The organism is Nonomuraea sp. NPDC003201, from assembly GCF_053590415.1.
Window position 1 is genome coordinate 1 of the sequence record NZ_JBSFTC010000021.1, and the last position, 54765, is coordinate 54765.

At 70.7% G+C, this 54765-nt stretch carries 56 protein-coding genes (1 of these 56 only partly in view); 36 read left to right on the forward strand and 20 right to left on the reverse strand.

Features of this window, described 5'->3' with window-relative positions; all coding sequences use genetic code 11:
- A partial coding sequence (locus ACWDX9_RS11335) for an alpha/beta hydrolase (protein ID WP_449951878.1) occupies positions 1-1586 on the reverse strand: 1586 nt, incomplete at its 3' end.
- A gap of 135 nt (positions 1587-1721) precedes the next feature.
- Here ACWDX9_RS11335 and ACWDX9_RS11340 point away from each other — a divergent pair.
- Positions 1722-2888 carry a pyridoxal phosphate-dependent aminotransferase gene (locus tag ACWDX9_RS11340; RefSeq protein WP_449951881.1) on the forward strand — a complete coding sequence of 389 codons (1167 nt, stop codon included), beginning with the start codon at positions 1722-1724 and terminating at the stop codon, positions 2886-2888.
- Positions 2889-2894: 6 nt separating this feature from the next.
- On the opposite strand, the gene ACWDX9_RS11345 is transcribed toward ACWDX9_RS11340, so the two are convergent.
- On the reverse strand, positions 2895-3443 hold the full coding sequence (locus ACWDX9_RS11345) for a TetR/AcrR family transcriptional regulator (protein WP_355195186.1): 549 nt from the start codon (positions 3441-3443) through the stop codon (positions 2895-2897).
- 90 nt (positions 3444-3533) lie between these two features.
- Here ACWDX9_RS11345 and ACWDX9_RS11350 point away from each other — a divergent pair, with 90 nt between their 5' ends.
- From ACWDX9_RS11350 to ACWDX9_RS11360, 3 genes are all read left to right on the forward strand, one after another.
- The gene (locus ACWDX9_RS11350; protein ID WP_449951884.1) at positions 3534-4550 is read left to right on the forward strand and encodes an aldo/keto reductase; all 1017 of its coding nucleotides are present in this window, start codon (positions 3534-3536) and stop codon (positions 4548-4550) included.
- Between the two features lie 92 nt (positions 4551-4642).
- A complete protein-coding gene (locus ACWDX9_RS11355; RefSeq protein WP_449951887.1) occupies positions 4643-4846 on the forward strand; it encodes a CopG family transcriptional regulator in 204 nt (67 codons plus the stop codon).
- Positions 4843-5223: a type II toxin-antitoxin system death-on-curing family toxin gene (locus ACWDX9_RS11360; RefSeq protein ID WP_449951889.1), complete on the forward strand. Its 381-nt coding sequence runs from the start codon at positions 4843-4845 to the stop codon at positions 5221-5223. Before ACWDX9_RS11355 ends, ACWDX9_RS11360 begins: the two co-directional genes overlap by 4 nt.
- 18 nt (positions 5224-5241) lie before the next feature.
- Here the strand turns inward: ACWDX9_RS11360 and ACWDX9_RS11365 are convergent, their stop codons facing one another.
- The 3 genes from ACWDX9_RS11365 to ACWDX9_RS11375 form a co-directional block, all read right to left on the reverse strand.
- The gene (locus ACWDX9_RS11365; protein WP_449951892.1) at positions 5242-6339 is read right to left on the reverse strand and encodes an FUSC family protein; all 1098 of its coding nucleotides are present in this window, start codon (positions 6337-6339) and stop codon (positions 5242-5244) included.
- Between the two features lie 51 nt (positions 6340-6390).
- Positions 6391-7506: an FUSC family protein gene (locus ACWDX9_RS11370; RefSeq protein ID WP_449951895.1), complete on the reverse strand. Its 1116-nt coding sequence runs from the start codon at positions 7504-7506 to the stop codon at positions 6391-6393.
- Between the two features lie 104 nt (positions 7507-7610).
- Entirely contained in the window at positions 7611-8279 is a 669-nt protein-coding gene (locus ACWDX9_RS11375; RefSeq protein ID WP_449951898.1) for an alpha/beta fold hydrolase, read from the reverse strand.
- Between the two features lie 169 nt (positions 8280-8448).
- Between ACWDX9_RS11375 and bar the strand changes: the two genes are divergently transcribed.
- Positions 8449-9540 (forward strand): barbiturase, encoded by a 1092-nt coding sequence (gene bar, locus ACWDX9_RS11380; protein ID WP_449951901.1) that lies wholly within the window; start codon positions 8449-8451, stop codon positions 9538-9540.
- A 71-nt stretch (positions 9541-9611) separates the two neighbouring features.
- Here bar and ACWDX9_RS11385 read toward each other — a convergent pair whose 3' ends face one another.
- Complete coding sequence (locus ACWDX9_RS11385; protein WP_449951904.1) at positions 9612-9998, reverse strand: hypothetical protein; 387 nt, start codon at positions 9996-9998, stop codon at positions 9612-9614.
- Between the two features lie 134 nt (positions 9999-10132).
- Between ACWDX9_RS11385 and ACWDX9_RS11390 the strand changes: the two genes are divergently transcribed.
- The 8 genes from ACWDX9_RS11390 to ACWDX9_RS11425 all read left to right on the forward strand — a co-directional run bounded on the left by ACWDX9_RS11390 (position 10133) and on the right by ACWDX9_RS11425 (position 15887).
- Complete coding sequence (locus ACWDX9_RS11390; RefSeq protein ID WP_449951907.1) at positions 10133-10471, forward strand: PadR family transcriptional regulator; 339 nt, start codon at positions 10133-10135, stop codon at positions 10469-10471.
- A 76-nt stretch (positions 10472-10547) separates the two neighbouring features.
- Positions 10548-11078, forward strand: a complete 531-nt coding sequence (locus tag ACWDX9_RS11395; RefSeq protein WP_449951911.1) for an SseB family protein — start codon at positions 10548-10550, stop codon at positions 11076-11078.
- Between the two features lie 237 nt (positions 11079-11315).
- Entirely contained in the window at positions 11316-11918 is a 603-nt protein-coding gene (locus tag ACWDX9_RS11400) for a prepilin peptidase (protein WP_449951914.1), read from the forward strand.
- 43 nt (positions 11919-11961) lie between these two features.
- Positions 11962-13143: a chorismate synthase gene (gene aroC / locus ACWDX9_RS11405; RefSeq protein WP_350722492.1), complete on the forward strand. Its 1182-nt coding sequence runs from the start codon at positions 11962-11964 to the stop codon at positions 13141-13143.
- A complete protein-coding gene (locus ACWDX9_RS11410; protein ID WP_350722490.1) occupies positions 13140-13640 on the forward strand; it encodes a shikimate kinase in 501 nt (166 codons plus the stop codon). Before aroC ends, ACWDX9_RS11410 begins: the two co-directional genes overlap by 4 nt.
- On the forward strand, positions 13637-14707 hold the full coding sequence (gene aroB / locus ACWDX9_RS11415) for a 3-dehydroquinate synthase (RefSeq protein ID WP_449951916.1): 1071 nt from the start codon (positions 13637-13639) through the stop codon (positions 14705-14707). Before ACWDX9_RS11410 ends, aroB begins: the two co-directional genes overlap by 4 nt.
- Positions 14704-15138 (forward strand): type II 3-dehydroquinate dehydratase, encoded by a 435-nt coding sequence (gene aroQ, locus ACWDX9_RS11420; RefSeq protein ID WP_350722486.1) that lies wholly within the window; start codon positions 14704-14706, stop codon positions 15136-15138. Before aroB ends, aroQ begins: the two co-directional genes overlap by 4 nt.
- Positions 15135-15887 (forward strand): SGNH/GDSL hydrolase family protein, encoded by a 753-nt coding sequence (locus tag ACWDX9_RS11425; RefSeq protein WP_449951921.1) that lies wholly within the window; start codon positions 15135-15137, stop codon positions 15885-15887. Before aroQ ends, ACWDX9_RS11425 begins: the two co-directional genes overlap by 4 nt.
- Positions 15888-16156: 269 nt before the next feature.
- Here the strand turns inward: ACWDX9_RS11425 and ACWDX9_RS11430 are convergent, their stop codons facing one another.
- On the reverse strand, positions 16157-18157 hold the full coding sequence (locus tag ACWDX9_RS11430) for an ATP-dependent DNA helicase (protein ID WP_363965617.1): 2001 nt from the start codon (positions 18155-18157) through the stop codon (positions 16157-16159).
- A gap of 230 nt (positions 18158-18387) precedes the next feature.
- On the opposite strand from ACWDX9_RS11430, the gene ACWDX9_RS11435 reads away from it, so the two are divergent.
- Both ACWDX9_RS11435 and ACWDX9_RS11440 read left to right on the forward strand, forming a co-directional pair.
- On the forward strand, positions 18388-19686 hold the full coding sequence (locus ACWDX9_RS11435) for a hypothetical protein (RefSeq protein ID WP_449951925.1): 1299 nt from the start codon (positions 18388-18390) through the stop codon (positions 19684-19686).
- A gap of 34 nt (positions 19687-19720) precedes the next feature.
- Positions 19721-21295, forward strand: a complete 1575-nt coding sequence (locus ACWDX9_RS11440) for a Na+/H+ antiporter (RefSeq protein ID WP_449951928.1) — start codon at positions 19721-19723, stop codon at positions 21293-21295.
- Positions 21296-21314: 19 nt separating this feature from the next.
- Here the strand turns inward: ACWDX9_RS11440 and ACWDX9_RS11445 are convergent, their stop codons facing one another.
- Positions 21315-21572, reverse strand: a complete 258-nt coding sequence (locus ACWDX9_RS11445) for a UBP-type zinc finger domain-containing protein (protein ID WP_449951931.1) — start codon at positions 21570-21572, stop codon at positions 21315-21317.
- 125 nt (positions 21573-21697) lie between these two features.
- On the opposite strand from ACWDX9_RS11445, the gene ACWDX9_RS11450 reads away from it, so the two are divergent.
- From ACWDX9_RS11450 to ACWDX9_RS11475, 6 genes are all read left to right on the forward strand, one after another.
- On the forward strand, positions 21698-22459 hold the full coding sequence (locus tag ACWDX9_RS11450) for an ABC transporter ATP-binding protein (protein WP_355194710.1): 762 nt from the start codon (positions 21698-21700) through the stop codon (positions 22457-22459).
- Positions 22447-23211 carry an ABC transporter ATP-binding protein gene (locus ACWDX9_RS11455; RefSeq protein WP_449951934.1) on the forward strand — a complete coding sequence of 255 codons (765 nt, stop codon included), beginning with the start codon at positions 22447-22449 and terminating at the stop codon, positions 23209-23211. The genes ACWDX9_RS11450 and ACWDX9_RS11455 overlap by 13 nt, the downstream gene beginning before the upstream one ends.
- Entirely contained in the window at positions 23208-25028 is a 1821-nt protein-coding gene (locus ACWDX9_RS11460; protein WP_449951937.1) for an AMP-dependent synthetase/ligase, read from the forward strand. Before ACWDX9_RS11455 ends, ACWDX9_RS11460 begins: the two co-directional genes overlap by 4 nt.
- On the forward strand, positions 25025-25912 hold the full coding sequence (locus ACWDX9_RS11465) for a branched-chain amino acid ABC transporter permease (protein WP_350722469.1): 888 nt from the start codon (positions 25025-25027) through the stop codon (positions 25910-25912). Before ACWDX9_RS11460 ends, ACWDX9_RS11465 begins: the two co-directional genes overlap by 4 nt.
- Before the next feature lie 62 nt (positions 25913-25974).
- Entirely contained in the window at positions 25975-27075 is a 1101-nt protein-coding gene (locus ACWDX9_RS11470) for a branched-chain amino acid ABC transporter permease (RefSeq protein ID WP_449951940.1), read from the forward strand.
- A 13-nt stretch (positions 27076-27088) separates the two neighbouring features.
- Positions 27089-28378: an ABC transporter substrate-binding protein gene (locus ACWDX9_RS11475; protein WP_449951943.1), complete on the forward strand. Its 1290-nt coding sequence runs from the start codon at positions 27089-27091 to the stop codon at positions 28376-28378.
- 60 nt (positions 28379-28438) lie between these two features.
- On the opposite strand, the gene ACWDX9_RS11480 is transcribed toward ACWDX9_RS11475, so the two are convergent.
- The 4 genes from ACWDX9_RS11480 to ACWDX9_RS11495 all read right to left on the reverse strand — a co-directional run bounded on the left by ACWDX9_RS11480 (position 28439) and on the right by ACWDX9_RS11495 (position 31931).
- A complete protein-coding gene (locus ACWDX9_RS11480; RefSeq protein ID WP_449951946.1) occupies positions 28439-28843 on the reverse strand; it encodes a hypothetical protein in 405 nt (134 codons plus the stop codon).
- Positions 28844-29083: 240 nt separating this feature from the next.
- A complete protein-coding gene (bla, locus tag ACWDX9_RS11485) occupies positions 29084-30001 on the reverse strand; it encodes a class A beta-lactamase (protein WP_449951949.1) in 918 nt (305 codons plus the stop codon).
- A 96-nt stretch (positions 30002-30097) separates the two neighbouring features.
- A complete protein-coding gene (locus tag ACWDX9_RS11490) occupies positions 30098-31273 on the reverse strand; it encodes an MFS transporter (RefSeq protein ID WP_449951952.1) in 1176 nt (391 codons plus the stop codon).
- A gap of 70 nt (positions 31274-31343) precedes the next feature.
- Positions 31344-31931 (reverse strand): winged helix-turn-helix domain-containing protein, encoded by a 588-nt coding sequence (locus tag ACWDX9_RS11495; protein WP_350722457.1) that lies wholly within the window; start codon positions 31929-31931, stop codon positions 31344-31346.
- 72 nt (positions 31932-32003) lie between these two features.
- Between ACWDX9_RS11495 and ACWDX9_RS11500 the strand changes: the two genes are divergently transcribed.
- The 4 genes from ACWDX9_RS11500 to ACWDX9_RS11515 all read left to right on the forward strand — a co-directional run bounded on the left by ACWDX9_RS11500 (position 32004) and on the right by ACWDX9_RS11515 (position 34027).
- Positions 32004-32393: a hypothetical protein gene (locus ACWDX9_RS11500; protein WP_350722455.1), complete on the forward strand. Its 390-nt coding sequence runs from the start codon at positions 32004-32006 to the stop codon at positions 32391-32393.
- A 46-nt stretch (positions 32394-32439) separates the two neighbouring features.
- Positions 32440-32766: a YidH family protein gene (locus ACWDX9_RS11505; protein WP_185077672.1), complete on the forward strand. Its 327-nt coding sequence runs from the start codon at positions 32440-32442 to the stop codon at positions 32764-32766.
- Positions 32767-32783: 17 nt separating this feature from the next.
- Positions 32784-33119: a DUF202 domain-containing protein gene (locus ACWDX9_RS11510; protein WP_364239353.1), complete on the forward strand. Its 336-nt coding sequence runs from the start codon at positions 32784-32786 to the stop codon at positions 33117-33119.
- A 587-nt stretch (positions 33120-33706) separates the two neighbouring features.
- Positions 33707-34027, forward strand: coding sequence for a hypothetical protein (locus ACWDX9_RS11515; protein ID WP_449951955.1), 321 nt, complete (start codon positions 33707-33709; stop codon positions 34025-34027).
- Positions 34028-34031: 4 nt separating this feature from the next.
- Here ACWDX9_RS11515 and ACWDX9_RS11520 read toward each other — a convergent pair whose 3' ends face one another.
- Together ACWDX9_RS11520 and ACWDX9_RS11525 are read right to left on the reverse strand one after the other, a co-directional pair.
- A complete protein-coding gene (locus ACWDX9_RS11520; protein WP_449951958.1) occupies positions 34032-35864 on the reverse strand; it encodes an ABC transporter ATP-binding protein in 1833 nt (610 codons plus the stop codon).
- Positions 35861-37645 (reverse strand): ABC transporter ATP-binding protein, encoded by a 1785-nt coding sequence (locus ACWDX9_RS11525; RefSeq protein WP_449951961.1) that lies wholly within the window; start codon positions 37643-37645, stop codon positions 35861-35863. Before ACWDX9_RS11525 ends, ACWDX9_RS11520 begins: the two co-directional genes overlap by 4 nt.
- Positions 37646-37823: 178 nt before the next feature.
- On the opposite strand from ACWDX9_RS11525, the gene ACWDX9_RS11530 reads away from it, so the two are divergent.
- Entirely contained in the window at positions 37824-38297 is a 474-nt protein-coding gene (locus ACWDX9_RS11530) for a nucleoside deaminase (RefSeq protein ID WP_449951963.1), read from the forward strand.
- 52 nt (positions 38298-38349) lie between these two features.
- Positions 38350-39687 (forward strand): sensor histidine kinase, encoded by a 1338-nt coding sequence (locus ACWDX9_RS11535; protein ID WP_449951966.1) that lies wholly within the window; start codon positions 38350-38352, stop codon positions 39685-39687.
- On the opposite strand, the gene ACWDX9_RS11540 is transcribed toward ACWDX9_RS11535, so the two are convergent.
- Positions 39684-40796, reverse strand: a complete 1113-nt coding sequence (locus tag ACWDX9_RS11540; protein WP_449951969.1) for a ferritin-like domain-containing protein — start codon at positions 40794-40796, stop codon at positions 39684-39686. The genes ACWDX9_RS11535 and ACWDX9_RS11540 overlap by 4 nt on opposite strands.
- Before the next feature lie 89 nt (positions 40797-40885).
- Between ACWDX9_RS11540 and ACWDX9_RS11545 the strand changes: the two genes are divergently transcribed.
- Positions 40886-41533 carry a TetR/AcrR family transcriptional regulator gene (locus tag ACWDX9_RS11545; protein WP_350722440.1) on the forward strand — a complete coding sequence of 216 codons (648 nt, stop codon included), beginning with the start codon at positions 40886-40888 and terminating at the stop codon, positions 41531-41533.
- Between the two features lie 27 nt (positions 41534-41560).
- Here the strand turns inward: ACWDX9_RS11545 and ACWDX9_RS11550 are convergent, their stop codons facing one another.
- Positions 41561-42010, reverse strand: a complete 450-nt coding sequence (locus ACWDX9_RS11550; protein ID WP_364239343.1) for an aggregation-promoting factor C-terminal-like domain-containing protein — start codon at positions 42008-42010, stop codon at positions 41561-41563.
- 417 nt (positions 42011-42427) lie between these two features.
- A complete protein-coding gene (locus ACWDX9_RS11555) occupies positions 42428-42943 on the reverse strand; it encodes a GNAT family N-acetyltransferase (RefSeq protein WP_449951974.1) in 516 nt (171 codons plus the stop codon).
- Positions 42944-43156: 213 nt separating this feature from the next.
- On the opposite strand from ACWDX9_RS11555, the gene ACWDX9_RS11560 reads away from it, so the two are divergent.
- The 3 genes from ACWDX9_RS11560 to ACWDX9_RS11570 all read left to right on the forward strand — a co-directional run bounded on the left by ACWDX9_RS11560 (position 43157) and on the right by ACWDX9_RS11570 (position 45675).
- Positions 43157-43642 carry a glutathione peroxidase gene (locus ACWDX9_RS11560; RefSeq protein WP_350722434.1) on the forward strand — a complete coding sequence of 162 codons (486 nt, stop codon included), beginning with the start codon at positions 43157-43159 and terminating at the stop codon, positions 43640-43642.
- Positions 43643-43690: 48 nt separating this feature from the next.
- The gene (locus ACWDX9_RS11565; protein WP_449951977.1) at positions 43691-44473 is read left to right on the forward strand and encodes an SDR family oxidoreductase; all 783 of its coding nucleotides are present in this window, start codon (positions 43691-43693) and stop codon (positions 44471-44473) included.
- A gap of 68 nt (positions 44474-44541) precedes the next feature.
- Positions 44542-45675, forward strand: a complete 1134-nt coding sequence (locus ACWDX9_RS11570) for a hypothetical protein (RefSeq protein WP_449951980.1) — start codon at positions 44542-44544, stop codon at positions 45673-45675.
- On the opposite strand, the gene ACWDX9_RS11575 is transcribed toward ACWDX9_RS11570, so the two are convergent.
- A complete protein-coding gene (locus ACWDX9_RS11575; protein WP_449951983.1) occupies positions 45672-46730 on the reverse strand; it encodes a LacI family DNA-binding transcriptional regulator in 1059 nt (352 codons plus the stop codon). The genes ACWDX9_RS11570 and ACWDX9_RS11575 overlap by 4 nt on opposite strands.
- 178 nt (positions 46731-46908) lie before the next feature.
- Between ACWDX9_RS11575 and ACWDX9_RS11580 the strand changes: the two genes are divergently transcribed.
- On the forward strand, positions 46909-48123 hold the full coding sequence (locus ACWDX9_RS11580; RefSeq protein ID WP_449951985.1) for an ABC transporter ATP-binding protein: 1215 nt from the start codon (positions 46909-46911) through the stop codon (positions 48121-48123).
- Positions 48124-48234: 111 nt separating this feature from the next.
- Here ACWDX9_RS11580 and ACWDX9_RS11585 read toward each other — a convergent pair whose 3' ends face one another.
- A complete protein-coding gene (locus tag ACWDX9_RS11585; RefSeq protein WP_449951988.1) occupies positions 48235-48984 on the reverse strand; it encodes an SDR family NAD(P)-dependent oxidoreductase in 750 nt (249 codons plus the stop codon).
- Between the two features lie 25 nt (positions 48985-49009).
- On the opposite strand from ACWDX9_RS11585, the gene ACWDX9_RS11590 reads away from it, so the two are divergent.
- Complete coding sequence (locus ACWDX9_RS11590) at positions 49010-50164, forward strand: PQQ-dependent sugar dehydrogenase (RefSeq protein WP_449951991.1); 1155 nt, start codon at positions 49010-49012, stop codon at positions 50162-50164.
- On the opposite strand, the gene ACWDX9_RS11595 is transcribed toward ACWDX9_RS11590, so the two are convergent.
- Positions 50124-50459, reverse strand: a complete 336-nt coding sequence (locus tag ACWDX9_RS11595) for a carboxymuconolactone decarboxylase family protein (RefSeq protein ID WP_449891434.1) — start codon at positions 50457-50459, stop codon at positions 50124-50126. The two genes, ACWDX9_RS11590 and ACWDX9_RS11595, sit on opposite strands and share 41 nt — an antisense overlap.
- Positions 50460-50757: 298 nt before the next feature.
- Between ACWDX9_RS11595 and ACWDX9_RS11600 the strand changes: the two genes are divergently transcribed.
- The 3 genes from ACWDX9_RS11600 to glnII form a co-directional block, all read left to right on the forward strand.
- Positions 50758-51420 carry a hypothetical protein gene (locus ACWDX9_RS11600; RefSeq protein WP_364239328.1) on the forward strand — a complete coding sequence of 221 codons (663 nt, stop codon included), beginning with the start codon at positions 50758-50760 and terminating at the stop codon, positions 51418-51420.
- Positions 51421-51430: 10 nt separating this feature from the next.
- Positions 51431-54397, forward strand: a complete 2967-nt coding sequence (locus ACWDX9_RS11605; protein WP_449951995.1) for an AAA family ATPase — start codon at positions 51431-51433, stop codon at positions 54395-54397.
- 174 nt (positions 54398-54571) lie between these two features.
- Positions 54572-54765: the start of a glutamine synthetase gene (gene glnII / locus ACWDX9_RS11610; RefSeq protein WP_449951998.1), read on the forward strand. Its footprint extends 826 nt past the window's final position; only the first 194 of its 1020 coding nucleotides appear in the window; its start codon is at positions 54572-54574; the stop codon falls past the right edge of the window.

Below are 54765 nucleotides of genomic sequence, written 5' to 3' on the forward strand. Positions count from 1 at the left end.
AGCGCGGCGGCGGTCAGCGCGGCCGAGGCCGCGGCGATCCAGGTGTAGAGGACGGCCGTGCCGGGCACGCCGACGGCGAGCGCGGTCTCGTTCCGGGTGACCAGGGCGTACACCGATTGCCCGACCAGCCCGGCGAAGGCCACGCCGGCCAGCCCGCCGAACGCCGCCAGCGCCCGGCCCCTCAGCGCGCCCGCGACCAGCTGGATCAGACAGACGAGGGCGAACAGCGCGAAGGGCGCGGCCAGCCAGGGCGACTTCGAGATCTGGTACGGGGCGGCGGTCACGTGCAGGTCGCCCGGCTGCCCGGCGGCGTCGTCGACGCACGGCGAGGCCGTGCCGCCGGCCGGTGCGTCGAGGAACTCCACGATCTTGCGGCGGGCGCAGGGGCTGGTCAGGAAGACGGCGTGGGAGGCGCGGGGGAACTCCTCGAAGCGGGCACCGGGGAGGGCCTCGGCCGCGGGCCTGGTGGTCCTGGTGGGGGTGGTGGGGTCGTACTGGCCGCCCACCACGTACACGGGGGCCTTGGTGGTGGCGTTGACGGGCTTGGACTTGGGGAGCTGCCACGCATCACACACCGCCTTGTCCCCATTTACGGTGAAAAGTCGGGATTTGGTGGTGTATGTGTTGAACGGGACCTCGTCCTGGCACTGCACCGCGTGATACAGCCCGAACTCGTGCGACACCAGCCCCTCGCCCACCGCGTCGGCCAGCGCCCGCAGCAGCTCGTCATGGCCCTTCGCGAGCGCGCCGACCATGGCGGGCGCGACCGCCGCGAAGTCCGCCTCGTGCAGCGCCTCCGCCATGATCGTGGCCACGTCGTCACCGCTGATCCGCGCCTCGAACGCCTTGCCGAGCAGCGGGTCGGTCGTCGTCACCTGCGCGGGCGTGGCGTTCAGCCGGGCCGTCATGGCCTCGAACGCGTCCTTCATGTTCAGCCGCGCCGCCGTGTCGGCCAGGTTGCGGTCGGCGTCGTCGTACCAGTTGACGCTCTCCGGCAGGTACGAGTCCAGCACCACCGACCGCACGCCCTTGGGGTCCACGGCGGCCACGTCCATCATGACCCTGGTGGAGTAGCTGACGCCGAACAGGTTCCAGGAGTCGTACCCGAGCTTCTCCCGTAACGCGACCACGTCGGCCGCGATCTCCTTCGTGTTGTAGCCGCGCAGGTCGACGCCCTGCTCCTGGAGCCTCTTGCGGCAGCGGACGGCCGCCGCGCCGACGTCGGCGGGGGGCCGCCTGAGCTGCCCGAGCAGCGCCTCGGCCGTCTCGGGGCACCCCAGGACCGGCTCGGAGTACTTGCTGCCGCGCTGCTCGATCGTCACCACGTCGCGATCGGGGAACATCTGGCTCAGGAACCCCGTCAGCTGCATGGACGCCGACCCCGGTCCCCCGCTCATGTACACCACGGGGTCCGGCTTGCGGTCCTTGGCGGTGGAGGCGTGGACCGCGTACCCCACCTTGATCTTCCGCTCCGGCGCGTCCCTGCGCTCGGGGACCTCGAGAAAACCGCACGTCGTACGGGGTGGCATGGCGACCGGGCAGGCGCTCGGGCCGGCGTCCGACGGGGTCATGACGGGGGGCGTCATCAAAGCGAGGGCTAGCACGACCCGAATGATCACGGGACGAGACTACCGACAAGGCGCGGCGAACCGCCCATGCCCTTCGCGACATCAGGGGGCGGAATGACGGGCGGCTTTCCCGCCGGGCATAGCCTAAGTGCCGTGACCGAACCACTTGTTGCCAGGATGCGCGCCTTCGGCACGACGATTTTCGCGGAGATGAGCGCGCTCGCCGCCGAGACCGGATCCATCAACCTCGGCCAGGGCTTCCCCGACACCGACGGGCCCGCGGCCATGCTCGACCGCGCGGTCCAGGCGATCACCTCGGGCGCCAACCAGTACCCGCCGGGTCCTGGGGTCCTGGAGCTGCGCCGGGCGATCTCGGAACACCGCTCCGCCCACTACGACCTCTCCTACGATCCGGCGGGCGAGATCCTGGTCACGGTGGGGGCCACCGAGGCCGTCGCGTCGGCGGTGCTCGCGCTCTGCGAGCCGGGGGACGAGGTGATCGCCTTCGAGCCGTACTACGACTCGTACGCGGCCTCGATCGCGCTCGCCCAGGCCCGCCTGGTCGCCGTCACGATGCGCCCGGTGGACGGGCGCTTCACGTTCGACCCCGACGAGCTGCGCGCCGCCGTCACCCCGCGCACCCGCGTCATCCTCGTCAACTCGCCGCACAACCCCACCGGCACCGTCTTCACCCGCGCCGAGCTCGAGGTCATCGCCGAGCTCTGCCAGGAGCGCGGGCTGATCGCGGTGACCGACGAGGTGTACGAGCACCTGACGTTCGACGGGGTCGAGCACATCCCGCTGGCCACGCTGCCCGGCATGCGCGAGCGCACGGTGATGATCTCGTCCGCGGGCAAGACGTTCTCGGTCACCGGCTGGAAGACCGGCTGGATCTGCGCCCCTCCCGCCCTGGTCACGGCGGTGCAGACGGTCAAGCAGTTCCTCACGTTCACGTCGAGCGCGCCGTGGCAGATGGCGGTGGCGTACGGGCTGCGGCACGAGCTCGAGTGGGTGTCCGCGCTGCGCGCCGGTCTCCAGGACAAGCGCGACCGCCTCATGGAGGGCCTCGCGGCCGCCGGCTTCTCCGTCCTGCGGCCCTCCGGCACGTACTTCGTCCAGACCGACATCCGCCCCCTGGGCTTCACCGACGGCCTCGAACTCACCCGCCGCCTCCCGGACCTGGCCGGCGTGGTGGCCATCCCGACCCAGGTCTTCTACGACCACGCCGATCGGGGGCGGCACTTCGTCCGGTTCGCGTTCTGCAAGAAGGACGAGGTCATCGACGAGGCCGTGACCCGCCTCAAACGCCTCTCCATCTAACGGGAGTCATCGGGTCGGTGGCGAGGGGCGGAGGCCGTCGAAGACGATGGCGAGGGTCCTCGTCCGCAGGCCCTCGTCCCACCCGTTGTGCTGCGCGGCCAGACACGTGGCGCTCAACAACGCCAGCAACTCCGCCATCCCCACATCCCCCCGCACCGCCCCGGCGCCCTGCGCCCGCACCAGCAGCGTCTCGATGGCCCCCCGGATGTCCGGCATCCCGGCCTTGGCGTCGATCCCCGCCGCCGCCAGGGCGTCCACGAGCACCTTCTTGACGGTCGAATCCTCCACGATCATCGTGAAGTACTCGAAGAACGCCTCCCCGGCGTCCGGGGCCGTGGCCAGCTCGTCGGCCAGCGCGGCCAGCCGCGCCATCCGGTCGACGACGATCGCCTGGTAGAGGTCCTCCTTGGTGGGGAACTGGCGGTAGATCGTCCCCACCCCCACCCCGGCCAGCGAGGCGATCTCGCGCATCGACGCGGACAGCCCGTCCCTGGCCAGCACCACTTCGGCGGCCTCCAGCACCCGGGCGCGATTGCGTCGCGCGTCCGCACGCATCACAGAGAGCCCCTCCCTCGTTGACAACCGGAACCGTTGTTCCGTATGGTCAACATCCGGAACAACCATTCCGATTCTAGGGGGATTCCCTTGGACTACCTGAATCTCGGCCGTTCCGGCCTGCGCGTCTCCAGGGCCTGCCTGGGCACCATGAACTTCGGCACCGAGTACGGCCTGGCCGCCAGCGACGAGACCGAGGCGGGCCGGATCATCGACGCGTTCCTCGACGCGGGCGGCAACTTCATCGACACCGCCGACCTGTACCACCGAGGCGAGACCGAGGAGATCGTCGGCCGCGCGCTGAAGGGCAGGCGCGAGTGGGTCGTGCTGGCCACCAAGGGCGCCATGCCGGTGGGTACGGAGGGGCGCGGCCTGTCGCGGCGCCACCTCACCAGAGCCCTCGACGCCAGCCTGCGCCGGCTCGGCACCGACTATGTGGACCTCTACCAGTGCCACCAGTGGGACCCGGCGACGCCGATCGAGGAGACGATGGCCACGCTGGACGGGTTCGTCAGGGCGGGCAAGGTCCGCTACCTCGGCTGCTCCAACTTCACCGCGACCCAGCTCGTCGAGTCGCAGTGGGCCGCCGCCCGCGTGGGTGGCACGCCGTTCGTGAGCCTGCAGCCGCAGTACTCGCTCATCCAGCGGGTGATCGAGGCGGAGATCCTGCCGGCGTGCGAGCGGCACGGGATCGGCGCCGTCGTGTACGGGACGCTCGGCGGCGGCGTGCTGACCGGCCGCTACCGGCACGGCGAGGCCCCCGACCCCGACAGCCGCATGGGCAGGCTGCTCGGCCACTCCCTCCCCGGCGCGAACCGTTGGGCCCGCTCGCTGCTCAACGACCGCAATCTGGACATCGCCGACGAACTCGTCAAGGTCGCGGCCGAACTCGGCGCCGCACCGGCGGCGGTGGCCCTGGCCTGGGTGGCGCGGCGGCCCGGGGTGACCTCGGTGCTGATCGGCCCGCGATCGGTGGAGCAGCTGCGGGAGAACCTGGCGGCGTTCGACCTCGACCTCCCGGAGGAGGCGGCGGCCCGGCTGGACGAGATCTCCCACCACGACCTCGGCCCCATGGACGGCTCGTTCTTCCACCTCGTCCCCCGCTGAGCCTCCCGCGTTCAAGTCAAACGGAGAGTAGCGAATGGTAAACTGACTGTCGTGGTATCGCTGTGATACCGCCCTCGACCTACGATGAGGGCATGGCTATGACCCTTCGCCTGACCGACGAGCAGACCGAGGCCCTCCGCGAGCGCGCCGAGTTCGAGGGGCGCAGCATGCAGCAGGTGGCTCTGCGCGCGATCGACTATTACCTCGAGCACGTCTCCGACGACGAGCTCACCGACGCGCTCGCGGAGAAGGGCGCCCGGCGCTTCGCCGATCTGTTGCGGAGGCTGGGGGAGTGACCCGTTACGTCACCCTCGAGCAGGGGCTGCGCATTGCCCGCGCTGCCGTGGGCGGCGCCATCCAGGTGCGTGACCTCGGGCTTCTGGAGGCGGCGCTGCTCCGGCCGGCGACTTCCCTGTTCGGCCAGGACGCCTATCCCGATCCGTTCGTGAAAGCCGCGGCCCTGCTCCATTCGATCGTCACCAACCGCCCTCTCGTGGATGGCAGCAAACGAGCGGGTTGGCTGACGATGTATGTCTTTCTCGCGAAGAACGGGATCGAGCTCGATCCGGCCGACGACGATGCCTATGACTTCGTCGTCGCCGTCGCGGCCGGCAAGCTCACCGAGGTCGATGAGATCGCCGACGTCCTGCGCACGTTCACGACCCGGCCCTGACCGACGGCCCGCCCCGGGTCAGCGGCGGCTGGTCTCGTCGTGGGGCTCGTCCAACGGGGTGAGCGTGTCCGTGGCCGCCTCGTGCTCCATCCCGGTCGCCTGCAGCAGGTCCACGACCACCGAACGCAGCTGCGCGATGATCACGTGCGCCGAGAAGCCGAGCCCGTCGGGCCGTTCCCGGGCCGCCACCGCCAGCAGCGCCTGGCGCGCCAGCGTCGGCTCCCGGCCGGCCCCGAGCTCCAGTTGCAGCAGCAGCGCCGCCTCCGAGACCTCGCGCAGGGCCTCGGCCAGGGAGGTGGGCGGCGGGCTGGCCTCCCCGAGCGAGGCGAGGGTGCGCCTGCTCAGCACCCGGGCGTTCCGCAGCGCCAGATCCACCGGCACGGCGGCCGTCTCGTAGCGCGCCAGCCTGGCCTTCCGGTGCCAGTGCAGCGGCGAGAGCATCGTGATCTCCTTGGCGGTCTCCAGCGCGTGCTCGAACTCCGCCACCGCCTCCTGCGTGTTCCGCGCCTCCTCCAGCGCCTCCGCCGCCAGCTCCACGTCCCGCTTCTCGATCGCCTCCGCCGCTCGTTCCAGCACCGTGGACAGCGCGTCGAGCACCCCGGACAGGTGCTTGGCCGCGATCGTGAACGGGCTGGCGGGCAGCAGCGCGACCGCCATGACCCCGACGATGCCCCCGGTGAGCGCGTCGGCCATCCGGTCCAGCCCGCCGGCCCCGTCGCCGGGCACCAGGGTGGCCACCAGCACGGCCGACGACCCGGCCTGCGCGACGAACAGCGCCCCGCTGTTCAGCAGCACCGCGACGGCCATCGCCAGCGCCACCACGAGCGCGATCTGCCAGGCGCCCGAGCCGATCCAGGACACCAGCAGGTCGCCGACGCCCACCCCGAGGCTGACGCCGATCACCAGCTCGGCCACCCTGCGCAGCCGCTGCCCCAGCCCGACGCCCACGCAGATCAGCACCGAGATCGGCGCGAAGAACGGGCGGGGGTGGCCGAGCAGCTCCATGGCGATGATCCAGGCCAGTGCGGCGCCCACCGCGCACTGCGCGATGGAGGGGGCCATGAGGCCGAACGTGCCCAGTCGTTCCTTCACATGATCGCTGAGCCTGGTTCGCACCCCTCTACCTTAAGGCGGATCTATATGACATTGAGGTCACGTTTGCCCCAGCTACGTCCTTTTCGTCGGGCGTTGTGGGGATTTTTCGGAGCTTGGGGGATCGCTCTCCGCGCCGGGGTCGGGCGAGTCGGTTGATGGCTCGTCGGGGTGGACGTCCAGCGGCGGCAGGGTCGCGACCGCCTCGTCCCGATCGATGCCGGTCGCCTGGAGGAGGTCCACGATGATGGACCTGAGCTGGGCGGTCATCACGTCCGCCGAGAAGCCCCACCGCTCCGCGCCCTGCCGCGAGGCCACCGACAGGATCGCCCGGCGCGCCCTTTCCGGCGAGCGACCGGCGGCGAGGTCGTCCCGCAGCATGAGTGTCGCGTCGGCCAGGTCGCGCAGCTCGTCCGGCAGCCGGGGCGGGAGGGCGCCGGGGCCGTCGAGTGCCACGATGGCCCGCCTGGCCAGCACCCTGGCGTTTCTGAGCGCGTGATCGAGTGGCACGGCCGCTTGCTCGTACCCGTCCAGGAAGGGGCGGCGGTGGCGGTGGAGCGGCGAGATGGTGGCGATCTCCTTGCTCGTCTCCAGCGCCTGCCTGAACTCCTCCACGTTCTTGTGGCTGCCGCGCGCCTCCTCCAGCGCGTCGGCGGCCACGCGCGCGTCGCGGTTCTCGATGGCCTCGGCGATCTGCCGCAACGCGTCGGCCAGCGCGCCGAACGTCCCCTTCGCGTGCCTCCTCGCCAGCGCCGCCGGGCTGGTGGGCAGCAGGGCGACGGCCGCGAGCCCCATGAGCCCGCCGACCAGGGCGTCGACCATCCTGTCGAACCCGCCGCTGCCGCTCGGCGGCAGGAGCGTGGCGACGAGCACGGCCGAGGAGCCCGCCTGGAGGACGATCAGCGAACCGCTGTCGAGCAGCACCGCCACGGCCATGGCCAGCGCCACCACCAGCGCGATCTGCCAGGCGCCCAAACCGATCCGCGACACCAGCAGGTCGCCGACGCCGACGCCGAGGGTGACCCCGACGACCAGCTCAACCACCCGCCGCAGCCGCTGGCCCAGCGCCACGCCGATGCAGACCACGACGGCGATGGGCGCGAAGAACGGGCGGCTGTGGCCCAGCAGATTCTTGGCCACGAGCCAGGCGATCGCGGCTCCGATCGCGCACTGGCCGATCGTGGGGGCCATCAGCCTCAGTCTGCCCAGACGCTGATGTACGTGCATGTCAACCACGCCCCTACCCTGCCGTGCATACGTGACACCGGGGTTACGGCGTGATGAGCTGCGGCCCGTCAGCCGTCCAGAAAGGTGTCCACCGCCTGCAGGAACCGGCTGCGGGCCGTGGTGTGGATCAGGTGCCCGACGTCGATCGTGACCAGCCGCGCCCCCGGGATCCGCGCCGCCACCTCCCCGGCGCCGACGGGGCTCCGCTCCCCGCCGCTCAACACCAGCGTCGGCGCCGTGATCGTGCCGAGCCCCTCCAGCCAGGCGGGATCGGGGCCGGTCAGCTGCCGTTCCGTGTCGTGCATCATGCGCCAGTCGAACCCGGTCGAATCGTCCTCGACGATCGGCGGACGGTTCTTGAAGGGGAGCGGCGGCGGCGCGTCCTCGAGCACGAGCCGCTCGACCCGGTCCGGGTGGTTCATGGCCGCGTGGTACACCACCACGCCTCCGAGCGAGTGCCCGACCAGCGTGGCGCGCCCGATGCCCAGGTGGTCGAGCAGCGCGACGACGTCCTCGGCCATCTCCGGCACCTCGTACGGGCCCTGGTAGTCGCTGACCCCGTGCCCGCGCAGGTCGGGGGCGATGACGTGGTAGCGCGCCGCGAAGTGCTGGGTGATGCCGTTCCAGTCGTTGTGGTTGGCGGTCCGGCCGTGGATGAGCAGGAGCGGGGGAGCGGTGGGGTCGCCTTCCTCCCGGTACACGAGCTTGATCCCGTTGACGTGTGCTTCGCGAATCACACCGGCGACCATACCGCCCGGCGTCCGGCGTGCCCCCCGGCCTGTGGCGCTGAGCGCACCTTGACATCGTCGGCGGGCTTCATGGGCAGACATTGACCATGAACCCCGCTGACCGGCTCGGATAGCGTCGCGAGGGCGGGGAGGACCGGTAACGGAGAAGGGGCGTCATATGCCGGACCCGATTGAAGTACGCAAGGTGCCGATCGAGAGCGTCACCGACGCCTCCGGTCTCGCCCGGCTCATCGCCGACGGGGTGATCGAGGCGCGCCGGGTGCTCGCCGTCGTCGGCAAGACCGAGGGCAACGGCGGCGTGAACGACTACACGCGCATCCTGGCCGACCGGGCCTTCCGCGAGGTGCTGGCGGAGCACGGGCATCCGGCGCCGGAGAGCGTGCCGCTGGTGTGGTCGGGCGGCACGGACGGCGTGCTCAGCCCGCACGCCACCATCTTCGCCACCACGGCCGACGCGCCCCCGTCCGACGAGCCGCGGCTGTCGGTGGGCGTGGCGATGAGCGAGGTGATCCTGCCCGAGGACATCGGCAGGCCCGCCATGGTGGAGAAGGTCGCGGCGGGCGTACGCGAGGCCATGAAGATCGCCGGCATCGACGACCCGCGCGACGTCCACTACGTACAGACCAAGACGCCGCTGCTCACCCTGGCCACCATCACCGACGCCAAGAGCCGCGGCCAGGACACCGCCATCGAGGAGACCGGCCCCTCCATGGACCTGTCCAACTCGACCACCGCCCTCGGCATCGCCGTCGCCCTCGGCGAGATCGACATGCCGAGCGCCGACCAGATCCACAAGGACCTGTCGCTGTACTCGTCCGTGGCCTCGTGCTCGTCCGGGGTGGAGCTGGACCGGGCGCAGATCGTGCTGGTGGGGAACGTACGCGGGATCGGCGGCCGATACCGCGTCGGCCACAGCGTCATGAAGGACGCCCTGGACGCCGACGGCATCTGGGAGGCCATCAGGGACTCGGGGCTGTCGCTGCCGGAGCGCCCGCACCCGTCGGACCTCGGGGGGCGGCTGGTGAACGTGTTCATGAAGTGCGAGGCCGACCCGTCGGGCCGGGTTCGCGGACGGCGCAACATCATGCTGGACGATTCGGACGTGCACTGGCACCGGCAGATCAAGGCGACGGTGGGCGGGGTGGCGGCCTCGGTCACGGGCGACCCGGCGGTGTTCGTCTCGGTGGCGGCCGTGCACCAGGGTCCCTCGGGCGGCGGCCCGGTGGCGGCCATCGCCGACCTGGGATAGACGCCCAGGGGCCTGGGGGTCGGGGCAGGGCCGGGGGGACCCGGGCTCAGGGCAGGGGCGGGAGCTCGCGCTCAGGGCCAGGGGAGGGCGGTGAGCGCGAGCCATTCCTCGGTCCACCGGGCCACCGGTCCACCTTGGCCTCGTACACGTGCCTGGGTCGCGAGCGCGCTCCGCCTCGAGTGTTCACTTCCGGTGGCCAGCCGGGTGGTGGCCTCGCCCAATGTCACGGTGGGAAGGGACGCGGGCTGCTGCGGAAATGACTCGACGAGCTTGGTGCGCGCCGCCGACATGCCGCCCTCGGGGCGGAAGAACGGGATTATGACAGGTATTGCCGCGATCCCGGCAGTGATCGCCACCCAGAGCGCCGGCCCCCTCAGGTTGCTCGCCACGATGAGCAGTGCGATCAGGACGGCGCCGGCCCCGATAATCCATTGCAAGCGGCTCAATAATCGGATCACCGCTTTGCGTGTGGCGCCTGTTCTGCATGTGACGCCAGTCTGCCGTGTGGCGGTACGCCAAGGGGGCGGTACGCCAAGGGGGCGGTACGGCCGAAACCGCGTTCACCGGCCGGGTACGAGGTATGGAGGGAAGCATGCGGATGACCATGCCGACCCAGGCGGTCCTCCGAGCTCTTCTTCGCGGCCCCGGGACCGAGTGCTCCGGGCTTGAGGTTTGCGCGCTGACGGAGCTGCCGAGCGGGACGGTCTACCCGATCCTGGCCAGACTGGAGCACATCGGCTGGGTGGAGAGCCGGTGGGAGGAACCGGAGACGCACGTCGCGGAGGGCCGTCCGCGCCGCCGCTACTACCGGATCACCCCGGACGGCGCGGAACAGGCGCGTGACGCCGTCGCGCGGGCGTACCGGGCGCGCAGGCAGCAGGTGCCCGGCTGGCTGAACCGCCCGGGCCCGGCCGAAGGCGACGGGTCGTGAACGCCTCGTTCGACCTCCCGCTACGCTCCGGGGCAGGCTGCGGGGGCAGGGGCGGGCGCGGGTAGTCTCGGGGGCTGTGCCGAGCATCCCGCGACCTCTCGATCCCGACGACGACGGCGGCGCCGCGCCCGCCGTGGCCGCCGCCCTGGCCTCCTATCAGGCGGGCACCGCCGACGCCGCCGACGTGCTGAACGCCCTCAGCGGGGCCAGGCTGCTGGTGCCCGTCGTGGCGCTGCTGACCGAGAGCGAGGTCGGCGCGCACGGGCTGCGGCAGGAGAAGGAGAGCGAGATGGCGCTGCCCAAGCTCGTCGGGGCGGACGGCAGGGAGGCGGTGCTCGCGTTCACCGGCAGCCAGGCGCTGGCCCGATGGCGGCCCGACGCCCGGCCGATCCAGGCCACGGCGTTGCAGGTGTGCCGGGCTGCGGTGCAGGAGAAGGCGGCGGCGGTCGTGGTGGACGTGGCGGGGCCGGTGCAGTTCGTGATCGAGGGGGCGGTGCTGGAGGCGCTGGCGGCCGTCGAGTCGGGGACGGTCGATCGGCTCGACGGTGTGGCCGTCGCCAAGGTGGAGCCCGTCCGGCGCCGCCGGTGGTTCTCCAGAAAGGGCTGATGACGTACGCCCCGCGGGGCCGACCGCCGATCGGCGGAGCCGTGCCGGGCGTGGGGTCAGTCCGGCCGAGGCGGGCCGATGGCGTCTGCCGTGCCGGGCACGGGTCGTCCGCCCGCTGAGGGCCGATGGCCGGGCGCGTGTCGTCCGCCTGCGGAGGGTTGATGGGCATGCGGCAAAGCCGTAGCAGGTGGATGGATACGGCCCCGCGTGGGCGGGGCGGCGCATTAAGGTCGGCTCGTGGTCGCACTCATGGCGCTCGCCGGGCTGATCTGCGGACGCCACATCCGCGGGCTGGCCGACTCCTACGACGAGGGCCCGGTCCACTACGACCTGGGCGCGGTGATCCAGCGACCCGGCCCGGGCGTCGAGCTGGTGACCGCCGCCGTGGCCGCGCTGGTCGCCTGGCGGTTCGGGCTGCCGTACGTGCCTTTCGCCCTCATCGGCACCGCGCTGGCGGTCGTCGACTGGCGTACCAGCCTGCTGCCCGACGCGATCACGCTCCCGGCGTACCCGATCATGGCCCTGGCCCTGGCGCCGACGGGAGAGCTGCCCAGGGCGCTGGCCGGCGGGGTGGCGCTGACGGCCCTGTACGGGCTGCTCTGGTTCATCAGGCCGGAGGCGATGGGGCTGGGGGACGTCAAGCTGGCCGGGCTCATCGGGATGGCCGCCGCGGCGCTGAGCTGGCAGGCGTGGATCGTCGCGGCCTTCGGCGGCCAGCTGCTCGGCGCCCTCTACGGCCTGGCGCTCCTGCTGTCCAGGCGCGGGACGAGGCACACCCAGTTCCCGTTCGGGCCGTTCATGCTGCTGGGCGCGTTCACGACACTCTGTCTCGGCTGGTGAACGCGGGACATCTCACTAGGCAGCACATGGAAGACTTGTACGCATGTTGCGCTGGTTGACCGCCGGAGAGTCCCACGGCCCCGAACTCGTCGCCATCCTCGAAGGCCTGCCGGCCGGGGTGGAGGTGACCACGGCCGCCATCGACGAGGCCCTGCGCCGCCGCAGGCTCGGTTATGGCCGGGGTGCCCGGATGAAGTTCGAGCAGGACCAGGTGACGATCGTGGGCGGCGTCCGCCACGGCCGCACGATGGGGAGCCCGGTCGCGATCCGGATCGGAAACACCGAGTGGCCCAAGTGGGAGAAGGTCATGGCGGCCGACCCGGTCGACCCGGCCGAGCTGGAGGGCCTCGCGCGCAACGCGCCCCGGTCCCGGCCGCGTCCCGGCCACGCCGACCTCGCGGGCATGCAGAAGTACGGGTTCGACGACGCCAGGCAGGTGCTCGACCGGGCCAGCGCCCGCGAGACGGCCGCCCGCGTCGCGCTCGGCGAGGTCGCCAGGCGCTTCCTCAAGCAGGCGCTGGGCGTCGACATCGTCAGCCACGTCACCGAGATCGGCGGCGCGAAGAGCCCGGCGGAAACCCTGCCCGGCCCCGGCGAGCTGGCCAGGATCGACGAGGACCCGGTGCGCTGCTCCGACGCCGAGGGCAGCGCGGCCATGATCGCCGTGATCGACAAGGCCCACAAGGACGGCGACACGCTCGGCGGCGTCGTCGAGGTCCTCGCGTACGGCCTGCCGCCCGGCCTGGGCAGCTACACCCACTGGGACCGCAGGCTCGACTCCAGGCTCGCGGGCGCGCTCATGGGCATCCAGGCGATCAAGGGCGTGGCGGTCGGTGACGGCTTCGAGACCGCGCGCAGGCCCGGCTCCCAGGCCCACGACGAGATCGAATACACCGCCGAAGACGGCGTGCGCCGCATCACCAACCGCGCGGGCGGCGTCGAGGGCGGCATGACGAACGGCGAGATCCTGCGTGTCAGCGCCGCCATGAAGCCGATCTCCACCGTCCCCAGGGCGCTGGCCACGATCGACGTCAAGACCGGTGAGGCGGCCAAGGCTCACCACGAGCGCTCCGACGTGTGCGCCGTGCCGGCCGCCGGCATCGTGGCCGAGGCCATGGTCGCGCTGGTGCTGGCCGACGCGGCCCTCGAGAAGTTCGGTGGCGACTCCGTCGAGGAGGTCGCCCGCAACCTGTCCGGCTACCTGTCTTCAATGGTGATCAAATGAGCAGGGTTGTATTGATCGGTCCCCCCGGGTCCGGTAAGACGACGCTCGGGCAGTTGCTCGCCGAGCGGCTCGGCGTCGGCTTCCGCGACACCGACGCCGACGTGGAGGCCGTCGCCGGCAAGCCCGTCTCCGACATCTTCGTCGAGGACGGCGAGGCTCGCTTCCGCGAGCTGGAGCACGAGGCCGTGCGCCGCGCCCTGGCCGAGCACGACGGGATCCTGTCGCTCGGCGGCGGTGCCGTGCTCAACGAGGAGACGCAGGCGCTGCTGGCGGGCCACCACGTCGTCTACCTGCAGGTGGGGCTGGCGGACGCGGTCCAGCGGGTGGGGCTCGCCTCGGCCCGGCCGCTGCTCGTGCTCAACCCGCGCAGCCAGCTGAAGAAGCTGATGGAGGAGCGGCGGCCGGTCTACGAGCGGCTGGCGGTGGCGACCGTGGTCACGGACAAGCGGGAGCCTGAGGAGCTCGCCGACGAGATCATCAAGGGGCTGCCCGCATGAGTGCCACGAGGATCAACGTACGCGGTGACAGCCCGTACGACGTGGTGGTCGGCACCGGGGTGCTGGCCGAGCTGACCACGCTGCTCAAGCCCGGCGTGCGCACGGTCGCCGTCATCCACCCGGAGACCCTGCCGGAGATCTCGGGCCCGGTCGGCGAGGTGCTGCGCGAGGCCGGCTACGAGGTCGTCGAGCTGCCCGTGCCCGACGGCGAGGCGGCCAAGACCGTGGAGGTGGCCGCCGGGCTCTGGTCGGCGCTCGGCCGCAGCGGCGTGACCCGTTCCGACGCCGTGGTGGGCGTGGGCGGGGGCGCGACGACCGACCTGGCCGGGTTTGTGGCGGGCACGTGGCTGCGCGGCGTACAGGTCGTGCTCGTGCCCACGACGCTGCTCGCCATGGTCGACGCGGCCGTCGGCGGCAAGAACGGCATCGACACGCCCGAGGGCAAGAACCTCGTGGGCACGTTCCTGCCGCCCGCCGGGGTGCTGTGCGAGCTGTCCACGCTGGCGAGCATGCCGAGGCGCGACTACGTGGCCGGCCTGGCCGAGATCATCAAGGGCGGGTTCATCGCCGACCCGGAGATCCTCAGGCTGGTCGAGGCCGACCCGGAGGCCGCCACGAGGCCCGACGGCCCCCACACCCGCGAGCTGATCGAGCGCAAGATCCAGGTCAAGGCCGACGTCGTGGGCGCCGACCTGCGCGAGGCCGGCCTGCGCGAGATCCTCAACTACGGCCACACCCTCGCCCACGCCATCGAACGCGAGGAGCACTACGCCATCCGCCACGGCGAGGCCGTCGCCATCGGCATGGTCTACGCCGCCGAGCTGTCGAAGCTCGCCGGCCGCGCCGACCTGGTCGAACGCACCAGATCCATCCTCACGAGCGTCGGCCTGCCCACCGCCTACCGCGCCGACGCCTGGAAGTCCCTGCGCGACCACATGCGGCTGGACAAGAAGAACCGCGGCGCCAAGCAGCGGTTCGTCGTGCTCGACGGCCTGGCCGAGCCGGGCCGGCTCGAAGGCCCCTCGGAAGAGCTGCTCGAAGCCGCCTACAAGGAGATCTCCGCATGATCCTCGTGCTCAACGGGCCCAACCTGGGCAGGCTCGGCACCCGCGAGCCCGACATCTACGGGGCCGAGACGTTCGAGGACCTCGCCACGCTCTGCCGCGACACCGGCAGGAAGCTCGGCGAGCACGTCGAGGTGCGCCAGACCAACGACGAGGCCGAGCTGATCGGCTGGATCCACGAGGCCGCCGACGGCCGCATCCCGGTCGTGCTCAACCCGGCCGCCTTCACCCACTACTCCTACGCCCTGCGCGACGCGATCGCCATGCGTACGGCACCGCTCGTCGAGGTTCACATCTCCAACCCGGCCACCAGGGAAGAGTTTCGCCACAACTCCGTCGTGGCCGGGGTGGCGACGGGCACCATCGCGGGCTTCGGACTACAGTCATACGTCCTTGCGCTGCACGCTATCGCGGAGATGAACACCACCTCATGAGGCACTACAAGTCCTTCGTCGCCCTCGGCGACAGCTTCACGGAAGGACTGAACGACCCCGGCCAGAACGGTCACTACCGTGGCTGGGCCGACCGGGTGGCCGAACGGCTCGCCGCCGACGAACCCGGCTTCCGCTACGCCAACCTGGCCGTGCGCGGGAAGCTGCTCGACCAGATCGTCGCCGAGCAGGTGCCGGTGGCCGTCGAGATGGCCCCCGACCTGGTCAGCCTCTGCGCCGGGGGCAACGACCTGCTCAGGCCGGGCACCGACCCCGACGTGATGGCCAAGAAGCTCGCCCGCGCCGTGCGCGAGCTGCGGGCCGGGGGCTCGGACGTGCTGCTGTTCACGGGGGTGGACCCGCGCGACACGCCGCTGATGCGGCGCCTGCGCGGCCGCTTCGCGGTCTTCTACCTGCACGTGCGCTCCATCGCCGACCTCTACGGGTGCCGGCTGGTGGATCAGTGGTCGATGCAGGGGCTGCGCGACTGGCGGGCGTGGAGCGCGGACCGGCTGCACATGAACGAGGACGGGCACCGGCTGGTGGCGGCGCGGGTGCTCGACGTGCTGGGGGTGCCGTTCGAGGACTGGCGCAAGGACTGGCCGTCCCGCACGGTCGACCCCCGGGCGCGGCGGCGCGAGGACGCCCAATGGATCCGCGAGCACCTCGTCCCCTGGATGTCCCGCCGCCTGCGCGGCGTCTCCTCCGGCGACGGGCTCTCTCCCAAGCGTCCTGACCTTACTGCTTTCTAGTTTTCTTTTTACGGCTGGGCACGGGCAGGCCACCCGCCGCACTTTGGCTGACGGAGCGGCGAGCCTGGGGCGGAGAGCGGCAGCTTGCGTGACCAGCGGAGCCTCGTGCGAGCGCGACCATGAGCAGGGCCTTCCAGGAAACGGCCGCTGACCCTTCACCGGCTGAGCGCCGTCACGGTGCGCACGTTTGACCGGCTGGGTGCCGAAAAGCCGGACCGGCTCCGGGCTTCCCCCGTTCCCGCCGCCCGCGTTCAGGCGGGCGGGGCAGGTCAGGTGGGGGATTCGGACGCGAGGCGCTTCAGCGCCGCGCGGGGGATGGCCGGGTCGGTGGTGCGCCAGAACGGGGGCAGGGAGCCCAGCAGGAAGCCGCTGTAGCGGGCCGTGGCCAGCCGCGGGTCCAGGACGGCGATGACGCCCTTGTCGTCCTGGGCGCGCAGGAGGCGGCCGGCGCCCTGGGCGAGGAGGAGGGCGGCGTGGTTGGCCGCGACCGCCATGAAGCCGTTGCCGCCCCTGGCCGCCACGTGGCGCTGCCGGGCCGACGTCAGCGGGTCGTCCGGGCGCGGGAACGGCACCCGGTCGATGATGACCAGCCGCAGCGAGGGCCCCGGCACGTCCACGCCCTGCCACAGCGACAGCGTGCCGAACAGGCACGTGGGCTCGTCCTCGGCGAACTGCTTGACCAGCAGCATCGTCGAGTCGTCCCCCTGGCACAGCAGCGGCACGTCCAGCCGCTCGCGCAGCGCCTCCGTGGCGGCCTTGGCGGCGCGCATCGAGGAGAACAGGCCCAGCGTGCGCCCCCCGGCCGCCTCGATCAGCTCGACGATCTCGTCCAGGTACTGCTGCGGCAGCCCGTCGCGGCCGGGCTGGGGGAGGTGCTTGGCGACGTACAGGATGCCCGCGCGGGGGTGGTCGAACGGCGAGCCGACGTCGATGCCCTGCCAGCCCTTGCCGTCGCCGAGCCCCCACTGCGCGGCCAGCGCGTCGAACGTGCCGCCCAGGGCCAGGGTGGCGGAGGTGAGGATCACGGTGCGCTCGCCGAACAGCTTGTCGCGCAGCATGCCGCTCACCGTCAGCGGCGCGACCCGCAGCGTGGGCGGGCGCCGGTCGGTGCCCCCGTCGAGCCAGACCACCTCGGCGCGGTCGGACTCCGAGGCGTGGCCGTACGCCTCCAGCATGCGCACCGCCGTGTCGTGCACCTCGTCCAGCACCGAGAACGCGGCCTTGCGCTGCCCCGCCTTGTCGGGGTCGTCCTTGTCGGCGCCGCGCGGCCCCATGGCCGTGACGCAGCGCGCGGCCGAGTCGCGCACCAGCGCCAGCGTCAGGCCGAGCACCTGCGGCAGCTCGTCGATGCGCCCGGGCGGCGCGGCGGCCAGCAGCGCCTTGAGGTCTTCGCCCGCCTCCATGAGCTGGTCGGCGATCGCCTGCTCGATCAGCCTGCCCACCCGCCGCACCGCCAGCGCCACGGTCAGCTCCGACAGCTCGCCGGTCACCACCGAGGTCACCCGGTCGACCAGCTCGTGGGCCTCGTCAACGACCACGACCTCGTGTTCGGGCAGCACCGGCAGGTCGCCCATGGCGTCGATGGCCAGCAGCGCGTGGTTGGTCACCACGACGTCCACCTCGCCCGCCCGCGCCCTGGCCATCTCGGCGAAGCACTCGGCCCCGCTCGGGCAGCGGCTGGCACCGAGGCACTCCTGCGCGCTCACGGAGAACTGCCGCCACGCCTGCTCGCTCACCCCGGGCACGAGCTCGTCGCGGTCGCCGGTCTCGGTCTCGTCGGCCCACTCCTGGATGCGCTGCACCATGCGGCCGGTCGCGCTCACCTCGCGGGGGTCGAAGAGCTGGTCCTGCTCGTCCTCCTCGGGCCAGCCCGCCGTCGCCTTGTAGCGGCACAGGTAGTTGCGGCGGCCCTTCAGGATCGCGAACGTCGGCTCGTGCGGCAGCTCCTTGCCCAGCGTCTCGGCCAGCCGGGGCAGGTCGCGGTCGACGAGCTGGCGCTGCAGCGCGATCGTGGCCGTGGAGACCACGACGGGCGAGTCGCTGTCCATCGCGTGGCGGATCGACGGCACCAGGTACGCCAGCGACTTCCCGGTGCCCGTGCCGGCCTGGACCGCCAGGTGTTCCTCACCGTCGATGGCCTGTTGCACGGCCTGGACCATGGTCAGCTGGCCCTGCCGTTCGCTCCCTCCGAGAGCGTTTACCGCGACCATGAGTAGTTCGTCCGCAGACGGGAGATGGGAGTCCGGCACGGCAGTAAACGCTACCCGCATTCCAGGGTCGCCGTGCCGAACGCGGTGTGATCGGCCAGATGCATCCCGGCGTTCCCGGACCCTCGCGGCGACGCCCGTGGCACACTGGGCGGTCGGGACTCCGACGGGTCAGAGAAGGCCTTCACACAGAGTGATCAAAGGGGTTCCCGGTGTAGATGGGAAGGCCGGTTCAAGAGGGTTTTCCGGGGTTGAGTGGACGGGAAAAGGCTGGTTAAAGCAGTATGTCTGCCATGTCGGAAGTTGTCCCGTTGCCGTCGTTCGGCGAAGTGTTCTTCGATGCGCGAGGTCAGGAGCGGTGTCTCCGCGTCACGTGGCATGAGGGCACGCTGGTCCTGAGCCTGTGGCGCGGCGAGATGTGCACCGCGAGCTTCCGCATGCCGATGGAGGACGTCGGGCGCCTGCTCGACACTCTCGACGAGGGTTTCGCCGAGGCCACGGGCGAGCAGCCCGCCGTGCCCGCGCACGACCCGGGCACGGAGGTCATGCCCGGCACCGGCCAGTACCAGCGGCCGACCCCGCCCGTCCAGCAGCCGCCGCAGCACCAGCCCGAGGAACGGCCCACGGCCGCCCTGTCGCCCAACGACGTCCTCGTGGCCAGGGGCGCCCCTTCGGCCCGCCAGGACAAGCTGGTCGCCTCGTACGGCGAGACCACAGCCCCCAGGGACACCATGCCCCCGGCGTACGGGGAGGCGCCCAGGGACGCCTACGGCGAGGCTCCGAGGGACGCCTACGGCGAGCGGGCCCCCTTCACCGGCCCCCAGTACGTGGAGACGACGGCCCCGCAGCAGCGCTACACCGGCGACCCGCTCAGCGGCCCGCAGTACACCGGCGACCCCTTCAGCGGGCCCCAGTACACCGGCGATCCCCTCAGCGGTCCGCAGTACGGCGGCGACCCGCTCAGCGGTCCGCAGTACACCGGTGACGCCTACAGCGGCCCGCAGTACGCCGCCGAGCCGCAGCAGTACGGCGGCCCCGCCGCCCAGGCCGACCCCTTCATGGGTCCCCAGTACATCGACAACGAGCCCGTCTACCAGATGCCCGGCGACCAGCGCCGCCCGGCGCCGCTGAGCACCGACCCGCTCGGCTTCCCTTCCCAGGCGGCCGCGCCCCACCAGCCGGCCCCTCCTCAGCCGCCCCAGCACCGGCCCGATCTTTATCAGAACGACCCGTACCAGAACGACCCCTACCCGGCCGATCCCTACGCCTACCAGCAGCAGCAACCGCCGCCGCCGCCACCGCAGCAGCAGGCTCCGGCCGCCGCGGGCCTGGGGACCCCCATGCACGGCATCCCGGGCGCGGGCCGGCGCCGTCCCGCCCCGCAGCCCGTCCGCGACGACTACGCCGCCTACCAGCAGAGTCCCGCGCCGAACCCGGTGGACCCGCTGATGTCCATGGGCCGCCAGGAGCACCAGCAGCCCGACGCGCTGTCCCGCCCGTACGTCGTGGACCCCATGTTCTCCACGGGCGAGCGCCTGCGGCCCGGCGAGCAGCCGGACTACCACGAGCGGAGCGACCGCAGGGAGTGGTGACACGCCGGGTCCGGGGGCCAGGTACGCTCCTCCCGTGAACCCGACCATGGGCCTGCAGCTGCTGCTGGTGGCGGGCGGCGCCATCGGCGTCGCGGCCGTCGCCCGGCGCAAGGGCTGGCCCGCCCCCCTCCTGCTGGTGGCCGCCGGCCTGCTGGTGTCGCCGCTGGTGCCGGCCGTGCCGCTGCAGCCGGAGCTCGTGCTGTACGTCTTCCTGCCGCCGCTGCTCTACTCCGCCGCGTTCGACAGCTCCTACCTGCGCCTGCGTGACGTCAAGCGGGCCGTGGCCCTGCTGTCGATCGGGCTCGTGCTGTTCACCACCGCCGCCGTCGGGCTGGTCGTCCACCTGCTGCTGCCCGAGCTTCCGCTCGCGCTGGCGTTCGCGCTGGGCGCGATCATCGCGCCGCCCGACGCCGTGGCCGCCGTCGCGGTCGGCCGCCGGCTGGGCCTGCCGCGCAGGGCGCTGACGATCCTGGTCGGCGAGAGCCTGTTCAACGACGCCACGGCGCTGACGCTCTACCGGGTCGCCGTCGGGGCCGCGCTGGGCGGCACCTTCGACATGTGGCACGGCCTCGGCGACTTCGCGCTCGCCGCGGCGGGCGGCGTGGCGATCGGGCTGGTGGTGGCGTTCGTGATGGCCTGGCTGTTCAGGCACACGCGCGACTCCCTGGTCGAGAACACGCTGATGCTGCTGATCCCGTTCGCCACCTACCTCGCGGCGGAGAGCGTGCATGCCTCGGGCGTGATCGCGGTCGTGATCGTCGGCCTCTATCTGGGCAACCGCATGCACCTGCAGGGCTTCGGCACCCGGCTGGTGTCCGACGCCGTGTGGAAGGTCACCGACTTCTTCCTGGAGGCGGTGGTGTTCGCCCTGATCGGGCTGCAGCTCACGACCGTCATCCAGGGCATCTCCGGCTACGACCCGTGGGCGGTCGCGGGCTACGCCGCCGCCGTGCTGGCGGTGACGATCGGCAGCCGGTTCGTGTGGCTGTTCGTGGTGACGCGCCTGATGAAGCTCCTGCGCAGGAGCAACGTGCCCACCGGCCCGCAGACGGTGATCCTCGGCTGGGCCGGCATGCGCGGCGTGGTGTCGCTGGCGGCGGCCTTCGCCATCCCGCCGGACATCCCCGCGCGGGACCGCGCGATGCTGCTGTTCCTGACGTTCACGACCGTGATCGGCACGCTGCTCATCCAGGGCACCACGTTCCCGGCGCTGATCAAGCGGCTGCGCGTGTCGAGCGAGCAGGAGCAGTACGAAGACCGCCTGGCCGAGGCGGCGGCCCAGCAGGCCGCGCTGGAGGCCGGCCTGGAGGAGCTCACGCGCCTCATCGCCGAGCAGGGCGAGCCCGACGAGATCCAGAAGCAGGTCATCGACCAGCTCAGGGAGAAGTCCTGGCGCCGCTCGCTGAGCGCCTGGGAACGGCTGGGCGGCGGCACGGGGCAGGGTGGCGCGGAGACCCCCAGCGCCCTCTACCGGCGCCTGCGCCGTGACATGCTCCAGGCCGAGCGGCAGGTCTTCGTCCGGCTGCGCGACGAACGCCGCCTCGACGATGAGGTGATGCGCGACGTGATGGCGCAGCTCGACTTCGAGGAGGCGATCCTGGAGCGCTAGCCGGGAAGAGCCGCGCCGCTCAGCCCATCGCGCTGTCGACGAAGCACCAGCGCCAGTCCTCACCGCGTTCGTAGGACTGGATCACCGGGTGGGCCGTCTCGTGGAAGTGCTGGGTGGCGTGCTTGGCCGGCGAGGAGTCGCAGCACCCGATGTGACCGCACTCCAGACAGCGCCGCAGGTGCACCCAGCGGCCCCCGACGGCGAGGCACTCCTCGCAGCCCTCCGGCGTCCTCGGGGCCGGATCGTCCGCTTGGGAAAGATGCTCGCAAATTGCCATAGAAGAAATCCTATGACCAGCAGCACGATCAAATTTCGCCCGCCCCCCTTGTCGGCCGCCGGGCAAGCGTGGACATTGTGCTCATCAGGGAGTGACATAGGCCACACCATCCCGAGGAGTCGGGTGTGCTGGAGGTCCGCAACCTCGAAGTCGTCTACGACGACGTGATGCTCGTGCTGCGCGGCGTGAGCCTCAGCGTGCCGCCCGGGGCGATCGTGGCGCTGCTCGGCGCGAACGGCGCGGGCAAGACGACCTTGCTCCGTGCCGTGTCCGGGCTGCTCGACGTGCACGACGGCGAGATCACCAAGGGCAGTGTGACGCTGGAGGGCGAGCCCATCCACCACCTCAGACCCGCCCAGATCGTGCGGCGCGGGGTCAGCCAGGTGATGGAGGGCCGCCGCATCCTCGCCGAGCTGACCGTCGAGGAGAACCTCAAGGTCGGCGGCCACACGGCGGCCGAGTCCCACCTGGACCGCGTCTACGGCCTGTTCCCGCTGCTGCGGGAGCGGCGCAGGAGCGTGTCCGGCTACCTGTCGGGCGGCGAGCAGCAGATGCTGGCCGTCGGCCGCGCCCTCATGGCCGGGCCGAAGTACCTGCTGCTGGACGAGCCCAGCCTGGGCCTGGCGCCGTCGCTGGTCGCCCAGGTGCGTGACCTCATCGTCGAGATCAACCGGCAGGGCACCACGGTCCTGCTGGTCGAGCAGAACGCCACGATGGCCCTGTCCATCGCCTCCCACGGCTACGTCATGGAGACCGGCAAGGTCGTGATGGACAAGCCGTCCGGCGAACTGCTCGCCGACGAGGACATCAAGGAGTTCTACCTGGGGGCCGTCAGGTCCTTCCGCGAGGTCAAGCACTACAAGCGGAGGAAACGATGGCTCTCCTGACGTTCGAGGACGTGCACCTGAGCTTCGCCGGCGTCAAGGCCGTCGACGGCGTCTCGTTCGAGGTCCGGCAGGCCGAGCTGCTGGCGATCATCGGGCCGAACGGCGCGGGCAAGACCTCGATCTTCAACGTGCTCTCGGGGGTCTACCGGCCCCAGCGCGGCCGGGTCACGTTCCTGGGCGAGGACCTGCTGCTGAAACGGCCGCACGAGATCGCCGCCATGGGCCTGGCCAGGACGTTCCAGAACGTCGAGCTGTTCCACAACCTGACCGTCCTGGACAACCTCATGCTCGGCCGCCACCACCACTTCCGCTACGGCGCCCTGGCCGCGCTGCTCTGGTACGGGCGGGCCAGGCGCGCGGAGCTGGCCGCCCGCGCCCAGGTCGAGGAGATCATCGACTTCCTCGAACTCGAGGCCTGGCGGCGCCATCCCGTGCGGCTGCTGCCGTACGGGATCCAGAAGCGGGTCGAGCTGGGCCGGGCGCTGGCCATGGAGCCCCGGCTGCTCCTGCTGGACGAGCCGGTGGCCGGCATGAACCTGGAGGAGACCGAGGACATGGCCAGGTTCGTGCTGGACATCCGGGACGAGCTGGGCATCCCGGTCGTCCTCGTGGACCACGACATGGGGCTGGTGATGGACCTGGCCGACCGGGTGCTCGTGCTCGACTTCGGCCGCCCGGTCGCGCTCGGCACCCCGGCCGAGGTCCAGCAGGACCCCCGCGTGATCGAGGCGTATCTGGGAGGGGTTGCATGAGCATCGTCACCAGGGTGCGGGACCGTGCCCGCAGCACCCCCGGCGCGGTCGCCATGCGGCACAAGGACCTGGGCATCTGGCGGGAGGTCACCTGGGCCGCGTACTGGACCCAGGTGGAGCTCGTCGCCCACGCCCTGCTCGCCCTCGGCGTCGAGCCCGGGGACCGCGTCGCCGTCCACTCCGAGAACCGCCCCGAATGGCTCTACGGCGATCTCGGCACGGTCGCCGTCCGGGGCGTCACCGTCGGCCTCTACCCCACGAACCCGCCCGCCGAGGTCGCCTACCTCCTCGCGGACTCCGGCGCGAAGATCCTCATCGCCGAGGACCAGGAGCAGGTGGACAAGGCGCTCAAGGTCCTCGACGAGTGCCCCGAGCTGCGGCGCATCGTCTACCTGGAGCCGCGCGGCATCCGTGGCCGCTACGACGACGGCGTCCTGATGTCCTGGCCCGAACTGCTCGCCCTCGGGGCCGAGCACCGCGCCGTGCACCCCGACGCCGTGGAGCGCCGCATGGCCGAGGCCGAGCCCGGCGACGTGATGACGCTCATCTACACCTCGGGCACCACGGGCCCGCCCAAGGGCGTCATGCTCACGATCGGGAACGTGGAGTTCGCCGTCAGCACGCTCGTCCTGGGCGGCGGCTTCACCTCCCCGCCGCCCTCCGAACGCGACCTGACGCTGTCGTACCTGCCGCTGTGCCACGTGGCCGAGCGGGCGTTCACCGTGTGGTTCAACTCGGCCGCCGGCGTGCAGGTGAACTTCGCCGAGTCCAGCGACACCGTGCAGGCCAACCTGCGGGAGGTGCAGCCGACGATCCTGTTCGGGGTGCCGCGGATCTGGGAGAAGGTCCTGGCCCAGGTCGACATCCGGCTGGAGTCGGCCTCGCCGGTCAAGCGGGCGGTGACCCGGTTCTGGCTGCGGGTGGCCGACCGGATCGGCGACGCGCTGGTGCGCACGGGCGGCCGGCACACGTTCGGGACGCGGCTGGCGTACGGGGTGGGCTGGGTGTTCTGCTACCGCTCGCTGCGCGAGCGGCTCGGGATGCGGCGGGTCAGGTACGCGGCCTCGGGGGCCGCGCCGATCGCGCCCGGCGTGCTCAAGTTCTACATGGGGATCGGCATCCCCATGCACGAGGTGTACGGGATGAGCGAGAACACCGCCATCGCCACCGCCAACCGCCCCGGCAGGGTGCGCCTGGGCACGGTCGGCGAGCCGCACCCCGGCGTCGAGCTGAAGATCGACGAGGCCACCGGCGAGATCATGACCCGGCATCCCGGGAACTTCGCCGGCTACTGGCGCAACCCCCGGGCCACCGCCGACGTGCTGGACGAGGACGGCTGGCTGCACACCGGGGACGTGGGCGAGTTCGTCGAGGGCACGCACGTGCGGATCACCGACAGGATGAAGGACGTCATCATCACGGCCGGCGGCAAGAACGTCGCGCCCAGCGAGATCGAGAACGCGCTGAAGGCGTCGCCGTACCTGAAGGAAGCCATCGTGATCGGGGACCGGCGGCCGTACCTGGTGGCGCTCATCGGGATCGAGCCGGACACGGTGGGGGAGTGGGCGCGGCGGCGCGGGCTGCCGTACACGACCTATCGGGATCTGTCGGAGAAGCCGGAGACGCGGGAGCTGGTCCGGGGGATCGTGGACGAGGTGAACACCCGCTTCGCCCGGGTCGAGCAGGTGCGGCGGTTCACGTTCCTGCCCAAGGAGCTCGACCACGAGGACGGCGAGCTGACCGCCACCCAGAAGGTCAAGCGCGCCGCCGTCGCCAAGCTGTTCGAGGACCTGGTGGAAGGGATGTACGCCCGGTGAAGGGGCTGCTCGAGACCGTGATCAGGGGCCTGGGGAACGGCTCGGTGTACGCGCTGCTCGCGCTCGGGTTCGTGATCATCTACAAGGCCACGCGGGTGATCAGCTTCGCGCAGCCCGCGCTGATGCTGGCCGGCGCCGTCGCGGTGAGCTACCTGGCCGAGGTGACCGGCTTCTACGCCGCCGTCCTGCTGTCGGCGCTGCTCATCGCCCTGGTGGCGCTCGGGATCGAGCGGGTCGCGATCAGGCCCATGGTGGGGCGGCCGGTGTTCGTCGTGGCGATCATCACGCTCGGCATCGACGTGGTGGTGCGGGTGGTGGTGAACGGCTTCATCGGCCGGGACGTGCGGCAGGTCGGGGACCCGTGGGGGTTCACGCAGGTGTCGCTCGGGTCGCTGGTCGTGCAGCGGCGCTGGCTGGCCATGCTGTTGGTCACGGCGGTGCTGGTGGCGCTGCTGTTCGCGTTCTTCCGTTACACGAGGTACGGGCTGGCGATGCGGGCGGCGGCGTTCGACCAGGAGACCGCCCTGGCGCAGGGGGTTTCGGTGGGGGCCGTGTTCGCGCTGTCGTGGGCGCTGGCCGGGTTCCTGGCGGCCGTGGCCGGCATGTTCGTCGGGACCGGGCAGGGGATCGAGCAGCTCACCTGGGTGGTCGCGTTGAAGGCGCTGCCGGCGATCATCGTGGGCGGGCTCGACTCGCTCGGCGGCGCGGTCGTGGGCGGGCTGGTGGTCGGGGTCGTGGAGTCGCTGTTCCAGTCGTACCAGGGGGAGTTCGCGCCCTGGCTGGGGCAGAATTTCGCGGTCGTGTCGCCGTACGTGGTGATGTTGATCGTCCTGTTGGTCAGGCCGTACGGCCTGTTCGGGACCCGGGAGGTCGAGCGGGTATGACCGGGACGCGATCCGCGGCGCGCTCCGCCGTTCCTGACATACCGACCGGACGGTCTCGCCGGGTGCGCGGGCGGCCGCTGCTCTACACCTCCTACGCCCAGGACATGGCGCTGCTCGACACCCCGGCGAAGCGGGTGTGGACGGGGCTGCTGGTGCTGCTGGCGTTCGGGCTGGCGGTGCTGCTGCAGGACCGGTCGCTGGAGGTGCTGGCGGGCGCGTACGCGCTGGCCATCGGCGCCATCGGCCTCAACATCGTCACCGGCTACGCCGGGCAGGTCTCGCTCGGGCACGCGTTCTTCGTCGCCATCGGCGCCTACACCGCCGCCGCCGTGTCCGGTCCCGTGGACGGCCAGCGCATCGGCTTCGGCCTCGCGGAGATCTGGATCTGGCTGCCCGCGGCCGGAATGGTCGCCGCCGTGGCCGGGGTGCTGGTCGCGCCGCTGGCCACCCGCCTGCGCGGCCTCTATCTGGCCGTCGTCACGCTCGGGCTGGTGTTCCTCGGCGAGCACGTCTTCAAGGAGTGGCAGGCCCTCACCGGCGGGCCGGGGGTCGGGCGCGAGGCGGCGGTCCCGCAGCTCTTCGGCGTGCGCCTCGACCAGGACGGGCCGCTCGGCACCAGGGAGCAGTCGCTGTACGTGCTCATGCTGGCGCTGCTCGTCGTCTTCGCCCTGGCGGCCCGCAACCTGGCCCGCTCGCGCGTCGGCCGCGCCTTCGCCGCCATCCGCGACCGGGACATCGCGGCCGAGGTCATCGGGGTGCCGCTCACCCGCTACAAGGTCCTGGCCTTCGGCATCTCGTCCTTCTACGCGGGCTGCGCCGGGGGCCTGCTCTACACGATCTCCGGGTACGTCGAGCCCGGGTCGTTCAGCCTGCTGCTGTCGGTGCAGTTCATCGCGATGGTGCTGATCGGCGGGGTGGCCACCGTGTCGGGGTCGGTCGCGGGGGCGCTGTTCATCTCGCTGCTGCAGCCGCTGACCAGGGCGCTGCCGGCGCTGGTGCCGTTCGTGAGCGCGGACACCACGTTGACGCCGAACGTGTTCCAGGTCGAGACCGTGCTGTACGGGCTGCTCATCGTGGTGTTCCTGATCTTCGAGCCACGGGGGCTGTTCGGCCTGTGGATTCGGGTCCGCAACTACTGGAAGTCCTGGCCTTTCTCCTACTAGAAGGTGATTTTTCATGAAGAGTCGCTATGCAGCGGGATTTATCGCGGTAGTGGCCCTTCTGTCCGCGTGCGGCGTCTTCCGGGGGGACGACGAGGGCAGCAAGGGCGGCGCCCAGGCTCCAGGTGTCACCACCGCACCCTGTCCTACCGCGGTGGACGCCAAGAAGGGCTGCATCTACCTCGGCACGATCTCCGACCTGACCTCCGGCCCCTTCGCCGCGCTGGCCGTGCCGATCACCGACGCCCAGAAGGCGTTCTGGGCCCGCGTCAACAAGGCCGGCGGCATCGGCGGCAAGTACGAGGTCGACGTCACCAAGTACGTACGGGACAACAAGTACAACCCGGAGGTGCACCGCCAGGTCTACAACGAGATCAAGGACCACGTGCTCGCGCTGGCCCAGACGCTCGGCTCGCCCACGACCGCCGCCATCCTCGGCGACCTCAAGGCCAACAGCGTCGTCGCCGCCCCCGCCTCGTGGACCTCGGCCTGGGAGTTCGAGGACGTCATGATCGAGAGCGGCTCCAACTACTGCGTCGAGGCCATGAACTCCGTGGACTACGCGATGGACACGTACAAGCCGAAGTCGGTCATGGCCGTCCACCTGGCCGGCGACTACGGCGCGGACGCCGCCGCCGGCGCCAAGATCGCCGCCGAGCGCAACGGCCTGAAGTTCACCAACGTCGAGACCCCCTCGGGCGCCACCGAGCAGGGCCGGGCCATCACCGAGATCACCAAGAACAAGCCCGACCTGGTCATCCTCACCACCGGCCCGGCCGACGCCGCCACGATCATCGGCCAGGCGGCCGCGGCCGGCTACAAGGGCCGCTTCATCGGCACCGGCCCCACCTGGAACCCGGCCCTGCTGAAGTCCCCCGCCGCCCCCGCCCTCAAGGCCCTGTACGAGCAGTCGGCCCCGGGCAGGCCATGGGGCGCCGACACCCCGGGGCACAAGGCGATGCGCGACGCGCTGCCCGGAGTGACGCCCAACGACGGGTACACCTCGGGCTGGGCCTGGGCGTACCCGATGAAGGCGGCCCTGGACGCGATGGTGGCCGGCGGGGACGTGAGCCGCAAGGGGCTGCTGGCGGCCGTCAAGACGCTGAGGACGGTGGACTACGAGGGCATGCTCCCGCCGGAGGCGGGCAACTACGCGGACGCGTCGAGCGCCGCGGTGTTCAGGCAGACGCTGATCAACAAGGTCGACGAGCAGGCGCCGACGGGCGTGACGATCGTCAAGGACTTCTTCACGGGGCCGACGGCGCAGGGGTACACGTTCGACGGTCCTTGCTACAACAAGCTCTAGCGAACGCGAAGGGCGGACCCGTGTGTTCCACGAGTCCGCCCTTTCACTGTGAGGCAGGCGCTAGTTGGCGCTGACCTTGCGCTGGATGTCGATGAGGATGCTCATCATCTCGTTCTGGTTGCCCTGCAGACTGTTGATCTTGCCGTCCACGGAGTCGAACCTGGCGTCGACGGACTCGAACCTGGCGTCGATCTCCGCGAACTTCGTGTCGATCTTGGCGTCGAGTGCGGTGACCCTCTCGTCGAGGACGGTGACCTTGGTGTCGAGGGCCGTAACCCTCTCGTCAAGGACGGTGACCTTGGCGTCCAGAGAGGTCACCTTCGCGTCGAGGGTCTTGACGTGGTTGGCCACGCCGTTGATCCGCTCGGTGAGCTGCTGCCCGAGCTCCGTCTGGTCCGCCCGGAGCCGGATGAACTCGTTGTCCAACTCGGTGCCGAGGTTGCTGCAGAGTTCCTTGAAGCTCATGTTGATCTCCCTTACCTTGGAGGTAAGGGACCGGGGATTGTAGGGATCTCCGGTCCCGCTTTCTTTGCCAAGAGGATACCCCCTCAATTGGCGATCACAAGCGGAATCGAATGAAGATTCCCCTGGTCAGAGGGCAACTAGCACCTTAAGTCCGGAATTATCCCCCCGAATTAGAAAGAATTATTTTCAGGTTAAGCGCGGGTGCGAATGGGGTATCGAAATCGCCGCCCCCGCCGGTCGTCAGAGCTTGCCGAGGCCGCGGGCCAGGATGGTGGCCGTGCGGGCGATGGCCGTGTCGTCGCCGGTCTCGCCCGCGGCGCGGTTCGTGTAAATGGCCATGATGATGGGAGACTCGCCCTTCTTGGGCCAGATGACCGCGATGTCGTTCCCCCCGCCAAAAGCCCCGTTCGTGCCGGTCTTGTCGCCGATCGTCCAGGTCTTCGGCAGGCCGGCGCGGATGCGGGCGTCCCCGGTCTTGGTCGCGATCATCCAGGCGTTGAGCTGCTCCCGGTCCTTGGCGGTGAGCGCGTTCCCGGTCGTGACCGCGCGCAGGTCGCGGGCGATGGACGCGGGCGTCGTGGTGTCGCGCTTCTCCTTGGGCGTCCAGTCGTTCAGCTCGGTCTCCCAGCGGTCCAGGCGGGAGATCGGGTCCTTCAGCGTGCGGAAGTACTGCGTCAGGCCGGCCGGCCCGCCGACCTGCTTGAGCACCATGTTGCCCGCGGTGTTGTCGCTCAGGGTGATGGTCGCCTCGCACAGCTGGTTGACGGTCAGGCCGTCCTCCACGTGCTTCTCGGTGGTGGGGGAGTTCGGCTTGAGGTCGTCGGCCGTCCAGCGCACGACCCTCTCCATCAGCCCGGGGTCGGAGGTGCGCGCCTTGTGCAGCACGGCCGCGCAGGCCATCGCCTTGAACGTGGACAGCAGCGGGAACCGCTCGTTCGACCGGTAGCCGATCGTCCTGCCGGTGGCGGTGTCGATGGCGTACGCGCCGATGCGCCCCTTGAACGACGCCTCCAGCGCGCGCAGCTCCTTGCGGGCCTGGGCCTCGCCCGAGAGCGCCTGCACGGAGCTCGTGGCCGAGGCCGCGCCCGCCGGGAGGGCCCCGCCCGTCAGGAAGGAGATGGTCAACGTGGCTGCTGCCGTGAAGCGGCGGTTTCGCATGCTTGGTCCTTACGGTCGTCCGTCAATGGGCAAGGAGCAAAGCAGACGCGATCACCACGTGTCTAATAGCGATATCGCGAAGAAGTCGATATCGGTTCACGCATGAGCGCAGGTCAGAACCATGATTCCGGCGACGATCGGCCCGGCGGCGTGCACGCACAACGCGGGCACGACCCCGGCCACCCCGCCGAGCACCCCCGCCATCCCCATGCCGCCCAGCGCGGTGGCCGCGTGGGCGCTGCCCAGGACGCCGAACACGCTTCCCCGCCGGTCGTCGCCGGCGACGTTCTGGGCCAGCGTGGCGAACCCCGCCGTCGCGGCCGCCGCGGGCACCCCGGCCAGCCCGACCAGCACCAGCGCCGGCCACAGCGCGGGCACGGCCAGCGGATAGGTGAACAGGGCCAGGTCCACCAGCCCGAAGACGACCGTCGCCCCGCCCAGCAGCACCCGAGGGTCGGCGCGCCCCGGACGGAGTGCCACGACGAGCCCGCCCAGGATCCCGCCGACCGCCTGCACCGACAGGAACAGCCCGTAGGCGTCGCCCGCGCCGCCGAGCACGTCGCTCACGAAGGGCGCGGCGAGCGTGGCGAAGATCCCCTCGCCCAGCCCCGTGATCATCATGTACGCCACCAGCAGGCGGACACTCGCGTCCCCCATGGCCAGGCGGAGCCCGGCGACCCACTGCCCGCCCATCGTCGCCGTCCTCGCCGGGCGTCCGGGCGGCCGGAGGGTGGCCTGCAGGGCAGCGGAGACCAGGAAGCTGGCCACGTCGATCAGCACGACCGCGGCCAGCCCTCCGGCGCTGACGGCGAGCCCGCCCAGCATCGCGCCCAGCAGGCGGGCGACTTGGCCGGTCTGGCCGTGCAGGGCGTTGGCCCGTACGAGCTGCGACTCCGCCACGATCTGCGGCACGAGGGCCTTCTGCGCGGGAGCGAGCACGGTGCTCAGGACGCCGGTCCACAGCGCGACGGCGTACACGATCCACACCTGGTCCGGCCCGCGTACGGCCAGCAGTGGCAGCAGGCCGAGCGCGAGCAGCACGTCGGTGACGACCAGCACCTGGCGACGATCCCACCGGTCGGCCAGCACCCCGGCCAGTGACCCGAGCACGACGTCGGGCAGCCGCGAGACCAGCAGCATGATCGCGGTGGACAGGGTGGAGCCGGTGAGGCGGTAGACGTGGAACGCCAGCCCGGTGCTGATCACCCAGTCGCCGGTCTGCGAGATCAGCCCGGCGAGGAGCAGGCGCCGGTAGTCCCGGTTGTCGGCCAACAGCGCGCGAACCCCGCCGCCTTGGTCGCGGCCGTCACCTGACGCGTGGACCCCACCAGCGGGGCGGGGCTCAGTCACCGGAGCCCGTGGGTGGCAAGGGGACGACCAGTTGCGTCACCAGCACGGGCCGGGCGCCGGCGGGGCGGGCCGAGGGGTCGTCGACGCGGGCCATCAGCGGCCCGAGCAGCTTCGCCACCGCCGCGCCCAGAGCCGTCACCTCCTCCGCCGTGGCGTAGAGGTACAGGTTCCCCAGACCGCCCACCCCCCGCCACGGCTCGGGCTCGTCCCCGCGATGCTGCTGCCACTCGGCCAGGCGTGACAGCGCGCGCTCGGCGATCACCTGCTCCAGCAGGCTCCGGGCGGCCGCCTGCTCCGGCCCGGCCGCGTCGTCGTCCCACTCCTGGAGGGTCTCGGTCGCCTTCCACGGCCGCTCGCGCTCGTCGCGCGCCGCCGCCTGCTCCACGAAGCCGTACTTGGCCAGCTGCCGCAGATGGTACGAGGCCAGCGCCTGGCTGATGCCCACCTCTCGCGCCGCGTCGGCGGCGGTCATCGCGCCCGCCCTCAGCAGCAGCTCGTGCAGCGCCAGCCGCACCGGGTGCGCGAACGCCCGCATCGCGGCCGGGTCGCTGAGCCGTCGCCGCGAGGATTCCAAAGACATGCTTGGAATCTTGGGCGCCCGTTGCCGGAGATGTCAAGGGAACCTTTGGAATGCGTTGGGTAGGGTCGAGGTATGCGACTCCTCAAGAGCCGATTCGTGCCCCTGGCCGCCTTCGCCGTCTGTGTCTTCGCCGCCGGATGCGGTGAGGTCAACAGCACCATCGACAAGGCGCAAGCGTGCCTCGAAGCCCCGAAGATCGTCGCCGACCTGGGTGCCCAGCTCAAGACGCTCGCCGACGATCCCAAGGCCATGGACAAGGCCCTCGACGACGCCGCCACCAAGCTCAACGACGTGGCCGACAAGGCCGCCAACACCACGATCAAGGAAGCCTCCGACGACCTGGCCAAGACGCTGAGCGGCATCAACGTCACCAACGTCAACGACGCCGTGGACGCCACCCAGAAGGTCCTCACCGAGAGCGCGGCCTACGCCGAGAAGGTGGCCAAGGCCTGTACTGGCTGAATCCCAACTTCTCTAGGGGAAATGGGGACGAATTACCGTTTTTCCCATGGAACCCGACCCGCGTTTCACCTTGGCCAATGAACGAACCTTCCTCACCTGGCTGAGCACGGCGCTGGCGCTCAGTGCGGGTGGGGTGGCGATGGCGGCGGTGCCCGAGCACGTGTTCGTGCCGTGGATCCGTACCGCGCTGGCCGTGGTGCTGGTGACGCTTTCCGCGCTCGCGGCGGGCATGGCGTATCCGCGCTGGCGCAACATCCAGCGCGCCCTGCGCCAGCAGGCGCCGCTGCCGCCCCCCGCGCTCGCGGCGGTCTTCGGGTACGGCGTGGCGGCCGTGGCCGTGATCGCCCTCGTGCTGATCATCCTGGCCGCCTGAGCCCGAGGCCGGATCAGGTGACCCCGGAGAAGGAGATCTGGGACGAGGGGCTGCAGAGCGAGCGCACCCGGCTGGCCTGGGTGCGCACGGCCGTGGCGCTGGCCACCGGCGGGCTCGGCGCGGCCGGGCTGTCCCTCAGGCACGGCCTGCCCGTGGCCTCGATGGTGGTGTTCGCGCTGGCCGCGCTCTGCGGCGCCGTGCTGCTGATCAGGACCCGGGCGCGGTTCCGCCGCGTGCAGGAGGCCCTGCACGGCGGCAAGCCGCTGAACCCGGGGCTCGACGTGCTGTTCGCCTGGCTCGGCACCATGTGCGTGGTGGCCGGCGCCATCGTCTTTGTTCTGGCGATTCGGTAAGCGCGGTTGCCAGATCCGGAAAAGGAGGCACACACTCGGAGGTGAGGGGGTGACCTCGTTGGAAGAAGAACACAGGATCGTGCCTTTCGAGTGCCGCGGTTGCTGGCACGTATGGGAAGAGGAGTACCTCGTCAGGCACATCGACGACCGTCACGGAAACGAGCGGGAGATCTGGTTGCACGCCGGGCTCCCCGTGCTGCCGCCGTCCCCGGGGGGCGTCATGTGCCCGAGGTGCGGCTGTCAGCAGGCCACGACCTTCCCGGACGGTTACCTGTCCCGACATCCGGAGCTGATCCCGCCCGCGGAGCCCCCCGCGCCGGACGCGACTCCGCTGCTCAGCCCGGTTCGAAAGTCCATCTACGAACGACTAACCTGACACTTGGTGAGCATTCCATAGCGGAAAGTGTCATAAGGCCCGTCTTGCGGGCGCGCGAAGTCAAGCGGACACTCGGGATCGACGGCGATCGGAAGCCGGGGGGGTGGTCCCAGTGACCGAAGGATTCGACACCCGCGAGGCGTGGCCTTTCGAATGCCTTCGTTGCTTACATGTCTGGGAAGAGAACTTCGTCGTCAGACATCTCACAGACGTGCACGGCAACGAGGTGGACCTCTGGCTCAGCTCGGGAGTGACCGTGCCGCCGCCCTGGTCGGGCACCTGCTGCCCGCTCTGCGGCGCGTACCAGGTGACCTCGTTCCCCAGGGGGTATTTAGCGCGGCATCCCGAACTCGTGCCCGCCCCCGATCCGGAGCCCGAGCCGGTCCTCGCCGCGGCGACGCCGGAGCCGGGCAGGGTGTCCGCGCCGCGGACCCACCTGCCCGGCAGGCTGCTGATCGCTCTCGGGGTGCCCCTGGCGCTGTTCGTCGGGTACGAGCTGTACGCGAACGCCGTGGCCATGGCGCACCACTAGGGAGCTAGCTGAGGCTCTCCAGCCACGCCTGGTGCAGCCCGGCGTACCGGCCCGAGGCCGCGATGAGCCGGTCCGGCGGACCGTCCTCGACGATCTCGCCCCGGTCCATCACCAGCACCCGGTCGGCGATCTCCACCGTCGAGAGGCGGTGCGCGATGATCAGCGCCGTCCGGTCGGCCAGGATCGTGCGCAGCGCGCGCTGCACCAGCCGCTCGCTCGGCACGTCGAGGCTGGAGGTGGCCTCGTCGAGGATCAGCACCGCGGGATCGGCGAGGAACGCCCTGGCGAACGCCACGAGCTGGCGCTGCCCGGCCGACATCCGGCCGCCGCGCTTGCCCACCTCGGTGTCGTAGCCGTCGGGCAGGCTCGAGACGAACTCGTGCGCCCCGATGGCCTTGGCCGCCTCGCGCACCTCCCGGTCGGTGGCGTCGGGCCGGCCGAACCTGATGTTGTCGGCGACCGTACCGCTGAACAGGAAGTTCTCCTGCGTCACCATGACCACGGCCGCGCGCAGCGCCGGCTCGTCCAGCGTGCGCAGATCGACGCCGTCGAGCAGCACGCGGCCGTCGGTGGGGTCGTAGAAGCGGGAGATCAGCTTGGCCAGCGTCGTCTTGCCCGCGCCCGTCGCCCCGACCAGCGCCACGGTCTGCCCGGCCGGGACCGTCAGGTCGAGCCGGGGCAGGATCGGCATCTCCTCGACGTAGGCGAACCTGACGCCCTCGAAGCGCACCTTGCCGCGCGCCCTGCCGTCCGGCAGCCTGGCCGGCTCGCGCGGCTCGGGCACGGAGGGCTCCTCCTCCAGCACGCCCGACAGCTTCTCCAGCGCAGCGCCGGCCGACTGCAGGGTGTTGTAGAACTGGCTGACCTCCTGCATCGGCTCGTAGAACTGGCGCAGGTAGAGCAGGAACGCGGCCAGCACGCCGACCTTGACCTCGTCCTGCAGCGCCAGCCAGCCGCCGTACAGCAGCACGCCGCCGATCGTCAGGTTGCCGATCAGCTTGATCCCGGTCATGAACGTCGCGCCGAGCTGCATGCTGCGCGCGTTCGCGCCCCGGTAGTCGTCGTTGAGCTGCTCGAAGATCTCCTGGTTGCGCGGCTCCCTGCGGAAGGCCTGCACCGCGCGGATGCCGGTCATCGACTCCACGAAGTGCACGATCACCAGCGCCACCGTCTCCCGCGTACGGCGGTAGACGATCGCCGACTGCGTCCGGAACCACCGGGTGAACAGCAGCAGGAACGGCAGCGGGACGAGCGCCAGCAGGCCCAGGTGCACGTCCAGCACCAGCAGCAGCACGGCCGTGCCGGCCATGGTCAGCACGGCCTTGACCAGCGCGTCGAACCCCGACTGGAGCAGCTCCGCGATGGCCTCGACGTCCGAGGTCAGCCGCGAGATGACCCGCCCGGAGGTGTACTGCTCGTGGAAGCTCAGCGACAGGCGCTGGAAGTGGTCGAACACCCTCCTGCGCAGTTCGAGCAGGGTGCCCTGGCCGATCTGGCCGGACAGCGTCAGGAACGCCCGGCGCGTGAGCGCCTGCGTGATCGCCGCGGCCAGGATCACCCCGACCACGGTCAGCAGGACGGCGGGGCCGGCCCCGCTCTTGATCGGCGGGATGCCCTCGTCGATCCCGATGGAGACCAGGAAGGGGATCGAGAGCCCGGCCGCGTTGGAGACGACGACGATCGCGACGAGCAGCCCGATCTTCTTCCGGTACGGCCTGAGCAGCGCGCCGAGCAGCCGCCGGGAGCGCTCCCGGAGCAGGACGGACACCTTCTCCGGCAGCTCGTCCTGGTCCTCGGAGGACACGCCCCGCCAGGACGCCGTGGTGGTCGTGGTCATCGCAGCGCTCCTTCCGCGGCGTCGTCGAAGTCGGCGTCCTGGGCCAGCAGCTCGCGGTATTCGGGCACCTGGGCTAGCAGCTCGTGGTGCTGCCCGACGTGCGTGATCGTGCCGCCCCGCAGCAGCGCCACCTTGTCGGCCAGCAGCACGGTCGAGGCGCGGTGGGCGACCACGATGCCGGTCGCGTCACGCAGCACGTGCCGCAGCGCCTCCTCCACGAGCGCCTCGGTCTCCACGTCGAGCGCGGAGAGGGTGTCGTCGAGCACGAGGATGCGCGGATGGCTCAGCACGGCCCGCGCCAGGGCCAGGCGCTGCCGCTGGCCGCCGGACAGGGACAGGCCCTGCTCGCCGATGCGGGTGTCGAGGCCCCACGGCAGGTCGTACACGAACATGGCCTGCGCGGTCTGGATGGCCTCGGCCAGCTCCTCGTCGGTGGCGTCGAGCCGGCCGAGCGTGAGGTTCTCCCGCACGCTCATCGAGAACAGCGTCGGCTCCTCGAACGCCGTGGCCACCACCGAGCGGAGGCTGGTCAGCTCGAGGTCGCGCACGTCGTAGCCGTCGATCGTGACGCGGCCCTCGGTGGGGTCGATCAGCCGTGGCACCAGGGCGGTCAGCGTGGTCTTGCCGGAGCCGGTCGCGCCCACGACGGCCACCGTCTCACCGGGGCGCACGTCCAGCCAGACGTCGCGCAGCACCGGCTCCTCGGAGTCGTGGAAGCGGAACCCGACGCCCTCGAAGCGCAGGTGGCCGCGGGGCCCGTCGATGGTCCGCGTGCCGCCCTCGATGGCGGGCACGGTGTCCATGACCTCCATGAGGCGGTCGGCGGAGGTCATGGCCTCCTGGGCCATGGCCAGGATGTAGCCCAGGCTCGCGATCGGCCAGACGAGCTGGAGCATCAGCGTGGTGAACGCGACCAGCGCGCCCAGCGTCAGCGAGCCCGTGCCGACGGCCAGCGCGCCCAGCAGCAGCACCAGGGCCAGCGTGATGTTGGGGATGATCTCGAGGAAGGCGAAGAACTTGGCCAGCAGCCGGGCCTTGTCCATGGAGGTGCCGTAGACCTTGAGCGCGCCCTCGTCGTAGCGGTCGAAGACGTAGTGGCGGCGGCCGAAGGCCTTGATCGTGCGGATGCCGAGGGCGGACTCCTCGACGAGCGTGGCCAGGTCGCCCTGCTCGTCCTGCACCTGGCGGGAGGTCTTGATGTAGCGCTTCTCGAACCGCAGCGACAGCCACACGATCGGTACGGCCGAGGCCAGCACCAGCAGCCCGAGCGGCCAGTACTTGTTCAGCAGCAGCACGGTCACCGTGATCAGCTGCAGGATGTTCATGACCAGGAAGAGCATGCCGAAGCCGAGGAAGCGCCGGATGGTCGACAGGTCGGTCGTGGCCCGGGATAACAGCTGGCCGGACTGCCAGTCGCCGTGGAAGCCCATGGGCAGCCGCTGCAGGTGCGCGTAGAGGTCGTCGCGGATCGCGGTCTCCAGGCCGAGCACCGGCTTCACCTGGGCCCACCGCCGCAGCAGGATCAGCAGGGCCTCGACGACGCCGACGCCGATCGCGAGCAGCCCGAGGGGGAGCAGCGCGCCGGAGTCCCCGTGGGCCACGGGACCGTCGATGACCTTCTCGCTGATGAGCGGGAGCGCGATGCCGGCCGCGATGCCGACGATCGCCGCCAGCCAGATGAACACCAATCTGACGACGTAGGGGCGGAGGTAGGACTTCATCCGCCACAGGGAGTTGGAGGAGAGCAGGGGACGTTGAGGTATGTGCGTATCGGGAGGCATCCCTTCTAGGCTATTACGAGGGTTCAACCGATTTTCAGTAGCCCGAAGAGTGCGGTTCTTGTACGTGACGTGCGGAAACAGTGAAAGATCTTGCACATTCGGCTGACCGTTACTTTTGTTGTGATCTGTTGGGGTATGTTCTTGGCCCTGCTCGGCGGCCGTCTAGGATGGGGGACTCATGATCGCTGAATCGGAGATGCCGCACCTGCGCCGCTGCGTCGAGCTGGCCGCGCGGGCGCTGGAGGTGGGCGACGAGCCGTTCGGGTCGGTGCTGGTCTCCGGCGACGGCGCCGTGCTGGCCGAGGACCACAACCGGGTGGCCGCCGGCGACAACACGCAGCATCCGGAGTTCGCGCTGGCCCGCTGGTCGGCGGCGCACCTGACGCCCGAGGAGCGGGCGGCCGCCACCGTCTACACCTCCGGCGAGCACTGCCCGATGTGCGCGGCCGCCCACGCGTGGGTCGGGCTGGGCCGCATCGTGTACGTGGCCTCGTCGGAGCAGCTCGCCGCGTGGCTGTCCGAGCTCGGCGTCCCGCAGCCGCCCGTACGCACGCTCCCGGTCAACGAGGTCGCCCCCGGGGTGGTGGTCGACGGCCCGGTGCCGGAGCTGGCCGAGGAGGTCCACGAGCTGCATCGCCGTTTCCACGGCTGAGCAAATATGCCGTTTTACCTGGGATTTGTACTCTCCGTGACAGAGTACGACCATGGTGTTCGGCCGCTCGCTCAGGGCCCGGATGACCATCGCGACGGTGGTGGTCTTCGGGGCCGTCGTTCTTCTGGGGATCCTGGCGATTTTGCTGACCTACCCCGTGCGGGCGCGGTCGGACCTCCTCCAGCAGGCTGACGACGCCAGCCGGCACCTGTCCACGAGCATCACCGAGCACCGGTTCAGCGGCCCCATCCCGCCCCTGAAGGGCGTCTACCTCCTCCAGGTCGTGAACTCCGGCGGCCACGTGCTGGCCGCGAGCACCGGGCTCGCCGGCCAGCCGGCGATCACCCGGGCCTGGCCCGAGCCGGGCGACCTGCGGGTTCAGACCCGGGTGTGTTCCGGCAGATGCATGGTCGTCGTGGGGACGAGCAACTCCGCCAGCGCGTACGGGCCCGTCATCGCCTACGCGGCCCTGCGGGAGCCGTTCCTGCTGAGCTCGCCGTTCCTGCCCCTGATACTGACCGCCTTCGGTGCGGTGCTGGTGGCGCTGACGGGATGGGGCGCCTGGTACGGGGTCGGCCGGGTGCTGGCCCCCGTGGAGCGGATCAGGGCAGGGCTGGAACGCATCAGCGCCCAGGACCTGAGCCGGCGCGTCGACGTGCCCGACACGCAGGACGAGGTCGCCGAGCTGGCCGCCACGGTCAACGCGACCCTGGAGCGGCTGGAGGGCGCCGTGGTCCGGCACCAGCGCTTCGTCTCCGACGCCTCCCACGAGCTGCGGACGCCGATCACCGGGCTCCTGGTGCGCCTGGAGGCGGGGCTCGCGGACCCGCACGAAGACGATTGGCGGGCGGCGATCAAGGACGCCGAGCGGCTGTCGGACATCGTCCACGACCTGCTCCTGATGGCCCGGCTGGACGCGGGGGTGCAGCCCGAGCAGGAGCGGATCGAGCTGGGGAAGCTGGTCGAGGAGGAGGTCGCGCGGCAGTCCTGCCGGCTGCCGCTGACCATGGACGTGGAGCCCGGACTCTTCGTCCGCGGCAACCGGCTCCGGCTCGCCCGGCTGCTGACGAACCTGATGTCCAACGCCGACCGGTACGGGGAATCCCGGGTGTGGGTCTCCGTGCGGGGGTGGGCGGACCAGGCCGTGGTGGAGGTGCTGGACGACGGCCCGGGGATCCCGGCGGAGATGCGGGACCAGGTGTTCGAGCGGTTCACCCGCCTCGATCACACCCGGTCGCGGGACACCGGGGGCACCGGGCTGGGGCTGCCGATCGCCCGCGACATCGCCAAGGCCCACGGCGGGACGCTGGAGATCGGGGACGGCCCCGGGGCCAGGATGATCCTGCGCCTGCCGCAGAGCCTGCCCGCCCCCGACGCGACGCGACTCTAGGACTTGCCGAGCTCGACGGTCTCGGCCACCTCGGCGTGCCGCCCGGCCTCCTCCTGGGTGAACCGCTCCGCGTCGAGCCTGTCGGCGATGTCCTCGTCCTGGCGCATCAGGGCGTCCAGGGACTGGCCCGCCATCTCCAGCACGCCCATCTCCGCGTACGCCTGCCGCAGCCGCGGGCTCCACAACCCGATGTCCTTGACGCACGGCACGATCCGGCTGAACAGCAGCGACCTGAACAGCCGCAGGTATTCGGAGTGGTCGGTGGCCTCCATGGCCTCGTCGACCTCGGCCTTCGACAGGCCCAGGTTCTCCCAGGTCTCCCGTCCGCGCAGCCGGTCGCGCATGAGGTAGCAGCCCTCGATGACGAAGTCCTCGCGCTCGCGCAGCTCGCTCTCCGACAGGTTCCGGTAGTGGTCGCGCAGCGCCATCCGGCCGAAGGCCACGTGCCTGGCCTCGTCCTGCATCACGTACGCGAGGATCTGCTTGGGCAGCGGCTTGGTCGTGATGTCGCGCATCACCCCGAACGCCGCCAGCGCCAATCCCTCGATGAGCACCTGCATGCCGAGGTAGGGCATGTCCCAGCGGGAGTCGCTCAGCGTGCTGTCGAGCAGGGCCTTGAGGTGCTGGTTGATCGGGTACGCCAGGCCCACCTTCTCCTGGAGGAAGCGCGCGTACGTCTCGGCGTGGCGCGCCTCGTCCATCGTCTGGGTGGCGGCGTAGAACTTCGAGTCGAGGTCGGGGACCGACTCCACGATCTTGGCCGAGCAGATCATCGCACCCTGCTCGCCGTGCAGGAACTGGGAGAACTGCCACGCCGCGCCGTGCCGCCGCACCTCGTTACGGGTCTGCTCGCTCATCCGCTCCCAGAGCGGGGTGCCGTGGATCGCGATGGTCTGGTCGGGGACGCCCAGGACGTCGTACGGATCGACCTCGAGGTCCCAGTCGATGCGCTTGGTCGAGTCCCACTGCTTGTCCTTGCCCTTCTGGTACAGGGCCAGCATGCGGTCCCGGCCGTCGTCGTACTCCCAGGTGAATCGGCTCGCCCCGGCCATCTCGACGTTCCACGTGGAGAGCTCGGCGGGGATGGTGTAGAGGTCGTGGGTCGACATGGAACCTCCCAAGGGGGTTACGTACACCGTACGTATGTCCGCCTTCCGAGAGTTCCACGTACACCGTACGTACGTCAATAGAATGAGGTATGCCTACGGAGCCCCTCTCGCGAGGCCGCATCGTCGCCACGGCCATCGACCTCATCGAGCGCGAGGGCGCCGACGCGGTCTCCATGCGGCGCATCGCGGCCGAGCTCGGCGTCGGTGTGATGTCCCTCTACAACCACGTGCCCAACAAGGACGCCCTGCTCAACGGGGTGGCCGAGGCGGTGCTGAGCGAGATCGAGTTCACCGACGACCCCGGCGCGCACTGGACCGAGCGGGTGCGCATGCAGGCTCGGGCGTTCCGCCAGATCGCCCATGACCACCCGCGCTCGACCATGGTGGTCGTCAGCCGCCAGCTCCACTCCACCGCCGGGCTGCTGCCGGTCGAGCGGGCGCTGGCCACGCTGCGCGGCGCCGGGTTCGACGGGGCGGACGCGGTCAGGATGCTGCGGATGTTCATCGCGTACATCGTGGGCTCGCTGCTGCGGGAGGTGGGGGTGACGCCCACGTTCGCGCCCGTCCACAACCGGCTCGTCAAGGCCGAGGGTGTCGATCCCGCGCTGTTCCCCGAGGTCCACTCACTGGCGCCGCTGCTGGATCAGTGCGATCACGAGGCGGAGTTCGAGTTCGGGCTGGAGCTGCTCATCCAGGCGATCGAGGTGCACGTGGCGCGCAGGGAGGGCACCCGGTGAGCCCCGGGTGCCCTCTCCCGCCTTCGGCTAGTACCAGTTGTGCGATCTCCAATGTCCCCAGGCGCCGCACGGCCTGCCGTACCTCCCCTTGATGTAGGACAGTCCCCACCGGATCTGCGTCTCCGGGTTGGACTTCCAGTCGCGGCCGGCGCCGCGCATCTTGCCCGCGGGCAGTGCCTGCGGGATGCCGTACGCGCCGGACGAGCGGTTGAGTGCGTGATGGTTCCAGTTGCTCTCCCTGGTCCAGAGACTGTCCAGGCAGCGGAACTCCTGCAGGTTCCACGACCGCTGGACCACCTGGCCCAGAGCGATCCTCTTGTTCTTGTTGGGCGTCGCCACCGCCACCTTGGGCTGCGCCTTCGTCGTCCAGGTCCCGATCCGCACCACGGGCGGGCGGTCGGCCCAGGCCGCGGGTGCCCCGATCGCGGTGAACGCGGTGAGCGCGGTGACGCTGATGAGCGCGCGTTTGCTGTCCAAATCGATCCTTGCTGTCGGGTCGCGTGCGGACAGGCGCACTTGCATCGGGCGCCCCTGCCGGTCCGCGTCCGTGGCTCGGACGCGGAGGGTCCGCGCGGCCCTCCGGGAATCTGGCACCGCCCGATCCCGCTGGGCGGCCCGAAGGGCGCCGCGACGTGTCCTCTAGCACGATTCCTATTACGTTCGGTCACCGCGGGCCGTCCATCTCGACGCGCGGTGGAGAGGTGTTTGCGCGAGCGTTGCGGATAAAAGTCCCTCTCGCAGGGCCGGCCTTGCCCGCCCCGCCGTCCGGCTGAACGGGCCTTGCCGCAAACCGCGACCAACTATGGGGTTTGGCCGGGTGCGACCCGCGGGTAAGCACGGCCTCCCACCGACGGGGGATCGGCGGTGGGGTGTCGCCGATCCCCCGTCGGGCCGTTACCGCTGGGCGGGTGACGTGGTCACGTATCGGGCCGTGTTCGCCTCGGCGTCCGTGTGTGACCGCTGGAAGCCCGCCTTCTCCAGGACCCTGATCGAGGCCGGGTTCGACAGTTCGACGCCGGCGCACACCGTGTGCACGCCCGGCGCCGTGAGGGCGAACTCCGTCAGCGCGCGCGCCGCCTCGGGAGCGTAGCCGCGGCCCCGGCGGGAGGCCACGATGCCGTACCCGATCTCCAGGGTGCCGTCGGCGGGCGGCCAGAACAGGCCGATGGAGCCGACCACGAGACCGCCGTCGCGCTCGATGATCTGGCGGTGGCCGTACTCGTCCAGCCACGCGGGGTGCTCGGCGAACAGGCCGGCGATGACGTGGTCACCCTCGGCGGGGAAGTCGTCGGCCCAGTGCGCGGATCGGGTGCCGTGCAGGACGGCGTCGGCTTCGCCGGAGGTCCAGGAACGCAGGACGAGGCGGTCGGTGGTCAGGTCGGCGCCGGCCACCGAGAAGAAAGAAGACACTTGTGACTCCAGGTCGTCGATACGACCGGACCGCGCTCTAGGCTCGCGCGGACCGGAGAAGGGCACGCTGATGACGACTGCCGACAGCCATATTCATCAACCTCCTTCGCTCCGGAGCGATCAGGCGCCTCTCGCGCCGCCGCGAGCTTAGCAGTCCCGTGACGGGGGAGGGCGCGAGACCGAATCACGTTCCGGAGGCGTAGGGTGCGGTTCATGAGCCTCACTGACATCCAGCTCCACACCCTCGACGACGCCCCCACCACCTTCGGGGAGCTGGCGGCCGGCAAGGCCGTCCTCGTCGTCAACGTGGCCTCGCGATGCGGCCTCACCCCGCAGTACGGCGCCCTGGTCAAGCTTCAGGAGCAGTACGGCCCGCGCGGCTTCACGGTGGTCGGCATGCCCTGCAACCAGTTCGCCGGCCAGGAGCCGGGCACGGCCGAGGAGATCCAGGCGTTCTGCTCGACGACGTACGGCGTGGACTTCCCGCTCCTGGAGAAGGCCGACGTCAACGGCCCCGACCGGCACCCGCTCTACGAGGAGCTGACGCGGACCGCCGACGAGCAGGGTGAGGCGGGCGACGTGCAGTGGAACTTCGAGAAGTTCCTGGTGGACCGGGAGGGCGCTGTCGTGGCCCGCTTCCGCCCCCGCACCACCCCGGACGACCCCGCGGTCACGTCCGCCATCGAGAAGCTCCTCTGAGCGGAAAATCCTTCGACGCCTCGCGAACGGGTCGGCGAGGATGATCGGATGATGTCCGAGACGAGGGTCGCCGTGGTGACCGGCGTGAGCAGGCGGATCGGGATCGGCTACGCCATCGCGCGCGAGTTGCTGGCGACGGGCGCGAAGGTGCTGGTGCAGTCGTGGACCCCGCACGACGCCGAGCAGCCGTGGGGCAGCGACCCCGCGGGCATGGACGGCGTGCTGGAGTCGCTGGGCGGCGTCGGCGACCGGCTGCACCACGTGGAGGCCGATTTCGCGGACCCGGCGGCGCCGGCGTGGGTGATGGAGCAGGCGGTCGGCAGGTTCGGGCACGTGGACGTGCTCGTGGCCAACCATGCCCGCAGCAACCGGCAGTCGCTGGCGGAGCTGACGGCCGCCGAGCTGGACCTGTCGTGGGCGGTGAACACCCGGGCCAGCGCGCTGCTGACGCAGGCGTTCGCGGCCCAGCACGACGACCGGCGGTCCGGCGGCAGGGTGATCATGTTCACCTCGGGCCAGCATCTGGCGCCGATGCCGGACGAGCTGCCGTACGCGATCAGCAAGGGCGCCATCCAGCAGATGACGCTGAGCCTGGCCGACGCGCTCGCGGACCGGGGCATCACCGTCAACACCGTCAATCCGGGCCCGGTCGACACGGGCTGGGCCGGCCCCGAGCTCGCGCGGCGGGTCGGCCGCTCGCTCCCGGCCGGACGCTGGGGGCGGCCGGAGGAGGTGGCCCGGGTGGTGCGCTGGCTCGCCTCGGACGAGGCCGCCTGGATCACCGGGCAGGTGATCAACTCCGAGGGAGGATTCCGCCGCTGGGTTCCGTAATCGTGTGATTCCGCTGCGTAACGGGTAGGGGTCCAGGCATTGGCCTGACGTCCCGCAGGGAGCACGCGATGACGATCAATCCGTACGCCGGCTCGCCCTTCAGCTATGCCACCGAGCCGGCCGTGGGACCGTACTCGATCGTGGAGCTGATGCCCGGCGTCCGGAACCTGCTGGACTACACCGGGCTCCAGGCGGGCGAGCGCGTGCTGCTGCTCATGGAGCACACCGTCGACCCCGTCGTCGTCCAGGCCATCGCGGCTGCCGTGGCCTACCGGGACGCCGACGTGCGCATCCTGTCCGTGCCGCCGTTCAGCCCCGGCGGGTGGGACAGGGAGGCGTCGCTGCACATCGAGACGGCCGCCTTCCGCGAGGCCGACCTGGTGATCAGCGGCACCTGGTGGGGCGAGGTGCACACGGCGCCGCTCTTCTTCGACCAGATCAAGTCACGCTCATCCCGCTTCCTGTCCCTGCACATGACGGCCACCGCGGGGGCGCTGCTCACCGGCGGGCGGCTGCCCGCCGAGGTCTTCTACGCGCTGCTGCGCCGGACGCTGGGGCAGATGGCGGGCGCCCGCTCGATCCGGGTGACGTCCGCGCGGGGGACGGACGTGACGTTCTCGGGCCTGGCGTTCGACCCGGACCCCGGCGCGATGCGGCCCGGGGACTGGCGGCCCTTCCCGTACGGGGGAGCCAACTTCTGGCCGGCCGACACCGAGGGCGTCCTCATGATCGAGGACAGCACGGTCACCGGCGTGCCGGAGGAGTCCCTGCGCATCACCCTGGAGGGCAATCTCGTACGCAAGATCGAGGGCGGTGTCGCGGCCGAGCAGCTGCGGCGTTACGCGCCCGGCGGCTTCTACATGCGCCACGGCCTGATCGGGCTCAACCCGAAGGTGCGGGTGGCCGGGGGGAACCAGTTCGAGCGGGAGAAGCACGCCGGGGCCTTCTACTGCGGCATCGACGGCCTGACCGACGGGCTGCCGGTCACGACGGGCCCGGGTTTCGCGCACTGCGACTGCCAGGTCGACCGGCCCACCGTGCTGGTGGACGGGGAGCTCTTCATCGAGAACGGGCGCCTGCTGATGCTGGACGAGCCGGAGATCAGGGAGGTCGCGGCGCGGTTCGGCCCGCCGGACGTGATCCTCGACGACAACCCGATCATGATCCTGCCCCGCCGCTACACAGGTGGTGCAGCCCGCTAGCGGTGGGGGCCGCAGCTGCCCCGGATGATGAGCTCCGTCGGCAGGACCACGCTGCGCGGCTTCCTGGTGCCGGCCCGGAGCACCAGCTCCGCCGCCCGGTAGCCCATGTCGCGGCCCGGCTGGGCGATCACCGTCAGGGGCGGGGAGCACAGCTCGGCCCAGGGGACGTCGTCGTACATCACCAGCGACACGTCCCTGGGCACCCGCAGGTCCAGCTCCCTGGCCGCCAGCACCGCCGCCTCGCCCAGCACGTTGCCGCCGGCGACCACGGCCGACAGGTCGGGGCGGCTCTGGAAGAGGCCCGAGGCGGCGGCGTAGGCGGAGTCGCGGCTGCCGGTGCCGAACACGACGAGCTCCTCGTCCACCGGCGCCCCCACGGCCTCCCTGAAGGCGTTCACCCGGCTCTCCTGGCCGGGGCCGCCGAGGAAGGCGATGCGCTTGTGGCCCAGGCCGCGCAGGTAGCGCACGGCCGTGCGGATGCCGGCCCGGTCGTCGGCCACCACGGCGGGGATGTCCAGCGGGCGGGCCGGTGCGGCGGCGGAGAGGCCGTCCAGGGCCATGAGGTCGGCCACGGCCGCCGCCCGCACGTCCTCGGGGGAGGACAGGAGCGGGAGGCGGTCGGCGAAGACCACCGTCATGCCCGCGCGGAGCACCGGGGACCAGGTGTCCGCGTCGCCCGACGGAACGGCGATCAGGCGGTCCACGCTCTGCTCCAGGAGCATGCCGATCAGGTCGGCCTCCTGCTCGGGGTCGCCGCCCGTGGAGCCGATCACGACGGGCTCGCCGGCCGAGCGGGCGCAGGCGAGCACGCCCTCGGAAAGCTGGCCGTAGAAGGTGTCGGTCAGGTCGGGGACGAGCAGGCCCATGCCGCCTGTGCGGCGTTGGCGCAGGTTGCGGCCCAGGGCGCTCGGGCGGTAGTCGAGCTGGGCGGCGACGGCCAGGACGCGCTCCCTGGTCGCCGCACTGGCCGAGCCGCCCGACAGTACTCTGGACACGGTAGCGACGCCCACACCGGCCGCCTCGGCCACATCCTTGATCGTCGCCCGCTTCTCCATGGAAACGATTCCATCATGGTTTCCGGAAAACGGGAAGACGCGCGTTCCCACAAGGGCTGGTCACACGGCAACCCTTGACACCGATGTCCGTTTCGGGTGAGATGCTTGAAAACGTATCCACGTGAGTGGGTCACGGTAACAACGTCCGGGCCACCGCCCTGGAGCGCGAAGGAATGTCATGGCATCCATCGTTCTGACGAACGTCGACAAGGTCTACGCCGGTGGCGTGAAGGCCGTGAACGGGCTCAACCTTGAGATCAAGGACGGCGAGTTCATGGTGCTCGTGGGCCCATCCGGTTGCGGTAAGTCGACCGCGCTCCGGATGATCGCGGGCCTCGAGGACATCAGCGGCGGCGAGATCGCCATCGGCGAGAAGGTGGTCAACCACCTGCCGCCCAAGGACCGCGACATCGCGATGGTCTTCCAGAACTACGCGCTCTACCCCCACATGACGGTCGAGGAGAACCTCGCCTTCGGCCTCAAGCTTCGCAAGATGCCCAAGGCGGAGATCCAGAAGCGGGTCAACGAGGCCGCCAAGATGCTCGGCCTCGAGACGTACCTCAAGCGCAAGCCGGCCGCCCTCTCCGGTGGTCAGCGCCAGCGTGTCGCCATGGGCCGCGCCATCGTGCGTGAGCCGCAGGCCTTCCTCATGGACGAGCCGCTGTCCAACCTGGACGCCAAGCTCCGCGTCTCCATGCGCGCCTCGCTCAACCAGATGCACGAGCGCCTCGGCGTCACCACCGTGTACGTCACCCACGACCAGGTCGAGGCCATGACCCTCGGCGACCGCGTCTGCGTCCTGCGCGACGGTCTGCTCCAGCAGGTCGACACCCCGCAGAACCTGTTCGACAAGCCGGTCAACCTGTTCGTCGCCGGCTTCATGGGCTCGCCCTCGATGAACTTCGCCACCGCCGAGCTCGTCCGCGACGGCGGCGACGCCGCCGTCACCTTCGCCGACATCAAGCTGTCGATCCCCGACTCGACCTTCACCGACAAGCCGGGCCTCGACCAGTACGTCGGCAAGAAGATCATCCTCGGCATCCGCCCCTCCGACTTCGAGGACGCGGCCTCGGCCGGCAACCACGCCAACGGCTGGGCCACGCTGCCGGTCAAGGCGGAGGTCACCGAGGAGCTGGGCTCCGAGATCAACGTGCTGTTCCTGATCGACGCCCCGCCGGTCGAGCACAAGGACACCGTCGCCGCCGCCGACGCGGGTGACGACGAAGAGGCCGCGCTGCCGCTGTCGGGCGACAAGTCCCTGTGGACCGCCCGCGTCAACGCCCGCAGCCACGCCCGTCCCGGCCAGAACATCGACCTGGTCCTCGACACGCACAACCTGCACTTCTTCGACCCCGAGAGCGGCCTGTCGATCGGCCACGAGGCCAACCGCTAGCCGACTCCTGCATTCCCGGCCGTGAGCCCCGCTCACGACCGCTCGGGCCCCCACCGCGACCCCCTCCCGCGGCGGGGGCCCGTTCCATTGGTCCCCATACGAGGTACGGGGTCAGCGGCCGATGCTCGACGAGACGCGGGCCTGCAGGCCGCGTGGCACGAGTCTGCCGATCGCGACGATGGCCTTGTAACGCAGGTCCGGCACGCTCACCCGCTTGCCCAGCGCCAGGTCGCGCATGGTCTCCCGCACCACGTCGTCGGCCTTCAGCCACAGGAACCCGGGGATCCCCGAGGTGTCCATCGAGGCCCGCTGGTGGAACTCGGTCCGCACGAAACCGGGGCAGAGCGCCATGATCTTGATGCGCGGGTTGCGCACGTCGCTCGCGGCGGACTCGCTGAAGTTCACCACCCACGCCTTGGACGCGCTGTACGTGCCCCGCGGGAAGAACGCCGCCACCGAGGCCACGTTGACGATCGCGCCCCGGTCGCGCTCCCGCATGCCGGGCAGCGCGGCCAGCGTCAGCCTCAGCACGGCCTCGCAGTGCACCTTGAGCATGCGCAGCTCGTCCTCGACCGGCACCTCCAGGAACCGGCCCGGGTGGCCGAACCCGGCGTTGTTGACCAGCAGGTCGACGCCGTCGGCGACCCGGGACTCCACTCTGGCCAGCCCCTCCTCGGTGGCGAGGTCGGCGGGCAGCACCTCGGCGCCGACGCCGTACCTGAGCTTGAGCTGGTCAGCGCTCTCGGAGAGCCGTCGCTCGTCGCGGGACACCAGGACGAGCGAGAAGCCGTCGGCGGCCAGGCGCCGGGCGAAGGCGGCGCCGAGGCCGGAGGTCGCGCCGGTGATCAATGCGGTAGGCATACCTGAACCCTAATGCCGTGCGAGGATGGGCCCCGTGCGACTCGTGGCGGCCTCGACGGCCCTCGTCCTCGTGACCCTCGCCGCGTGCGCGCAGGGGCCCGCGCCGGCCCCGCTCGACCCCGTGGAGAGCGCCGCCCCGACGCCGGAGCCCACCGATACGGAGTCTCTGGAGCACGGGGAGTTACGCTTCAGGCAGATCGCCAAGCTGGAGCAGCCGGTGGCGTTCGCCGTGCGCAAGGGCGACGACCGTCTCTATGTCGCCGAGCAGACCGGCAGGCTGCGCACCTCCGGCGGAGACGTCGTGATCGACCTGTCCCGCGAGGTGAGCGGCGGCAACGAGCAGGGCCTGCTCGGCGTCGCCTTCCACCCCTCCGGCCGCTGGGTCTACCTCGACTGGACCGACGCGCGGGGCGACACCCACGTCACCGAATGGGCCTTCGACGGCTCCAGGGCCACGGCCAGGCGCGACGTGCTCACCCAGGACCAGCCCTATCCCAACCACAACGGCGGCCAGCTCGCCTTCGGTCCCGACGGCTACCTGTACATCGCGCTCGGCGACGGCGGCAGCGCCGGCGACCCCCAGGGCAACGGCCAGGACCTGACGACCCTGCTCGGCAAGATCCTGCGCATCGACCCGCGCGGCGGCCGGCCGTACAAGGTCCCGGAGGACAACCCCTTCGCCGACCAGAAAGGCGCAAAGCCCGAAATATGGGCTTACGGGCTTCGTAATCCCTGGCGGTTCGGCTTCGACCGGGGCACGGGAGACCTGTGGATCGGCGACGTCGGGCAGAACGCCTGGGAGGAGGTCGACCACCAGCCGGCCGGGTCGCGGGGCGGCGAGAACTACGGCTGGAACGCCCGCGAGGGCAAGAGCCGCTTCCGGGGCGCGAAGGGCCGCGACATGGTCGACCCGGTGATCACGTATCCCCTGGGCGAGGGTGGAAACTGCTCCGTCATCGCCGGATACGTCTACCGCGGCGAGAAGATCCCCTGGCTGCGGGGCCGGTTCCTGTACGGCGACTTCTGCGCCGGCTGGATCAAGGCCGCGCCGGCCGATGCGCCGCAGGACGGCGCCGAGGTCGGGAAGGTCGAGCAGCTCTCGTCGTTCGGCGAGGGGCATGACGGCGAGCTGTACGCGCTCAGCCTGCGTGGTCCGATCTACCGGATCGAGCCTGCCTGACCCGCTCGATCAGCCCCTCGACCTGGTCGTTCAGCTTGCTGCCCCGGGCCCAGCCCGCGTAGAGGGTGAGGAAGACGACCACCTCGCGCAACTCGGTCTCGGTGAGCTCGCACGAGCGCAGCGCGGTGTCGAGCTGGACGTCCGTCTGCTCGTGGAGCCCCTGGCCGACGAGCAGCCCGAGAAGGAGCAGGCGGCGCTCCCGCACCGACAGGACCGTCCTCGACCAGACTTCGGCGAACTGCCGTTCCGCCGTCATGCCGAAGGAGTCGACGGTCTCCATTGCGGGTTCTGACATTGTGCGCTCCCGGGGCGGTCGGAAGGGATCCTCATATCTTTCGCTACTTCCCCAGATGAACCAATGGGGGTTGCATGAACGTTGTAGCCACCTGAACCGCCCCCCAGGGTGACCCGCCACGGAGCGCTACGGAACGTGCACAAAGCCTTAATTGATCTGTAACAAGTAAAGCCAAGGCACGGCCAAGATTTGGTCAAGATTTTTCCCTCCGCTTCGGGCTCATTGTGTCGGAAAGCGGGCACAACAACTCCGTTGGTCCGTAAAGCGGAGGTAAGCCCTGGTGAAAAAGGCACGGGGTTTGATCGCGGTAACGGTCGCGATCCTGATGCTGTCCGCGTGCGCCGGACAGCCCGAATTCCATTACGTACGCGACTCGGCGGGCACGACCTACTTCAAGGTGCCGTCCTCGTTCACGCAGCTCAACGCCGACCCCATTGAGCTGTACCTGTCCGGAGACCAGCCGAACTCGGTGGCGGCCCTCCTCCGGGCCCAGCGGGTGTGGTCGACCGCCTTCGACCAGTCCGCGGAGCCGTCGGTCAACCACCTGCTGGGCTCGACGGAGCCGTTCGTCTACGCCACCGTGCACCAGCTCACGGAGGAGCAGCGGGACGCGATCTCACTGAACCGGCTGCGCGACTTCGTGCTGCCGGTGACCTCGCAGATGCGCGAGCTCTACGCGCAGCAGGCCATGGCGACGGGGCAGCCGTCGATGTTCAAGAATTTCGTCCTCCTCAACGACGAGGTCACGACGATGGACAACGGCGCGAGGGGAGTCCGGGTCCGCTTCGAATACCAGATCGGCGAGGACGTCCAGACGTTCGACCAGACCGCCATCCTCGACGAGAAGGGCGCCACGGTCTCCGTCATGCTCATCGGCTGCCAATCCGTCTGTTTCCGGAAGCGCGCCGCCGAGTTCGACAAGATCGAGAGTACGTTCAAGCTGCTCCGGCTGCCTGGATGAGGGAGCACCATTGACCACGACCAATCACCATGAAGGGCTGCGTGCCCCCGGCAGCGGGCCCTCCGACCCCGAATCCGTGACCAGAAAGAAGATGCAGTTCTGGGACCGGAGCAAATTCCTCATCGCCCTGGTGGTGGCCTACCTCATCCTCACGTGGAAGGTGATGGCCGACTGGCAGGGCGTCGTCCTGTTCCCCGAGGCCGCCCAGAGGATCGCGTACGAATACCCATGGATCTTCTGGCTGCTCGGCGTCGAGGTCGCGCGGCAACTCCACTTCCTGGTCAGCGAGCACTGGTCGGCCTACCACCGCTTCTGGAGCCACCGGGTGTTCGGCGGCTTCGAGCGCTGGACGCACCGGCGCTTCGACGACTGGACGAGGTACCGGCTCTCGCGGGCGCTCAAGGTCGCCTTCTTCGTGGTGCTGACGGCCCTGGTGCTGGGGGCGGTGCTGGACGTCAGCCCGTTCATGGCGGTGATGCAGGCGCCGGCGCTGCTCTGGAACGCGATGCCGTTCCTGATCCAGATCGTCTTCCTGTTCTTCGTGGTCATCATCCAGTTCGTGGGCCTGTTCTGGTTCCTGTCCAGGGGCGGCGTGGAGACGTACTTCCCCGACGACATCAAGACCCGCTTCCACGACGTGTGGGGCCAGGACCACGTGGTCGAGCGCGTCCGGGAGAACATCGTCTTCCTCGAGCGCCCCGACGAGATCGAGCGGCGCGGCGGGTACGTCCCCAGCGGCCTGCTGCTGTGGGGGCCGCCGGGCACCGGCAAGACCCTCATGGCCGAGGCCGTCGCGGGTGAGACCGGCAAGCCGTACGTGTTCGTGGATCCGGGCGCGTTCACGAACATGTTCATGGGCGTCGGCATCCTCAAGGTCAAGGGGCTGTTCAGGAAGCTGCGCAAGCTGGCGCTCCGGTACGGCGGCGTGATCGTCTTCTTCGACGAGGCCGACTCGCTCGGCAAGCGCGGCCGCCTCGCCCAGCAGGGCCCGCCCGGACAGGGCGGCTTCTCCGGCCTGTCCGGCGTCAACGGCTGCCACGGGCTCAACTACCTGTCCGAGGAGACCCGCCAGGTGCTGGCCTTCCGGGCCGGGCGCGAGTCGCCCGACGAGCCGGGGCGGCGCAACCGCTTCTTCATGGGCGGCGGCATGAACGGCTCGGGCGACCCGGGCACGCTGCAGGCGCTGCTCACCGAGCTGTCCGGGCTCAAGAAGCCGCGCGGGTTCTTCAACCGGCTCGTCCGCCGGCTGCTCGGCATGCGGCCCAAGCCGCCGCCCAAGTACCGCATCCTCGTCATGATGGCCACGAACCGGCCCGACGCGCTCGACGAGGCGCTGCTGCGGCCGGGCCGCATCGACCGCATCTACAAGGTCGGCTACCCGTCCAAGGCCGGGCGGGTCCGCACGTACCAGGGCTATTTCGACAAGGTGTGGCACGAGCTCACCCCGGAGCAGATCGACAAGCTGGCCACGATCACCCCGTACGCCACCGGCGCCACGATCAAGGACCTGGTCAACGAGTCGCTGATCACCGCCATCAGGGACAGCCGCGAGATCATCACCTGGTCGGACGTGCTGCGGGCCAAGCGGCTCAAGCAGCTCGGCCCGCCCGAGGACGTCGAGTACATCGAGCGCGAGCGGCACGCCGTGGCCGTGCACGAGGCCTGCCACGCCGTCGTGGCGTACGTGACCCGCTTCCACCTCGAGATCGACATCGCCACCATCGAGAAGGGCGCCGACTACCTGGGCATGGTCGCCTCGATCAAGCCCGAGGACCAGTTCACCCGGTGGAAGTCCGAGCACGAGGCCGACATCATGGTCTCCCTGGCCTCGCTGGCCGGCGAGCGGATGTTCTTCGGCGAGGACAACTCCTCCGGCGTCTCCGGCGACCTGTACTCGGCCACGTACCTGACCGCCATGATGGAGTCGTACTGGGGGATGGGCTCCGGCGTCACCTCGCTGCCGGCCCTCCAGGAGCTGGAGATCATGGGCGGCAAGGCCATGCGCAAGGCCCGTCCGGGCGCCGGCGGCGCGATCGGCATCACCGAGCGGGAGCCCGCCAGGAACCAGCCCGACCTGACCCCCGACGTGCTGGGGGAGCGGATCGAGTTCAACCTGGTGCGGCTGCTGGAGAAGACCGAGGAGCTGCTGCAGGAGCACCGCAGGGAGGTGCTCTGCGTGGCGCACGCGCTGGAGACGCACAAGACGCTCAACGGCGACGACGTGGTGGCCATCATCCGCCGGGAGCCCGGGCCGCTCATCGACGGCACGATCTACGCCTCCGACGAGCTCTGCCAGGAGCTGGAGGACTACCACCGCGACGCGGCCAGGGCCCACAAGGAGCACAGCCACATCGAGCGGGACCTTCCCGGGCCGGTGGAGGAGCCGGTCGAGCTGCAGCCGGTCGCCTACGGCGGTCCCGGCGTGCCGGCCGTCCAGCCGGCAGCTCTGGCGGCGCAGCCCTCGGTGATCCAGGCTCCGCCCCTCATCACGCACGAGGTGAACGGAGAGGCGGCCGAACGCCCCGAGTTCGTGCCGTGGGCGGCGGCCTCGCCGCCTCCCACACCTGTGCCCGTCGTGGTGGGGACACCGGCCGCCGCCGCGGTCCCGCCGCCGGCGCCGCGGCGCGCGGGCCGGGTCTGGCTGGTCGTCGCCAGCCTGCTCGGGCTCGTGGCACTGTCCATCATCGCGGCGCTCGCGGTGACGGGCACGGTGGCGGGCCTCGGCACGAACGCGGCCACCTCGACCGTGGCCTCGCCGGGGTTGCTGCTCCTGCTGTTCGTCGTGGTGGTCGCGGTGATCGTGGGCGCCGGGCTCGCGCTCGTCGCGATCAAGGGGGTACGCGCCGCGCAGGCCAAGGCCGAACGCGAACGCGACCAGGCCCACGCCCGCGCCCAGCTCCTGGCGGCGGCGATGGATCCCGACACGGCGATGCGGCTGCTCGGCTACGACGGGAACGGAACGGAAGGCCGTACCTGACACGACGGTTCTGACGGCATGGCGTGGTGCCCCCGGCGCCACGCCATGCGGCGTCGCATCCTTTACCTTTTCGCGGCCCGATTAACACGGCGTTCACATTCGGGCAAAAACCGGGAAACGGCCGTCCGTAAGACTCGGCGTGGCTGTGAAACACCCCGAGAAAAAAGGACCGCCGTGAGCTACAAGGCTGAGTACATCTGGATCGACGGCACCGAGCCCACGGCTCTGCTGCGCTCGAAGACGAGGATCCTCGCCGACGGGGCCGAGCCGCCGGTCTGGGGCTTCGACGGCTCCAGCACCAACCAGGCCGAGGGCCACTCGTCGGACCGCGTGCTCCGCCCGGTGTTCGTCTGCCCCGACCCGATTCG

What these genes read in the sequence shown, in the direction of transcription:
- ACWDX9_RS11355 (WP_449951887.1), top strand. Translation starts at nt 4,643, where the DNA reads ATGGCTATGACCCTTCGCCTGACCGACGAGCAGACCGAGGCCCTCCGC.
- ACWDX9_RS11390 (WP_449951907.1), top strand. Translation starts at nt 10,133, where the DNA reads ATGCGGATGACCATGCCGACCCAGGCGGTCCTCCGAGCTCTTCTTCGC.
- ACWDX9_RS11590 (WP_449951991.1), top strand. Translation starts at nt 49,010, where the DNA reads ATGGGCCCCGTGCGACTCGTGGCGGCCTCGACGGCCCTCGTCCTCGTG.
- ACWDX9_RS11570 (WP_449951980.1), top strand. Translation starts at nt 44,542, where the DNA reads ATGACGATCAATCCGTACGCCGGCTCGCCCTTCAGCTATGCCACCGAG.
- bar (WP_449951901.1), top strand. Translation starts at nt 8,449, where the DNA reads ATGCCGGACCCGATTGAAGTACGCAAGGTGCCGATCGAGAGCGTCACC.
- ACWDX9_RS11435 (WP_449951925.1), top strand. Translation starts at nt 18,388, where the DNA reads ATGTCGGAAGTTGTCCCGTTGCCGTCGTTCGGCGAAGTGTTCTTCGAT.
- ACWDX9_RS11505 (WP_185077672.1), top strand. Translation starts at nt 32,440, where the DNA reads ATGGAACCCGACCCGCGTTTCACCTTGGCCAATGAACGAACCTTCCTC.
- ACWDX9_RS11480 (WP_449951946.1), bottom strand. Translation starts at nt 28,843, where the DNA reads ATGAGCTTCAAGGAACTCTGCAGCAACCTCGGCACCGAGTTGGACAAC.
- ACWDX9_RS11595 (WP_449891434.1), bottom strand. Translation starts at nt 50,459, where the DNA reads ATGTCAGAACCCGCAATGGAGACCGTCGACTCCTTCGGCATGACGGCG.
- aroC (WP_350722492.1), top strand. Translation starts at nt 11,962, where the DNA reads ATGTTGCGCTGGTTGACCGCCGGAGAGTCCCACGGCCCCGAACTCGTC.
- ACWDX9_RS11430 (WP_363965617.1), bottom strand. Translation starts at nt 18,157, where the DNA reads ATGCGGGTAGCGTTTACTGCCGTGCCGGACTCCCATCTCCCGTCTGCG.
- ACWDX9_RS11345 (WP_355195186.1), bottom strand. Translation starts at nt 3,443, where the DNA reads ATGCGTGCGGACGCGCGACGCAATCGCGCCCGGGTGCTGGAGGCCGCC.
- ACWDX9_RS11580 (WP_449951985.1), top strand. Translation starts at nt 46,909, where the DNA reads ATGGCATCCATCGTTCTGACGAACGTCGACAAGGTCTACGCCGGTGGC.
- ACWDX9_RS11545 (WP_350722440.1), top strand. Translation starts at nt 40,886, where the DNA reads ATGCCTACGGAGCCCCTCTCGCGAGGCCGCATCGTCGCCACGGCCATC.
- ACWDX9_RS11535 (WP_449951966.1), top strand. Translation starts at nt 38,350, where the DNA reads ATGGTGTTCGGCCGCTCGCTCAGGGCCCGGATGACCATCGCGACGGTG.
- bla (WP_449951949.1), bottom strand. Translation starts at nt 30,001, where the DNA reads ATGCGAAACCGCCGCTTCACGGCAGCAGCCACGTTGACCATCTCCTTC.
- ACWDX9_RS11460 (WP_449951937.1), top strand. Translation starts at nt 23,208, where the DNA reads ATGAGCATCGTCACCAGGGTGCGGGACCGTGCCCGCAGCACCCCCGGC.
- ACWDX9_RS11500 (WP_350722455.1), top strand. Translation starts at nt 32,004, where the DNA reads ATGCGACTCCTCAAGAGCCGATTCGTGCCCCTGGCCGCCTTCGCCGTC.
- ACWDX9_RS11475 (WP_449951943.1), top strand. Translation starts at nt 27,089, where the DNA reads ATGAAGAGTCGCTATGCAGCGGGATTTATCGCGGTAGTGGCCCTTCTG.
- ACWDX9_RS11520 (WP_449951958.1), bottom strand. Translation starts at nt 35,864, where the DNA reads ATGACCACGACCACCACGGCGTCCTGGCGGGGCGTGTCCTCCGAGGAC.
- ACWDX9_RS11575 (WP_449951983.1), bottom strand. Translation starts at nt 46,730, where the DNA reads ATGGAGAAGCGGGCGACGATCAAGGATGTGGCCGAGGCGGCCGGTGTG.
- ACWDX9_RS11410 (WP_350722490.1), top strand. Translation starts at nt 13,140, where the DNA reads ATGAGCAGGGTTGTATTGATCGGTCCCCCCGGGTCCGGTAAGACGACG.
- ACWDX9_RS11370 (WP_449951895.1), bottom strand. Translation starts at nt 7,506, where the DNA reads ATGGCCCCCACGATCGGCCAGTGCGCGATCGGAGCCGCGATCGCCTGG.
- ACWDX9_RS11585 (WP_449951988.1), bottom strand. Translation starts at nt 48,984, where the DNA reads ATGCCTACCGCATTGATCACCGGCGCGACCTCCGGCCTCGGCGCCGCC.
- ACWDX9_RS11565 (WP_449951977.1), top strand. Translation starts at nt 43,691, where the DNA reads ATGATGTCCGAGACGAGGGTCGCCGTGGTGACCGGCGTGAGCAGGCGG.
- ACWDX9_RS11525 (WP_449951961.1), bottom strand. Translation starts at nt 37,645, where the DNA reads ATGCCTCCCGATACGCACATACCTCAACGTCCCCTGCTCTCCTCCAAC.
- ACWDX9_RS11530 (WP_449951963.1), top strand. Translation starts at nt 37,824, where the DNA reads ATGATCGCTGAATCGGAGATGCCGCACCTGCGCCGCTGCGTCGAGCTG.
- ACWDX9_RS11425 (WP_449951921.1), top strand. Translation starts at nt 15,135, where the DNA reads ATGAGGCACTACAAGTCCTTCGTCGCCCTCGGCGACAGCTTCACGGAA.
- ACWDX9_RS11445 (WP_449951931.1), bottom strand. Translation starts at nt 21,572, where the DNA reads ATGGCAATTTGCGAGCATCTTTCCCAAGCGGACGATCCGGCCCCGAGG.
- ACWDX9_RS11495 (WP_350722457.1), bottom strand. Translation starts at nt 31,931, where the DNA reads ATGTCTTTGGAATCCTCGCGGCGACGGCTCAGCGACCCGGCCGCGATG.
- aroQ (WP_350722486.1), top strand. Translation starts at nt 14,704, where the DNA reads ATGATCCTCGTGCTCAACGGGCCCAACCTGGGCAGGCTCGGCACCCGC.
- ACWDX9_RS11560 (WP_350722434.1), top strand. Translation starts at nt 43,157, where the DNA reads ATGAGCCTCACTGACATCCAGCTCCACACCCTCGACGACGCCCCCACC.
- ACWDX9_RS11540 (WP_449951969.1), bottom strand. Translation starts at nt 40,796, where the DNA reads ATGTCGACCCACGACCTCTACACCATCCCCGCCGAGCTCTCCACGTGG.
- aroB (WP_449951916.1), top strand. Translation starts at nt 13,637, where the DNA reads ATGAGTGCCACGAGGATCAACGTACGCGGTGACAGCCCGTACGACGTG.
- ACWDX9_RS11455 (WP_449951934.1), top strand. Translation starts at nt 22,447, where the DNA reads ATGGCTCTCCTGACGTTCGAGGACGTGCACCTGAGCTTCGCCGGCGTC.